At 71.3% G+C, this 54,654-nt stretch carries 53 protein-coding genes, 3 tRNA genes and 3 pseudogenes (1 of these 59 only partly in view); 19 read left to right on the top strand and 40 right to left on the bottom strand.

Features of this window, described 5'->3' with window-relative positions; translation table 11 throughout:
* The 5 genes from A3CQ_RS0124355 to A3CQ_RS0124335 form a co-directional block, all read right to left on the bottom strand.
* On the bottom strand, window positions 1–306 hold the 5' portion of the coding sequence (locus A3CQ_RS0124355) for a MaoC family dehydratase N-terminal domain-containing protein (protein WP_020513570.1). The gene continues 144 nt to the left of window position 1, outside the view; the window shows 306 of its 450 coding nt (coding positions 1–306); the start codon lies at window positions 304–306; its stop codon lies off the left edge, out of view.
* A gap of 66 nt (window positions 307–372) precedes the next feature.
* Window positions 373–540 carry a 50S ribosomal protein L33 gene (rpmG, locus tag A3CQ_RS0124350; protein WP_015618978.1) on the bottom strand — a complete coding sequence of 56 codons (168 nt, stop codon included), beginning with the start codon at window positions 538–540 and terminating at the stop codon, window positions 373–375.
* Window positions 541–622: 82 nt separating this feature from the next.
* Window positions 623–695 (bottom strand) — tRNA-Met (locus A3CQ_RS0124345).
* A gap of 47 nt (window positions 696–742) precedes the next feature.
* Window positions 743–815 (bottom strand) — tRNA-Thr (locus A3CQ_RS0124340).
* A 71-nt stretch (window positions 816–886) separates the two neighbouring features.
* Window positions 887–3,424: a putative bifunctional diguanylate cyclase/phosphodiesterase gene (locus tag A3CQ_RS0124335; protein WP_020513569.1), complete on the bottom strand. Its 2,538-nt coding sequence runs from the start codon at window positions 3,422–3,424 to the stop codon at window positions 887–889.
* Window positions 3,425–3,903: 479 nt separating this feature from the next.
* Here A3CQ_RS0124335 and A3CQ_RS0124325 point away from each other — a divergent pair, with 479 nt between their 5' ends.
* A complete protein-coding gene (locus A3CQ_RS0124325; protein ID WP_020513567.1) occupies window positions 3,904–4,317 on the top strand; it encodes a hypothetical protein in 414 nt (137 codons plus the stop codon).
* Window positions 4,318–4,323: 6 nt separating this feature from the next.
* Here the strand turns inward: A3CQ_RS0124325 and A3CQ_RS0124320 are convergent, their stop codons facing one another.
* Genes A3CQ_RS0124320 through A3CQ_RS0124310 form a run of 3 tightly spaced genes read right to left on the bottom strand, consistent with a single transcriptional unit; the run spans window position 4,324 to window position 5,990 of the window.
* On the bottom strand, window positions 4,324–5,127 hold the full coding sequence (locus A3CQ_RS0124320; RefSeq protein WP_051115336.1) for a sulfurtransferase: 804 nt from the start codon (window positions 5,125–5,127) through the stop codon (window positions 4,324–4,326).
* Between the two features lie 12 nt (window positions 5,128–5,139).
* Complete coding sequence (locus A3CQ_RS0124315; protein ID WP_020513565.1) at window positions 5,140–5,442, bottom strand: hypothetical protein; 303 nt, start codon at window positions 5,440–5,442, stop codon at window positions 5,140–5,142.
* A 53-nt stretch (window positions 5,443–5,495) separates the two neighbouring features.
* On the bottom strand, window positions 5,496–5,990 hold the full coding sequence (locus A3CQ_RS0124310) for a YajQ family cyclic di-GMP-binding protein (RefSeq protein ID WP_020513564.1): 495 nt from the start codon (window positions 5,988–5,990) through the stop codon (window positions 5,496–5,498).
* Window positions 5,991–6,139: 149 nt separating this feature from the next.
* Here A3CQ_RS0124310 and A3CQ_RS0124305 point away from each other — a divergent pair.
* Window positions 6,140–6,220: transfer RNA gene (locus A3CQ_RS0124305), tRNA-Tyr, on the top strand.
* A 57-nt stretch (window positions 6,221–6,277) separates the two neighbouring features.
* Here A3CQ_RS0124305 and A3CQ_RS53850 read toward each other — a convergent pair.
* Window positions 6,278–6,598 carry a GNAT family N-acetyltransferase gene (locus A3CQ_RS53850; RefSeq protein ID WP_020513563.1) on the bottom strand — a complete coding sequence of 107 codons (321 nt, stop codon included), beginning with the start codon at window positions 6,596–6,598 and terminating at the stop codon, window positions 6,278–6,280.
* A 98-nt stretch (window positions 6,599–6,696) separates the two neighbouring features.
* Between A3CQ_RS53850 and htpX the strand changes: the two genes are divergently transcribed.
* A complete protein-coding gene (gene htpX, locus A3CQ_RS0124295) occupies window positions 6,697–7,584 on the top strand; it encodes a zinc metalloprotease HtpX (RefSeq protein WP_040432769.1) in 888 nt (295 codons plus the stop codon).
* Between the two features lie 150 nt (window positions 7,585–7,734).
* Window positions 7,735–9,003, top strand: coding sequence for an MFS transporter (locus A3CQ_RS0124290; protein WP_020513561.1), 1,269 nt, complete (start codon window positions 7,735–7,737; stop codon window positions 9,001–9,003).
* On the opposite strand, the gene A3CQ_RS0124285 is transcribed toward A3CQ_RS0124290, so the two are convergent.
* Window positions 8,971–9,618, bottom strand: a complete 648-nt coding sequence (locus tag A3CQ_RS0124285; RefSeq protein ID WP_020513560.1) for a class I SAM-dependent methyltransferase — start codon at window positions 9,616–9,618, stop codon at window positions 8,971–8,973. The genes A3CQ_RS0124290 and A3CQ_RS0124285 overlap by 33 nt on opposite strands.
* A 76-nt stretch (window positions 9,619–9,694) precedes the next feature.
* Between A3CQ_RS0124285 and A3CQ_RS0124280 the strand changes: the two genes are divergently transcribed.
* From A3CQ_RS0124280 to A3CQ_RS0124265, 4 genes are read left to right on the top strand one after another with little or no spacing between them, the layout of a single operon-like run.
* Complete coding sequence (locus A3CQ_RS0124280; protein ID WP_020513559.1) at window positions 9,695–10,150, top strand: DUF1707 SHOCT-like domain-containing protein; 456 nt, start codon at window positions 9,695–9,697, stop codon at window positions 10,148–10,150.
* Window positions 10,151–10,174: 24 nt separating this feature from the next.
* Entirely contained in the window at window positions 10,175–11,182 is a 1,008-nt protein-coding gene (locus A3CQ_RS53845) for an LLM class flavin-dependent oxidoreductase (protein ID WP_040432768.1), read from the top strand.
* Between the two features lie 40 nt (window positions 11,183–11,222).
* Window positions 11,223–12,062: a GNAT family N-acetyltransferase gene (locus tag A3CQ_RS0124270; protein WP_020513557.1), complete on the top strand. Its 840-nt coding sequence runs from the start codon at window positions 11,223–11,225 to the stop codon at window positions 12,060–12,062.
* Complete coding sequence (locus A3CQ_RS0124265; RefSeq protein WP_020513556.1) at window positions 12,059–12,724, top strand: MOSC domain-containing protein; 666 nt, start codon at window positions 12,059–12,061, stop codon at window positions 12,722–12,724. The genes A3CQ_RS0124270 and A3CQ_RS0124265 overlap by 4 nt, the downstream gene beginning before the upstream one ends.
* A gap of 296 nt (window positions 12,725–13,020) precedes the next feature.
* On the opposite strand, the pseudogene A3CQ_RS64350 reads toward A3CQ_RS0124265, so the two are convergent.
* From A3CQ_RS64350 to A3CQ_RS53830, 14 genes and pseudogenes are all read right to left on the bottom strand, one after another.
* Window positions 13,021–13,281, bottom strand: a pseudogene (locus A3CQ_RS64350) (IS110 family transposase); the annotation flags it as partial.
* Between the two features lie 18 nt (window positions 13,282–13,299).
* Window positions 13,300–13,584 (bottom strand): annotated as a pseudogene (locus tag A3CQ_RS64345) (IS110 family transposase); the annotation flags it as partial.
* Between the two features lie 81 nt (window positions 13,585–13,665).
* Complete coding sequence (locus tag A3CQ_RS0124255) at window positions 13,666–15,117, bottom strand: NADH-quinone oxidoreductase subunit N (RefSeq protein ID WP_020513554.1); 1,452 nt, start codon at window positions 15,115–15,117, stop codon at window positions 13,666–13,668.
* Entirely contained in the window at window positions 15,114–16,589 is a 1,476-nt protein-coding gene (locus A3CQ_RS0124250; RefSeq protein ID WP_211216674.1) for a complex I subunit 4 family protein, read from the bottom strand. Before A3CQ_RS0124250 ends, A3CQ_RS0124255 begins: the two co-directional genes overlap by 4 nt.
* Window positions 16,590–16,603: 14 nt before the next feature.
* Window positions 16,604–18,514 (bottom strand): NADH-quinone oxidoreductase subunit 5 family protein, encoded by a 1,911-nt coding sequence (locus tag A3CQ_RS0124245; protein ID WP_020513552.1) that lies wholly within the window; start codon window positions 18,512–18,514, stop codon window positions 16,604–16,606.
* Window positions 18,511–18,882, bottom strand: a complete 372-nt coding sequence (gene nuoK, locus A3CQ_RS0124240; RefSeq protein WP_020513551.1) for an NADH-quinone oxidoreductase subunit NuoK — start codon at window positions 18,880–18,882, stop codon at window positions 18,511–18,513. Before nuoK ends, A3CQ_RS0124245 begins: the two co-directional genes overlap by 4 nt.
* A 371-nt stretch (window positions 18,883–19,253) precedes the next feature.
* Window positions 19,254–19,778 (bottom strand): annotated as a pseudogene (locus A3CQ_RS53840) (NADH-quinone oxidoreductase subunit J family protein); the annotation flags it as partial.
* Window positions 19,775–20,365 (bottom strand): NuoI/complex I 23 kDa subunit family protein, encoded by a 591-nt coding sequence (locus A3CQ_RS53835; protein ID WP_040432767.1) that lies wholly within the window; start codon window positions 20,363–20,365, stop codon window positions 19,775–19,777. The pseudogene A3CQ_RS53840 and the gene A3CQ_RS53835, both read right to left, overlap by 4 nt.
* A gap of 339 nt (window positions 20,366–20,704) precedes the next feature.
* Window positions 20,705–21,664 carry a complex I subunit 1/NuoH family protein gene (locus A3CQ_RS0124225; protein ID WP_020513548.1) on the bottom strand — a complete coding sequence of 320 codons (960 nt, stop codon included), beginning with the start codon at window positions 21,662–21,664 and terminating at the stop codon, window positions 20,705–20,707.
* Window positions 21,665–22,273, bottom strand: coding sequence for an NADH-quinone oxidoreductase subunit C (locus A3CQ_RS0124220; RefSeq protein ID WP_020513547.1), 609 nt, complete (start codon window positions 22,271–22,273; stop codon window positions 21,665–21,667).
* 28 nt (window positions 22,274–22,301) lie between these two features.
* Window positions 22,302–23,603 carry a DUF2252 domain-containing protein gene (locus A3CQ_RS0124215; RefSeq protein WP_020513546.1) on the bottom strand — a complete coding sequence of 434 codons (1,302 nt, stop codon included), beginning with the start codon at window positions 23,601–23,603 and terminating at the stop codon, window positions 22,302–22,304.
* Window positions 23,604–23,613: 10 nt separating this feature from the next.
* Window positions 23,614–24,162, bottom strand: coding sequence for an NADH-quinone oxidoreductase subunit B (locus tag A3CQ_RS0124210; protein ID WP_026206132.1), 549 nt, complete (start codon window positions 24,160–24,162; stop codon window positions 23,614–23,616).
* Between the two features lie 9 nt (window positions 24,163–24,171).
* Window positions 24,172–25,617 (bottom strand): pyridoxal phosphate-dependent decarboxylase family protein, encoded by a 1,446-nt coding sequence (locus A3CQ_RS0124205; RefSeq protein ID WP_020513544.1) that lies wholly within the window; start codon window positions 25,615–25,617, stop codon window positions 24,172–24,174.
* A 22-nt stretch (window positions 25,618–25,639) separates the two neighbouring features.
* Window positions 25,640–26,968 (bottom strand): MFS transporter, encoded by a 1,329-nt coding sequence (locus A3CQ_RS53830; protein ID WP_020513543.1) that lies wholly within the window; start codon window positions 26,966–26,968, stop codon window positions 25,640–25,642.
* A 49-nt stretch (window positions 26,969–27,017) separates the two neighbouring features.
* On the opposite strand from A3CQ_RS53830, the gene A3CQ_RS0124195 reads away from it, so the two are divergent.
* The gene (locus tag A3CQ_RS0124195) at window positions 27,018–28,409 is read left to right on the top strand and encodes a gamma-glutamyltransferase (protein ID WP_020513542.1); all 1,392 of its coding nucleotides are present in this window, start codon (window positions 27,018–27,020) and stop codon (window positions 28,407–28,409) included.
* A gap of 46 nt (window positions 28,410–28,455) precedes the next feature.
* On the opposite strand, the gene A3CQ_RS0124190 is transcribed toward A3CQ_RS0124195, so the two are convergent.
* The gene (locus A3CQ_RS0124190; protein WP_020513541.1) at window positions 28,456–29,388 is read right to left on the bottom strand and encodes an NAD-dependent epimerase/dehydratase family protein; all 933 of its coding nucleotides are present in this window, start codon (window positions 29,386–29,388) and stop codon (window positions 28,456–28,458) included.
* Window positions 29,389–29,490: 102 nt separating this feature from the next.
* Between A3CQ_RS0124190 and A3CQ_RS0124185 the strand changes: the two genes are divergently transcribed.
* Entirely contained in the window at window positions 29,491–30,174 is a 684-nt protein-coding gene (locus A3CQ_RS0124185; RefSeq protein WP_026206131.1) for a TetR/AcrR family transcriptional regulator, read from the top strand.
* Here A3CQ_RS0124185 and A3CQ_RS0124180 read toward each other — a convergent pair.
* Window positions 30,161–30,970, bottom strand: a complete 810-nt coding sequence (locus tag A3CQ_RS0124180) for a class I SAM-dependent methyltransferase (RefSeq protein ID WP_040432779.1) — start codon at window positions 30,968–30,970, stop codon at window positions 30,161–30,163. The two genes, A3CQ_RS0124185 and A3CQ_RS0124180, sit on opposite strands and share 14 nt — an antisense overlap.
* Window positions 30,970–31,272, bottom strand: coding sequence for an MGMT family protein (locus tag A3CQ_RS0124175; RefSeq protein ID WP_026206130.1), 303 nt, complete (start codon window positions 31,270–31,272; stop codon window positions 30,970–30,972). Before A3CQ_RS0124175 ends, A3CQ_RS0124180 begins: the two co-directional genes overlap by 1 nt.
* Window positions 31,273–31,284: 12 nt before the next feature.
* Here A3CQ_RS0124175 and proB point away from each other — a divergent pair, with 12 nt between their 5' ends.
* Genes proB through A3CQ_RS0124155 form a run of 4 tightly spaced genes read left to right on the top strand, consistent with a single transcriptional unit; the run spans window position 31,285 to window position 35,322 of the window.
* Window positions 31,285–32,442, top strand: coding sequence for a glutamate 5-kinase (gene proB / locus A3CQ_RS0124170; RefSeq protein ID WP_051115335.1), 1,158 nt, complete (start codon window positions 31,285–31,287; stop codon window positions 32,440–32,442).
* Window positions 32,443–32,452: 10 nt separating this feature from the next.
* Entirely contained in the window at window positions 32,453–33,697 is a 1,245-nt protein-coding gene (locus A3CQ_RS0124165; RefSeq protein ID WP_020513536.1) for a glutamate-5-semialdehyde dehydrogenase, read from the top strand.
* A 43-nt stretch (window positions 33,698–33,740) separates the two neighbouring features.
* A complete protein-coding gene (locus tag A3CQ_RS0124160) occupies window positions 33,741–34,232 on the top strand; it encodes a SigE family RNA polymerase sigma factor (RefSeq protein ID WP_020513535.1) in 492 nt (163 codons plus the stop codon).
* Window positions 34,225–35,322: a hypothetical protein gene (locus A3CQ_RS0124155; RefSeq protein WP_020513534.1), complete on the top strand. Its 1,098-nt coding sequence runs from the start codon at window positions 34,225–34,227 to the stop codon at window positions 35,320–35,322. The genes A3CQ_RS0124160 and A3CQ_RS0124155 overlap by 8 nt, the downstream gene beginning before the upstream one ends.
* A gap of 6 nt (window positions 35,323–35,328) precedes the next feature.
* On the opposite strand, the gene A3CQ_RS0124150 is transcribed toward A3CQ_RS0124155, so the two are convergent.
* The 6 genes from A3CQ_RS0124150 to A3CQ_RS0124125 all read right to left on the bottom strand — a co-directional run bounded on the left by A3CQ_RS0124150 (window position 35,329) and on the right by A3CQ_RS0124125 (window position 42,707).
* Window positions 35,329–36,135 carry a prenyltransferase/squalene oxidase repeat-containing protein gene (locus tag A3CQ_RS0124150; protein ID WP_020513533.1) on the bottom strand — a complete coding sequence of 269 codons (807 nt, stop codon included), beginning with the start codon at window positions 36,133–36,135 and terminating at the stop codon, window positions 35,329–35,331.
* 81 nt (window positions 36,136–36,216) lie between these two features.
* Window positions 36,217–37,398 (bottom strand): adenylyltransferase/sulfurtransferase MoeZ, encoded by a 1,182-nt coding sequence (moeZ, locus tag A3CQ_RS0124145; RefSeq protein ID WP_026206129.1) that lies wholly within the window; start codon window positions 37,396–37,398, stop codon window positions 36,217–36,219.
* Window positions 37,399–37,514: 116 nt separating this feature from the next.
* The gene (locus tag A3CQ_RS53825) at window positions 37,515–38,465 is read right to left on the bottom strand and encodes a DUF3152 domain-containing protein (protein WP_245577316.1); all 951 of its coding nucleotides are present in this window, start codon (window positions 38,463–38,465) and stop codon (window positions 37,515–37,517) included.
* A 52-nt stretch (window positions 38,466–38,517) separates the two neighbouring features.
* A complete protein-coding gene (locus A3CQ_RS0124135; protein ID WP_020513530.1) occupies window positions 38,518–39,375 on the bottom strand; it encodes a DUF3152 domain-containing protein in 858 nt (285 codons plus the stop codon).
* 66 nt (window positions 39,376–39,441) lie between these two features.
* Window positions 39,442–40,404 carry an alpha/beta fold hydrolase gene (locus A3CQ_RS0124130; protein ID WP_020513529.1) on the bottom strand — a complete coding sequence of 321 codons (963 nt, stop codon included), beginning with the start codon at window positions 40,402–40,404 and terminating at the stop codon, window positions 39,442–39,444.
* On the bottom strand, window positions 40,401–42,707 hold the full coding sequence (locus A3CQ_RS0124125; RefSeq protein ID WP_051115334.1) for a hypothetical protein: 2,307 nt from the start codon (window positions 42,705–42,707) through the stop codon (window positions 40,401–40,403). The genes A3CQ_RS0124130 and A3CQ_RS0124125 overlap by 4 nt, the downstream gene beginning before the upstream one ends.
* Before the next feature lie 237 nt (window positions 42,708–42,944).
* On the opposite strand from A3CQ_RS0124125, the gene A3CQ_RS0124120 reads away from it, so the two are divergent.
* The 3 genes from A3CQ_RS0124120 (at window position 42,945) to A3CQ_RS53820 (ending at window position 46,032) form a co-directional block, all read left to right on the top strand.
* Window positions 42,945–43,604, top strand: coding sequence for a TetR/AcrR family transcriptional regulator (locus A3CQ_RS0124120; RefSeq protein ID WP_020513528.1), 660 nt, complete (start codon window positions 42,945–42,947; stop codon window positions 43,602–43,604).
* Between the two features lie 37 nt (window positions 43,605–43,641).
* Window positions 43,642–43,866: a DUF3107 domain-containing protein gene (locus A3CQ_RS0124115; RefSeq protein ID WP_020513527.1), complete on the top strand. Its 225-nt coding sequence runs from the start codon at window positions 43,642–43,644 to the stop codon at window positions 43,864–43,866.
* A 258-nt stretch (window positions 43,867–44,124) separates the two neighbouring features.
* The gene (locus tag A3CQ_RS53820) at window positions 44,125–46,032 is read left to right on the top strand and encodes a DEAD/DEAH box helicase (RefSeq protein ID WP_084699192.1); all 1,908 of its coding nucleotides are present in this window, start codon (window positions 44,125–44,127) and stop codon (window positions 46,030–46,032) included.
* Window positions 46,033–46,206: 174 nt separating this feature from the next.
* Here A3CQ_RS53820 and A3CQ_RS0124105 read toward each other — a convergent pair whose 3' ends face one another.
* A complete protein-coding gene (locus tag A3CQ_RS0124105) occupies window positions 46,207–46,863 on the bottom strand; it encodes a biliverdin-producing heme oxygenase (RefSeq protein ID WP_020513525.1) in 657 nt (218 codons plus the stop codon).
* Window positions 46,864–47,000: 137 nt separating this feature from the next.
* On the opposite strand from A3CQ_RS0124105, the gene A3CQ_RS0124100 reads away from it, so the two are divergent.
* Complete coding sequence (locus A3CQ_RS0124100) at window positions 47,001–48,134, top strand: class I SAM-dependent methyltransferase (protein ID WP_020513524.1); 1,134 nt, start codon at window positions 47,001–47,003, stop codon at window positions 48,132–48,134.
* On the opposite strand, the gene A3CQ_RS0124095 is transcribed toward A3CQ_RS0124100, so the two are convergent.
* The 5 genes from A3CQ_RS0124095 to A3CQ_RS53815 form a co-directional block, all read right to left on the bottom strand.
* Window positions 48,135–49,361: a DUF8832 domain-containing protein gene (locus A3CQ_RS0124095; RefSeq protein WP_063713600.1), complete on the bottom strand. Its 1,227-nt coding sequence runs from the start codon at window positions 49,359–49,361 to the stop codon at window positions 48,135–48,137.
* Complete coding sequence (locus A3CQ_RS0124090; RefSeq protein WP_026206127.1) at window positions 49,354–49,566, bottom strand: heavy-metal-associated domain-containing protein; 213 nt, start codon at window positions 49,564–49,566, stop codon at window positions 49,354–49,356. Before A3CQ_RS0124090 ends, A3CQ_RS0124095 begins: the two co-directional genes overlap by 8 nt.
* Window positions 49,567–49,639: 73 nt before the next feature.
* Window positions 49,640–49,948: a metal-sensitive transcriptional regulator gene (locus A3CQ_RS0124085; RefSeq protein ID WP_026206126.1), complete on the bottom strand. Its 309-nt coding sequence runs from the start codon at window positions 49,946–49,948 to the stop codon at window positions 49,640–49,642.
* A gap of 310 nt (window positions 49,949–50,258) precedes the next feature.
* Entirely contained in the window at window positions 50,259–52,424 is a 2,166-nt protein-coding gene (locus tag A3CQ_RS0124080) for a RecQ family ATP-dependent DNA helicase (RefSeq protein WP_211216672.1), read from the bottom strand.
* A gap of 160 nt (window positions 52,425–52,584) precedes the next feature.
* The gene (locus A3CQ_RS53815) at window positions 52,585–53,856 is read right to left on the bottom strand and encodes a glycosyltransferase (protein WP_020513519.1); all 1,272 of its coding nucleotides are present in this window, start codon (window positions 53,854–53,856) and stop codon (window positions 52,585–52,587) included.
* An 84-nt stretch (window positions 53,857–53,940) separates the two neighbouring features.
* On the opposite strand from A3CQ_RS53815, the gene A3CQ_RS0124070 reads away from it, so the two are divergent.
* Entirely contained in the window at window positions 53,941–54,339 is a 399-nt protein-coding gene (locus A3CQ_RS0124070) for a hypothetical protein (RefSeq protein WP_020513518.1), read from the top strand.
* Here A3CQ_RS0124070 and A3CQ_RS62185 read toward each other — a convergent pair.
* Window positions 54,320–54,517: a hypothetical protein gene (locus A3CQ_RS62185; RefSeq protein ID WP_157295846.1), complete on the bottom strand. Its 198-nt coding sequence runs from the start codon at window positions 54,515–54,517 to the stop codon at window positions 54,320–54,322. The genes A3CQ_RS0124070 and A3CQ_RS62185 overlap by 20 nt on opposite strands.
* Window positions 54,518–54,654 lie beyond the last annotated feature (137 nt).

The following is a 54,654-nucleotide window of genomic DNA, read 5'->3' as shown; positions in this document are numbered from 1 at the left end:
GTCGCCGGCCACGATGGGCCGGGCGTACGCGAAACGCTGGTCGCCGTGCACCACGCGGCTGTAGTCGATGCCGAGCTCCGGGTCCTCGACGATCTGGGCGTGGCTGGACGCCATCGTGAGGACGATCGGGAAGGTCGGCGGGGCGACGACGTCGGCGTAGCCGAGCGCGCGGGCCGCCTCAAGATCTTGATACTCCGCCTCGGCGGCACCGATGGCGCGGGCGAACTCGCGGATCTTCTCGCGACCGACGATGTACGGCTCGGTGGGCGGGTATGAACGTCCGACGAAGGATTGGTCCAGGGGCATGCCCACAAACTACTCTGCGCCGCCCTTCCGGACGGCGCAGCAGGCGTTGCTCGGGTAGTGCTGGAGTCAGCGGGTCTCGCGGTGCAGAGTGTGGCGGCCGTCCCGGGGGCAGAACTTCTTCAGCTCGATGCGGTCGGGGTCGTTGCGCCGGTTCTTCCGGGTGATGTAGTTCCGCTCCTTGCACTCCGTACACGCCAGGGTGATCTTCGGACGGACGTCGGTCGCCTTGGCCACGGCAAGGTGCCTTCCTGCTCACAGGGTTACTTAACGACATGCCAGCGTAGACGCTCGACAGGCCGATCTGCAAAAGTGCTAGTAGCGGTGGCCGGACTTGAACCGGCGACACAGCGATTATGAGCCGCTTGCTCTGCCAACTGAGCTACACCGCCGCGCCAGGCCCAAGTTCAGCGCCAGCGGCGGGGAACGAACCCGGTAGAGCCCCCTTACGGAATCGAACCGTAGACCTTCTCCTTACCATGGAGACGCTCTGCCGACTGAGCTAAGGGGGCTTAGCGCGCGATCTCTCGCTTGCTGCGCACGGAGAAGAATACACGGCCCCCAGGCGGGGGTGAAATCGGGGTCAGATCACCGCACGCAGCCGCCGGACCTCGCCCGTGGGGGTGGATTCCGGCTCGGTCTGCGCGCTGAACCAGGCCTCCAGCCGCTCGTACGGCAGGGGACGGCTGAAGAGGTAGCCCTGGCCGATCTCGCAGCCCATCTCCTCCAGCAGGTCGAGAGTCAGCTCGCTCTCGACGCCCTCGGCCACCACGGTCAGGCCGAACTCACGGGACAGGCTGATCACCGCTCGCACGATCGCGAGGTCGCCGGAGTCGGTCGCCATGCCCTGCACGAAGCTGTCGTCGATCTTGACCTCGTGGACCGGCCACTGCCGCAGGTAGGACAGCGAGGAGGCGCCCGTGCCGAAGTCGTCGACGCTGAGCCGCACGCCGAGGTCGCGCAGGCGGTAGAGGGTGGGCAGCACGCGCTCGATGTCGCCGAGCATGCCCGGCTCGGAGATCTCGAAGGTCACCTGGGCCGCGGCCACGCCGTACCGGTCGAGCAGCTCTTCGACCTGGTCGGGGAAGCGGGAGTCGAGCAGGGTGCGTACCGAGAGGTTGACCGCGATGGAGAGCGGACGGTCGGCCTCGGCCCACTCGTGACAGCGGCGCAGGCCCTCGGAGAGCACTCGCTCGGTGAGCCGGGAGAGCTGGCCGGTGTGCTCGGCGACCGCCACGAAGTCTTCCGGGGCGACCTCGCCGTGCGCGGCGTGCGTCCAGCGGGCCAGGCACTCGACGCCGACCAGGTGACGGTCGGCGAGGGTCACCTTGGGCTGGTAGTAGACGTCCAGGTCGTCGTTGTCGAGGGCCTTGCGCAGGTCGGCGGCGATGCCCAGGCGGCGCACCGCGCGGGACTCCAGAGCGGGGTGGAACAGCTGCACGCCGTACGGCAGAACCTTGGCCGCGTTGGCGGCCAGCTCGGCCCGCTGGATGAGCGTCTCGGGATCGCCGCCGTGGTCGGGGTAGACCGAGACGCCGACGGCCGTGTCGACGTCGAGGGTGAGCGAGCCGACCGTCATCGGCCCGCGCAGCTGCTCGCGCATCTCGGTCGCCAGCTGGACGGTCGCGTCGGTGCTCTCGGCGCGCTGAGTCACCACGAACTCGTCGCCGCCTATCCGGCCGACCAGGGCGCCCGGGCCGGCGATGCTGCGCAGCCGCTCGGCCACCTCGGCGAGCAGCTTGTCACCGGCCGCGTGGCCCATCGACTCGTTCACGTCGCGCTGGCCGTCGACGTCGAAGAGCAGGGTGGCGACGACTTCTTTCTCAGCGCGCACCTTGACCGCCTCGGCCAGCGCGTCGGTGATCCGCCGCCGGTTGGGCAGGCCGGTGAGCCGGTCGTGGTACGCGTCGTGCCGCAGCCGCTCGACCAGCCGGGAGTTTTCCACCGCGGCCGCCGCGTGCGCCGCGATCGTCTCGAGCACCTGCACGTCGGCGGCGCGGAAGGATCGGGTGTCGCCGAGCCGGTTGACCACCTCGAGAGTGCCGATCGTGGTCTGACCGGAGCGCAGCGGCACGAGGACCGCGTCCTTGATCTTCAATGCCCGTAGCTCGCGGCGCAGGTCCTGAGTCTTGGCGAACTGGGGGCCGACGGCGAGCGTCTGGCCGTCGGCGAACGCGCGCTCCCGGACGGCAGTGGGCGTGGGCGAGAGGTCGAGCAGTCCCTTGTTCTCCACCCGGGCCGTCAGCAGCACCTCGGGATGGCGGCCCTGGGGAGCGAGCCACAGCGTCGCGTACTCGGCGCGCATCAGGGCACGGACCCGGCCCAGCAGCACGTCGGGCAGGCCGGCGTCGTCGGGACCCTCCTCGCGTACGGCCTTGGTCAGTTCGTAGACGTCGGTGAGCGTGCGGTGCTGCCGGAAGAACTCGGCGAACGACCGGAGCATCAGGACCAGCGCGGCGATCAGAATCGCCAGGAGCAGCGCCGACCAGCGGCTGGCGACCAGGGCTTCCAGGAACACCAGGCCGATCACGATGTTGACGCCGGCGATCGCGATCGCCGGCGGCAGGCCACGCAGCATGTCCAGCCCGGCGGGGACGCCCTGGACCAGGCTCATCACGCCGGACACGCAGATCATGTCGACGATCACGTTGACCAGCAGGGCGATGGTCAGGACCGCCCAGGTGCGCGGGCCGGCGTGCTCGTCCACGTGCAGCGCCGTCACGATCAGCGCGGCGGCCGAGATCGAGGCGGTGGCCTTGGCCACGTTGAACCACATCTTGGCCGGCATGACCACGGCCGAGCGCGCCAGCTGCGTGATGATCGTCGCGGCCGCCACCACCAGGGGCACCATCGCGCCCGGCAGATAGAACAGCGCCAGGATGAGCGGGACCTCGGTCAGGATGATGCTGTACGACCCGCGCCGGATGACGACGTTGAAGACGCCGACGTACGCCATGCAGACGCCGGCCAGCGCGAGGAGCGCCCCCGGCCACGACCTGTACCACGTCGGCTCGGCCAACCAGAGAGCCACGACGCAGACGGTGGCGAAGACGGCCAGCGGGCCGGTGATCAGCCATGCGTACTGTGCGGATCGCGGGCGTGCCTGCGGACGCCTGACCATAACGCTCCCTTTTCAGTCAGCGTCGCAGTCGATGCCCGGGCCGGCCGGGCGCGGGACGGTCAGTCCCACTCAATGCTGAGGGTGCTGAATTGAACGGCGCTCTTGCTCTCGTCCGCGTTCCCAGCGGCGGCGCCCACGCCACCAAAGACGACTGCGAGCACGAGAACCAAGCCGGCTACGCGGCCCAGCTTCCTTGCGAACATGCCCGACTCCTGTGACGTCATAACGCGAACAAGTTGTTACGCAAACCGGCGGGGGGTCACATGATGGTGCCACACCAGTTGTGCGACGGGGAGTGTCCGGCGGCGGGTCGGAGCCTCACACGCCGAAATCCTGACCGAACGGCTGAGGTGCACTCTGGACTCACACCCGAAAAATTGACAGCTTTACGGCCGAAATAGCAGTAGATATGAGGGCAATTCGCATCCAACCTGTCAAGATCACTTGACGTCAAGAAGCCCTGACGGCAGGCTGGCCCGATGACTGCGTCACCGGACGAACTGGAGCGCGAGCACACCCTGTCCACCGCTACAACGCGGTACGACGAGCTTCGGATGCGGGACGCTCTCGCGACGATGGCCGGCGAGCCGCACGGCGAGGACGCTCCGCCACCACTCAGCCGCGACGAGGCCCTCGAGATGCTGGCGCTCAGCGAGGTCGTGATCCGTAAGGCCGGGTACGGCCGGCAGGCGATGGTGCGGGCGGCGCGCGGCGCCGGGGCATCGTGGACGCAGATCGGGACGGCACTGGGCAGCAGCAAGCAGGCCGCCTGGGAGGCACACACCCGGTGGATCGAGGAGCAGGGCCGCCAGCACGACCGCACCGGCTACGAAGGACTCGGCCCGGAAGCGGTCGCCGAGGCCCGCGGCCTGGCCGGCGAGCCCGACTCCTAGGCCTTCTTACTCGCCGGTCGCGGCGGGTCGCTCGGTGGCGCTGTACTGCGACCACGAGCCCGGGTAGAGACGCCCCGGGGCGAAGCCGGCCCGCTCGAGGGCCAGCAGATTGTGGCAGGCGGTGACCCCCGACCCGCAGTAGGAGACGACCTCCGCGCCGTCGGTGACGCCGACCGCCACGAAGCGCTCGCGCAGCTGCTCGGGCGGCAGGAAGAGGCCGGTACCGTCCACGTTCTCCCGGCAGGGCAGGCTGCGGGCGCCCGGGATGTGCCCGGCTCGCGGGTCGATCGGCTCGGTCTCACCACGGAACCGCTCCGGCTGACGGGCGTCGAGCACTACGTACTCATCGCTGGTGGCGTCCTCGATGCCCGCGAGCCTCTCGCTCGGCCAGGGCCTCGCCTCGAAGCTCCCCCGGGCCCGCTCCGGCGTCGTCGTTTCCAATTTTCCCGCGTACGCCGTGAGCCCGCCGTCGAGGAGAGCGGCAGCGTGTCCCGTGGCGCGCAGCATCCAGACCAGCCGTGCCGCCATCACGCCGCCCGCGTCGTCGTACGCGATCACGATGTCGTCGTCGCTCAGGCCGAGCCCGGCCATGCGCGAGGCGAAGGCCTCGGCGTCCGGCAGCGGGTGCCTGCCCTCGGCCGGTTCCCCGTGTGCCGCGAGATCGGTGTCGACGTCCACGAAGATCGCGCCCGGGAGGTGGCCGCCCTCGTAGGCCGCGCGACCCGACCGCCCGTCCAGGTAGTAACGGACGTCGGCGAGCACCACCGGCTGCGTCTCCACGAAGTCGAGCCCGACCACCGGATCAATCATGGCCGCACCCTATTACTTGCGGCTGAGGGTGCGGTGCCCACGCGGGCGGAAGCGGACCACCGCCACGGTGACCAGCGCGATCGCGACAACGGTGGCCACCAGCGTCACGATGCCCCCGCGGAGCGCGGTGCCCAGCACGATCAGCGTGAGCCCCACGCCGAACAGCAGGTGGTAGCACCCGGCGTCCCGCACGCTGCGGAACGCCCGCACCGTCGCGTCCGGCGCCCGGCCGGTGACCAGCATGCCGCCGCCGAACACCGCCAGGACGATCCCGGCCACCCCGCCGACCACCGTGGTCCACGTACTGGCGTTCATAGCCTCAGTCTGCCGCCGGAGATGCCCCCGGCGGCGCGGTTCCGCGAGGCTCGTCAGCGGTAGTTGGTGAACTGCAGGGCGACCCCGAAGTCCTCGGCCTTGAGCAGCGCGATGACCGCCTGCAGGTCGTCCCTCTTCTTGCCGGTGACGCGCAGCTGGTCGCCCTGGATCTGCGCCTGCACGCCCTTCGGCCCCTCGTCGCGGATCTTCTTGCTGATCGCCTTGGCCTTGTCGGTGTCGATCCCCTCGACCACCTTGCAGTCGATCTTGTACGTCTTCCCCGACTGGCGCGGCTCGCCCGCGTCCAGGGACTTGAGGGAGATGTTCCGCTTGATCAGCTTCTCCTTGAACACGTCGAGCGCGGCCGAGGCCCGCTCCTCGGTCTCCGAGGTGATCGTCACCCCCTCCTCCCCCGATTTCGCGATGCTGGTGCCCGTGCCCCGGAAGTCGAACCGGGTGCCGAGCTCCTTCTCCGTCTGGTGGAACGCGTTGTCGACCTCTTGCCGGTCGACCTTGCTGACGATGTCGAAGGACGGGCTGGCTGCCATGATCAGACTCCTGCGGGCTGGCGTACGTCGATGTGTGCGGAGGACCGGGACCCGGCCCCCGACATGCCGACCGTACCCGGTTGCATTCCCCGGTGGCGGAACCGCTATCCTGTTCTCCGCTGCTGCGGGAGACCGCAGGAGTGTGCCCAGGCGGGTTGCCCGAGCGGCCAATGGGAGCGGACTGTAAATCCGTCGCGAAAGCTTCGAAGGTTCGAATCCTTCACCCGCCACACTCAGCGCACAGAAGGCCCCTGGCCAGGCAGAACGCCGCCCAGGGGCCTTCTTCGTCAGGCCTCGAGGAAGAGGGCCAGCGCCTGGCTGGCGATGCCCTGACCCCACGCGGCGCGGTCGATCCAGTGCGTCAGCTCGGTGTCGCCCTCCATCACGAAGCTGGCGATGTTGCCGACCGGCTCGCCGTCGCGGGTGATCATGCGGTTGGTGGTGGTGGGGTCGGTCCGGATGCGGGCCAGGTGGGCGTCGAAGCGGGCACGGTCGGACGGATCGGGCGGGGTGAAGGCGGCCATGTGCACCGCCTCGGGGTCCCGCATCATGCGGAAGAGGAAGTCCGCGTCGGCGTCGGCGAGGGGGCGCAGGGCGATCACTGACATTCCCGGGAAGCTACGCGATCTTCAGCGAATTCACAGCCCGCAGGGGATGAAAGCGCCGGTCAGGGGCGTTGTCGAGGGTGCGCGCCCGAAGGGGCCGCATGCCTAAGGAGTCCCTGTTGTCCAGCCATCACAACGGCCTCAAGACGGCCGCCCTGCTGGGTTTGCTCACCGCGATCATTCTGGCGGTCGGGTACTGGCTCGGTGGCGGCGCCGGCCTGCTGTTCGCGGTGGTCATCTCGCTGGGGATGAACGCCTTCAGCTACTTCTACTCCGACAAGCTCGCGCTGCGGGCGATGCGGGCCCGGCCGGTCAGCGAGGCCGAGTTCCCGGCGTTGTACCAGATGGTGCGGGAGCTGTCGGCCACCGCGCGGCAGCCGATGCCGCGCCTGTACGTCTCGCCGTCGGCGCAGCCGAACGCGTTCGCGACCGGGCGCAACCCGCAGCACGCGGCCGTCGCCGTCACCGCGGGCATCACGCAGCTGCTCGACCGGCGTGAGCTGCGGGCGGTGATCGGGCACGAGCTGTCGCACGTCTACAACCGGGACATCCTGATCTCGAGCGTGGCGGGTGCGCTGGCCGGCATCATCACCGCGTTCGCGCAGCTGGCGATCTTCCTGCCGCTGGGCGGGTCGGACGACGACGACGGCCCGAACCCCGCGTCGCTGCTGCTGATGCTGATCCTCGGGCCGCTGGCCGCGTCCGTGATCCAGCTGGCGATCAGCCGGAACCGGGAGTTCCAGGCCGACGCCTCGGGCGCCGAGCTCAGCGGCGACCCGCTGGCCCTGGCCAGCGCGCTCGAGAAGATCCAGTACGGGGCGCAGCGCCTGCCGCTCCCGGCCGACGGGCAGCTGACCAGCGCCGCGCACCTGATGATCGCCAACCCGTTCCGGAGCGGTGGCATCTCGGCGCTGTTCTCCACGCACCCGCCGATGGAGAAGCGGATCGCCCGGCTGCGCGAGATGGCGGGCGCCATCCAGTACAGCTAAGCACGTTGGCAAGGGCCGCCCTCGGCAAAAGGGGGCGGCCCTTTTGCTGTGTTCCGCAGCACCAACCCCGTGTTTCCCGCGTGTTACCGCGTTAGGGTCGGCGGCCGGATCGGTCGTTACCGACGTCCGGGACTCGAGGAGGCGAAAACCGTGACCGCGTTGCGTCAGTACCTTGGCGTATGGCGGCTGCCCGGCGGACGGGCCCTGCTGAGCGTGGGAATCCTGGCCCGCCTCGGAATCGGGATGACCCCGCTCGCCCTCCTGCTGCTCGTCCAGCAGGAGACCGGCCGCTACTCGTCGGCGGGCCTGGCCGGCGGCCTCTACGCGCTGGCCGGCGCGGCCGTGAGCCCGATCGCCGGGCGCGTGGCCGACCGCATCGGGCCGGCGCCGATCCTGCTGATCACCGCGGTGCTGCACCCGATCGCCCTGGTCGCGCTCGTGCTGACCGGCCGCGGCGGCGAGGACGCCCTCACCTGGATCTTCGTGACCTCGGCGCTCGCGGGCGCCACCTATCCCCCGCTGACCGCGGCGATCCGGCGTGGCTGGAACACGATGACCGAGGTTGGCGGCGGGCACCATCACCTGCGTAGCGCGGCCCTGGCCGCCGAGACCTCGCTGTTCGAGCTCGTGTTCGTGCTCGGGCCGATGCTGGTGTCGGCGCTGGTGGTCATCACGCACCGGCCGGCCACCGCGCTGATCGGCGCCGCGATCGCGACCTTCGCCGGCACCACGCTGATCGCCCGGCTGCCGGTGATGCGCGGCCGGCACGCGCACGCGCCGGAGCACGCGGCGAAGGGGCTCGGCCCGCTCCGATCCGGCGGCTTCCCGGCGCTGCTGATCTGCGTGGTGGCGCTCGGCATGGCGTTCGGTGCGGCCGGGGTGATCGTCCCGGCGTACGCGAACCAGCACGGCGGCGGCGACGGCCTGGGCGGCGTGCTGCTCGGCGTGTGGGGTGTGGGCAGCGCGATCGGCGGGATCTGGTTCGGCACCCGGCGGCCGGCGATGCCGCTGTCGAAGCAGTTCGCCTGGCTGCTGGGCGCGGTGGGCACCAGCTTCCTGATCCTGACCGTGATGCCCGGCCCGCTCTGGCTGGGCATGGCCCTGGTGCTGGGCGGCGCGACCATCGCCCCCGCCCTGACCGTGGAGAACACGCTCGTGGGCCGGCTCGCTCCCGCGGCGATGCTCAACGAGGCGTACACCTGGATAGTGACCGTCTCGGTGGGCGGGAGCGCCGCGGGTGGGGCCGTCGCCGGGGCGATCGTCGACCAGCCGGGCGGGCTGCCCTGGTCCTTCGTCTTCGCCGGCGGTGTGCTGGTGCTGGCCGCGCTGGTGGCGGCCGTCCCGCGCGGGTCGATCGCGCAGGCCGACCGGCACGCCGAGGACCGGCTACGCGAGGCGATCGCGGCCGAGGCGGCGTAACAGCGTCAGCGATTGGAAACGCCAGTCGGCCGATGCCGGGACCACGTGGAAGTCGACAACATCGAAGCGCTCCGACGCGTACGCCAGAAGCTCTTGGTCTTGCCTCAAGGAGAAGAACCGGGGCGGATCGTGCGAATCGCCCGCGAAGAGCTCCTCGGAGCCCTCGCCGCCGTAGACGCCGAGGAAGAACAGCCCACCGGGTTTCAGCACGGCGTTCAGCGAGCGCAGCGCGGCATCAAGATCCGAGTTCGGTACGTGGAGAAGCGTGTTGACCGAGTAGACCGCGTCGAACGACTCCGCGGGAAAGCCCAGGTCCAGGACGTGCCGCAGGTGGGCCGGCACCCCCTTGGCGCGGGTCAGCTCGACCATGGCCGGCGAGGCGTCGACCGCGGTGACCTCGAGCCCCTGCTCGCGGAACCAGGCGCTGTCCTGCCCCGAGCCGGAACCGATCTCCAGCAGCGTCGTCGCCCCCGCCGCCCGCAGCCGGTCGTGGAACGCGGCCCGCTCGGCGATCTTCCACCCCTGCTTGGCGGTGATGTCGCGCCTCGCGGCGGCGCTCCGGTCGTACGCGGCCCGGTGCCGTTCCAGAAGCTGATCGTAGAGCCGCGAATTCATGGTTTTTCCCCCTGCCGATCGCTGGTGAGCCTCGGCTAGCCTGACCCGACAGGCGGGGCGCGTAAAGGAGTGTCCGATGGGGAACGAGATGCGGGCCGACGTCGAGCGGCTCCGCGCCGCCGACTCCGATCGGGAAAAGGTGGCCGAGCAGCTCAAGGCCGCGCTCGACGAGGGGCGGCTCTCGCTTCATGAGTACGACGACCGCGTGCGCGACGCCTACGCCGCGAAGACGTACCAGGAACTGCTGGTCCTGCTCACCGACCTGCCCAAGCCGGGCCTGAGCGCCGCCGAGGTCACCGCCCGCCGCCAGGCCGAGGCGCGCCGCGCCGCCCGCCGGATGCCGACCGCGCTGCTCGTGCTCTGGACCATCTGGGCCGCGCTCGCCGTGGTCAACCTGGTGGTGTTCGGGCTGGTCGCGGTGACGGTCGACGGCGACCTCTACCCCTGGCCGGTCTGGATGCTGGTGCCGGGCGCGGCGCTCGCCGCGGTCACCGTCGGGGTGCAAGCGATCCGCCACCAGCAACGACGCTGAGGCCGCCGCGCTAAGGTCGATCGCATGCGCGTCCCACTTTCCGTGCTCGATCTGGCCACGGTCCGAGAGGGGCACACCAGCGCCGACGCGCTGCAGGGCACCATCGAGATCGCCAAGACCGCCGACGACCTGGGCTACGCCCGATTCTGGGTGGCCGAGCACCACAACATGCCGGCCGTGGCGTCGACCTCGCCGCCGGTGCTGATCGCCGCGGTGGCGGCGCGGACCAGCCGGATCCATGTCGGCTCGGGCGGCGTGATGCTGCCCAACCACATGCCGTTCGTGGTGGCCGAGCAGTTCGCGACGCTCGAGGCGCTGCACCCGGGCCGCATCGACCTGGGCATCGGCCGGGCGCCGGGCACCGACCAGGCGACCGCGGCGGCGCTGCGCGGCGTCTCTCCCTACCTCACGGTCGAGCAGTTCCCCGAGCATCTGCAGACGCTGCTGGCGCTGCTCGGCGACGACCGGATCGACCCGGGCGACGCGGCCCGGCTGCACGCCACGCCGGCCGCGGTGAGCTACCCCGAGGTGTGGATGCTCGGCTCCTCGACGTACGGCGCGCAGGTCGCGGCCGCGCTGGGGTTGCCGTTCTGCTACGCGTACCACTTCGCGACCAGCTCCGATGTGGACACGGCCCTGCACCTGTACCGGTCGGGCTTCAAGCCGTCGCCGCGCCATCCGGAACCGCACGTCATGGTCAGCGCCTCGGTGATCGCGGCCGAGACGACGGAGGAGGCGCAGTTCCTGGCCGGGCCCAGCCGGATCATGGCGCTGAGCCTGCGGACCGGGCGGCTCGGCCCGATCGTGTCCCCGTCCGCCGCCGCGGCCGTGGAGCTCTCCGACCTCGACCGCGCGATGCTCGACTCGCTGCCCGGGACCCAGTTCGCGGGCACCGCCGACGAGGTCGTGGCCGGCCTGGACGACCTGGTCACGCGTACCGCCGCCGACGAGGTGATCCTGGCCGGCACGGTCTTCGACCCGGCGACCCGGCAGGACACGCTGGCCCGGGTCGCAAAGGCCTGGGGTCTTTAATCGGGTGCGTCCCACTCCCGCCCGGAGAAGGATGAGAGCCATGTGGGAGCTGACCGAGGACGTCGAGGCTTTCGCCTCGACGGCGGGTGACTTCCTGAGGTCCCGGCCCGTCGAGCACACCGTCTTTCTCACCCTGGTCGATACGTTGCGCAGGCGAGGTCCGCATGCGTACGGCCCGGGGGACCCCATTTTCGGTGCCTGGCGCACGGCCGACGGTGTCACCGACGGCGCGCTGATCCAGACCCCGCCCCATCCGATGATGTTCTCCCGCCTCCCCGCCGGCGCCGTGGCCGCGGCCCTCGACGCGGTCGCCGACCGCCCGCTCCCGGGGGTGAACATGGTGACCGCCGACGCCGCCGAGTTCGTCACCGGCTGGTGCGACCGCACCGGCGCGAAAGCGACCGAGACGATGCGCGTCCGGCTCTACCGGCTCGCCGCCCTGACCCCGCCCGCACCGTCCGCCGGTGCGCCGCGCACGGCCGGCCCGGGCGACCGTGACCTGCTGCTGCGGTGGTTCGCCGAGTTCCACGAGGAGATCGGCGACGTGTTCGAGGACGACTTCGGCCCGGTCGTCGACGACCGGATAGCGTACGGCGGCGTCACGTTGTGGGAGGTCGACGGCTCGCCGGTCTCGATGGCGACCCGCTCGCGGCCCGAGGCCGGCATGGTGCGCGTCCAGATGGTCTTCACCCCGGCCACGCTCCGCGGGCACGGCTACGCGGGCGCGGCCACCTCGACGGTCAGCCGCGAGGCCCTCGACCGGGGCGCGACCGACGTGGTCCTCTTCACCGACCTGGCCAACCCGACCAGCAACGGGCTGTATCAGCGGATCGGCTACCGCCCGGTCCTCGATCGCGTGGTGATGGAGTTCTCCTCATGACCGACGGCAAGGTTCTTCAGGTGAACGTCGGGGTGCCCCGCACCAACCCGGCGAAGAAACTGGCGATGACCGGCATCGACAAGCGACCGGTGTACGACCCGGTCTACGTGCGTCCGCCCGGCCCCAAGACCACCGGTCTGCACAGCGGGCTGATCGGCGACCCGATCGGGGACATCAAGCACCACGGAGGCAACGACCAGGCCGTCTACGCGTACGCCCGCGAGGACTACGACTGGTGGGAGAAGGAGCTCGGCCGGCAACTGGCCGGCGGCGCCTTCGGCGAAAACCTGACCACCGAGGGAATCGACGTCAACGGCGCGCTGATCGGCGAGATCTGGCGCATCGGCGACGAGCTCGAGCTGCAGCCCACCTTCGGCCGCATCCCGTGCGCCACGTTCCAGGCCAGGATGGAGGAGCCGCAGTGGTTGAAGCGGTTCACCCGCGAGAACCGCACCGGCGCCTACCTGCGAGTGATCACCCCCGGCCACGTCCGAGCCGGCGACGGCATCACCGTCACCTACCGCCCGGCTAAAAGCGTGAGCATCGCCGAGGCCTTCGGCATCTACACGCTGAACCCGTCGTCCCTGGCCCGCCTGCTGGACGCCGAGTCGCTCCCCGACGACCTCCGCCAAGAGGTAGAGGACAGACTCACCCGCCTGTGAATCCCGAACTACCGCGGCGGAGACCGACCCGCCTCGACAATGAGGACCCGAGGCGAACATGGCCAAGTATCGATGGCGAACGAGACTACGGGTCGTCCTGCCGTTCTGGTGCATGGCACTGTTCCCGAAAGGCACACAGGACTGCGGTGCGCACGAGTGGTACCGCTCCGACGAAACGCGCTACCACTGCTACCACTGCACCGCCGTCACGAGCCGCCCGCCAATCACGCCCTAACGGTGTGGGGCAGCGGCCCCATGGTCTTAGACGCCCCTAGACATCCCACGTGCGTAAGAAGTCAAGCGGCTGCGGGGAGTTGGCTTGGTGTGGTGGCTTCGTCGTAGGGCTGCCGGTGGCGCAGGCAGCCGTGGAGGATCCCGACGAGCCGGTTCGCGAGAGCCCGTAGTGCTTGGTGGAGGGTGTGGCCGCGTTCGCGGTGGCTGTCGTGGTAGGCGCGGGCGCCCGGTGACCGGCTGAGCGCGGAGAAGGCCTGCAGGTAGAGGGCATCGCGCAGGCGTTTGTCGCCGGCCACGCGGGCGAGTACGACTCGTCTGGTGCCGCAGACCTGCCGTTCCCGATAACGCGAGGCGGACAGCGGATTGATCGCGAACACCTGATAGCCCGCCGCCAGCAGCGCCTGCACCCACGGGCCGCGGTCGGTTTCGATCCCGACCACCACCGTGTAGGGCTCACCGTCACCGAGCAGGTCAGCGATCAGAGCGTGCAGGGCGGCGATCCCGGCGACGCCTTCCGTCAGCCGGCGGCGGGCCAACCGACGCCCGCCGGCATCCTGCACCTCGACGTCGTGATGGGCCTCGGGCCCGAGTCCAACACCGTGAGGAGGAGCTACGCACGCGCTAATGGATCAGTGCTCAAACCGGCACGACATCCCACCAGTCGTCTCGCCTCCTCACCGAACAGGAACAGGCCGGTTCCAGACCCATTAGCTGAGGGCGTCGAAGAGCAGCTGAGGCGCAAACCCCAGCACCACCGCCGCGGCGGCAGCGACGATCAGAGCGGCCGCCACCGGCCGTGCGACCGCCAGACGAGGGTGGGTGGCGCCTTCCAGCAGCTCAGGGTCGACCACCTGGATGCCAACCTTAGGTGGCCCCGCGTACAGGTTCGCCGCCGCCCGCACGTAATACGCCAGCCCGATCACCGCGTTCAGCGCCACAACGCCGGCCAGCCAGCCCCAGCCCTCGTCGATCAGGGCGTCCACCACGGTGACCTTGGCGAACAAGCCGGCCAGCCCCGGCGGCAGCCCGGCAAGGCCGGCGAAGGCCAGCACCAGAGCCGCGCCACGCCACGGTGAGCGCCGGCCGGCACCTCGATAGGCGAGCATGTCGCCCCCGTCCGCGGCGACCGGACGCAGGGAGACGACCGCCGCGAAGGCGACGAACTCCAGGATCATGAAGAAGACCGCGTAGACGATCGCCGCCTGCACGCCGGGCCCGCCCAGCGCCAGGGCCGCGAGCACATATCCGGCCTGCGCGATCGACGACCAGGCCAGCAGGCGGACCATGCGGTCCTGGCGGAGCGCGACCAGGTTGCCCACCGTCATCGTGAGCACGGCCAGGGCCGCCGTGATCGCGGCCGCGTCCAGCCGGGACACGATCGCCGCCAACGCCAGCACCCCGCCCAGCTTGGAGGCGGTCGACAGGTACGCCGCGATCGGGAGCGGCGCGCCCTCGTACGTCGGTGGCGCCCAGGCATGCAGCGGCACCGCCGCGACCTTGAACGCGAAGCCGATCACCAGGAGTGCCACGCCGACCTGCGCGACCGACGCCGCCGGACCGTACCCGTCGATCAGGCGGTCGAGGTGGATCGCGCCGGTGGCGGCGTAGTTGAGCGCGGCCCCGAGCAGCGCGATCGCCGTGGAGATGACGCTGATCAGGAAGAAGGTGATCGACGCCGACGCGCCGGCGGTCGAGATCCGTTCCCGGGGCGCGAAGCGGCGCAGGCCGACCAGGACGTAGAGCGGCAATGTCAGCGTCTCCAGCCCGACGATCAGCGAGATCAAATCGCCGGAGTAGCCGATCACCACACCGCCGGTCATCGAGGAGGCCAGCAGGAAGCAGAACTCCCCGGCCGGCGCCGTCCCCAGGCGCAGCGCCGGCACCGAGAGGGCCAGCACCCCCACGGTCAGGCCCGCGAAGAGGACGGCGGTGACCACGGCGATCGGGCTGGGAACCCACGAGCACTCGCCACCGGCGCAGAACGTTGGAGCACGCGAGCCGCCGACCGCGATCGCGCAGACCGCGGTCGCGATCCCGCCGAGCGCGAGCGCCCCCATGGTGACGGCTCGCCGGGCGACCAGCAGATCGGCCAGCAGGACGAGGATCGCGGTGCCCGACGCGGCGTACAGCGGCAGGATCGCCACCTGGTCGATCGTCATCGGATCGCTCCCGTCAGCGCCAGCACCGGCGCGTCGGTGGCCACCAGCACGAGGGCCGGCACCAGCCCGACCGCGAGGGTGAGCGCGACCAGCGGCGACCAGGCGAACCATTCGGCGCCGGCGATCCCGGCCGGAACCGGAGTACCGACCGGGCCGTGCGTCACCTTGCGCAGCAACCGCAGGAAGTACGCCGCGGTGAGCGCCCCGCCGATCGCGGCCAGCACGGCGAGCGTCGTCCACAGCCCGCCGCCCCGCTGCACGGCCGCCACCACCGCGAACGCCTCGCCCCAGAACCCGGCCAGGCCGGGCAGCCCGAGCGAGGCGATCGCGGCGAAGCCGAGGATGCCGGCCAGCCGGGGTGCGGTCTCCCGCAGGCCGCCGAGGTCGGCGAGCTCGCCGGTGTGCGCCCTGTCCTTGATCGCGCCGGCCAGGAAGAACAGCAGGCCGGTGATCAGCCCGTGCGCCACGTTGCCGATCAGCGCGGCCTGCAGGCCGGTCGCGGTGAGCGTGGCGATGCCGAGCAGGACGAAACCCATGTGCCCGACGCTGGAGTAGGCGATCAACCGCTTCAGCTCGGTCTGCCGCAGGCAGATCAGAGCGCCGGCCAGGATCGCGGCGGCGGCGAGTATGCCGAGGACGGGGGCCGCCCAGTGGGCGCCGAGCGGCGCGACGCCGACGCCGACCCGGATGAGGCCGTAGGTGCCCATCTTCAGCAGCACGCCGGCCAGGATCACCGAGCCGACCGTGGGCGCCTGGGTGTGCGCGTCGGGCAGCCAGGTGTGCAGCGGCCACAGCGGCGCCTTGACCGCGAACGCGACGGCGAACAGCGCGAAGGCCGCGTACTGCGTGTTACGGCCGAGACCGTGGCCGCCGGTGAGGGTGATCAGGTTGCCGGTGCCCGCGGTGACGGCGACGGTGATGACGCCCAGCAACAGCAGGACCGAGCCGAACAGCGTGTACAGCACGAACTTGCGGGCCGCCTTGCGCCGCTCCTCGCCACCCCAGCCGGCGATCACCGCGTACATGGGAAGAAGAACGACCTCGAAGAACAGGAAGAACAACACCAGGTCGAGGGCGAGGAAGGTGCCGAGGATGCCGGCTTCCAAGACCAACAGCAGGGCCAGCAGCGTACGCGCCGAGCCGCCCGGAGGGACCTTCCACATCGTGTACGCGCAGCAGAGCAGCGTGAGCAGCCCGGTGAGCGCGACCAGCGGGTAGGAGACGCCGTCGACGCCGAGGTGGAAGTCGAGATGCAGGGCGGGCACCCAGGACACGTCGTAGTCGGCCCACGGACTGAGAGCCGGGCTGAGGGACGCATACGAAGAGCTCGAGTGGTGGGCGAAGGCGAGCACCACGATCGGCACGAGCGTGACCGCGGCGACGGCGGTGGCGAGAATCTTGGCGTGCCGGGCCGGCAGCACGGCCAGCGCACCGGCGCCTGCTGCGGGCAGCGCGACGGTCGCGACGAGCATCACCTGGTAGACGGTCACGAGGCGGCTCCGAACCAGAGGGTCAGCACGAGGGCGCCGCCCAGGACCAGGACCGCGGCCCCGGGCAGGGCGAACCGGTGCGCGGCGGTGAGCAGGCCGCCGAGCCGGGTCGCGGCGACCCCGGTGCCCTCGACGGTGGCGTCGACCACCCGCTCGTCGGTGGCGGTGACCAGGCCGGCGAGCGCGCGAACCGGGCGTACGACCAACGTCTGCTGCACCGCGTCGAGCCGGAATCCGGCGGCCAGGAACGGCCGTGCCGGGCCGAGCGCGACGGCCGGGTCCTCGCCCGGGGCCTCCCGCCACAGCCACCAGGCGGCGCCGGCGCCGAGCGCGAGCAGCACCAGCGGCAGCACGATCGCGGCGCTCAGGTGCGGCTCCTCCAGTTCGAGCGCGCTCCGGAAGCCGGGGGCGTACGCGACGAGGCCGAGCAGCGCGGCCGGCACCGCGAGCAGCATGATCGGCCAGCGCATGGCGGCCGGCGGGTCGTGCGGCGTACGCGGGCGGGTGTAGCGGGCGTCGTCGAAGCCGATCTCCCAGTCGGGGCCGTCCGGGCCGTGCTCGCGGGACACGCCGAAGAACGCGCACAGCAGCAGGCGCGTCGCGTACCAGGCGGTGATCGCGACCGCGAACAGCGCGGACAGCCACACCACCCAGCCCACCCAGACCGGCGCCGGGCCGCCGCCGTCGGTGGCGTGCAGGGCCGCGGTCAGGATGTTCTCCTTCGACCAGAAGCCGGACAGCGGCGGCAGTCCGGCCAGCGCGCCGAGCCCGATCACGAACGACCAGAAGGTGATCGGCATGTGCTCGCGCAGCCCGCCCATCCGGGACAGGTAGTTGGTGCCGACCACGTGGATCACCGCGCCGGCCGCGAGGAACAGCAGCGCCTTGAACGCGGCGTGGGTGAGCAGGTGGAACAGCGCGGCGGCGGGCGAGCCGACGGCCAGCGCGCCGGTCATGTACCCGATCTGGGAGACCGTCGACCAGGCCAGCACGCGTTTCATGTCGTCCTGCGCGGTGGCGCTCAGCGCGCCGAGCAGGATCGTGATCGAGGCGATCACGCCGAGCACCGCGAGAGCGGCCGCGGACTGCTCGTACAGCGGGTACATCCGGAAGACCACGTAGACACCGGCGGCGACCATGGTGGCCGCGTGGATCAGCGCCGAGATCGGGGTGGGGCCGGCCATCGCGTCGGGAAGCCAGGTGTGCAGCGGGAACTGGGCGCTCTTGCCGGCCACCCCGGCCAGCAACAGCAGCAGGGCGGCGGTGAGCGTGGCGGTCGAGTAGTGGTGCGCGAGCGCCACGCTGATCCGGGAGGTGCCGGTCTCGACGATCAGCAGCGCCACGCCGAGCAGGAAGCCGACATCGCCGACCCGGGTGACCAGGAACGCCTTGACCGCGGCGGCGGGGGCCTCGGGCAGCCGCCGGTCGTGGCCGATCAGCAGGTACGAGCAGGCGCCCATCACCTCCCAGCCGACCAGCATGCCGATGAGGTCACCGGACGTGACGACCAGCAGCATCGCGCCGGTGAACAGGCTCACCTGGGCCGCGTACGGCGCGTAACGAGGGTCGTCGTGCAGGTAGGCGACCGAGTAGATCTGCACGAACAGCGCGACCACACAGACGGCGACCGCGATGTAGAGGGCCGCGTCCCCGACCGAGATGCCGAGCGTGACGTCGATGCCGCCGATGGTCACCCAGCGGCGGTTCGCGTCTATCGGCGTACTCGCAAAGATCAACAACGCGAGGGTGACCGCGAGCGAGATCGCCGCGCCGGCTATGCCGAGCGTGGCCGCGGACCGGCGGGGAGCCGGGTCACCCTGGTCGTCCGACGCACGCAGGGTGAGACCACCAAGACCAAGCAGCAGGGGTACGCCCGGAATGAGCGCACCGAGGACTCCGGCGGTCACGCGGTCACCCGCTCGTGGTCATGCTCGTGCAGAGCCACCTCGTCCAGGACGACGGCCCGTCGCAGGCGGTAGTACTGCAGGACGATCGCGAGCCCGACGCCGACCTCGGCCGCGGCCAGCACGATCACGAACAGCGCGAAGATCGCACCGGCCCGCGGCTCGGGCGCCGGATGCGCCCACGCCTCGGGCTGCACGCCGGTCAGCGTCGCTCTGACCGTGGCGTCGGCGGCGACCAGGATCACGTTGACCGCGTTGAGCATGAGCTCGACGGCCATCAGCACGAGGATCGCGTTGCGCCGGCGCAGCACGCCGTAGACGCCGATTCCGAAGAGAGCGGCGGCGACGACGTACGGGATGACGGCGTGCATCACTCCTCCCCCTCGTCCTTCTTGTTCGTCGCCGGCCCGGGGAGTGCTCTGCTGTCGTCGACGACGTAGCTCTCGCCCTCGATCACGTCGTCATAGGCCGGGGCCGTCCCGGTTTCGGGATCCAGCTCGCCGACCCGGGGGCGTGCCTCGTGGGCGCGGAAGATGATCTCGCGAGCGCGTTCCCGGAGCGGGTCGGTCTCCTCGTCGGGCTCGGCCACGACCGTCGCGGCGGCGGCCCGGTTCTCGGCGGCGACCTTGTCGGCGTGCGCCTGGCGGACCCGGTCCTGCGCGGCGGACTGACGTGCGGCGATGCGCTCGAGCCGGGCGACCACCTCGGCGGTCTCGTCCACCGGGCCGTGCGGGGGCTCGACCGGCCGGCCGGCGGCCTCGGGGTCGGGGCGGGCGCCGAGGTCGGGGCGGGACAGCACGATCGCGCCGACCAGGGCGGCCAGCAGCAGGATCGAGAGCACCTCGAACGGCAGCACCCAGGCGCCGAAGATCTGCTCGCCGACCCGCTGGGCGGTGCCGGGCGGCGGCAGGTCGAAGCGCGTCCAGCGGAACGCGTCGGCGAGCAGCGCGGCCAGTCCGAACCCGACACCGGCGCCGATGATCGCGGCGGGCAGGGCCGGGCGGTCCAGGTCGCGCGACGGGCCGATCGGGGCGCGGGTGAGCATCACGGCAAAGAGCAGAAGGACGACGACCGCGCCGACGTAGACGAGCACCTGCACCCAGGCGACCATCTCGGCGCCCATCACCAGGTAGAGGCCGGCGACCGCGCCGAGGCTCACCACCAGGTAGAAGCCGGCGCGGACGAGGTGCGAGCTGGTGACGACCAGGGCGCCGGAACCGACCGCGATCACGCCGAGGGCCAGCATGAGCGCGTCCGCCACGGTCACTGCGGAGGCTCCGGGGGCGCGGTGTCCCGGCGTACGTTGGCTCGGGCTGGTTTTGCCGCTCCCGGACCCGCGGCCTTGCGCGCGGCGGTGGCCTCCTCCTTCGAGGGCTCGCCGAGCACGTCGTGCGCCGGCGGCGGAGGCACCGTGCGCATCCATTCCCCCAGGCGGTTCTTGTCGTGCAGCAGGTCGAGGACGTCGGTCTCGGCGTACTCGAACTCGGGGGTCCAGTGCAGCGCGTCGAACGGGCAGACCTCGATGCAGATCCCGCAGTACATGCAGAGCGAGAAGTCGATGTCGAAACGGTCCAGAACGTTCCGCTGCCGAGCCCGCGCGGCGCCCGGGACGATGACCTCTTCCTTGTGCGAGTCGATGTAGATGCACCAGTCGGGGCACTCGCGAGCGCACAGCATGCAGACCGTGCAGTTCTCCTCGAGCAGCGCGATCACGCCCCGGCTGCGCGGCGGAAGATCGGGCTCGACGTCCGGGTACTGCCGTGTCGTCGACCGCTTGGTCATCGTCTTGAGCGTGACGGCAAGCCCTTGCACCAGCCCCTTGCCAGGCGTGCCCCGCTCCCCGTCGTCACTCACAAACGCATATCCTGCCCCGTCGCCCTATTCGACGCGAGCACACCCCCGCGAGATCTTCCGATAGGTTGCTTCCCGGCCCGCGACTGAGGCGGGTCGCATCGTGCAGGTTCGCTTCTCGGACACGACCGCCTTCGTGCCTGATGTCCTCGTGTTCCGCGTCGACGCTCGGCCGGCGGGTACGACGTTCTTCCTCCCGGCGGATCTGCTGCTGGCGGGTCGACATCGCCGGACCCGCCGTTGTCCACACCTACGATCTCGATGCCGACCTGGGAAGTTACGCCCCGACCGGGACACGCGAGGAGCACCTGATCATCGAGTGCCCCCGGCCGCTCTGATCGGTCACATCGCGAGCTTGACGGCGGCGGTGAGGATCAGCTGGGCCAGGGCGAGGGGGACGAGGACCAGCCAGCACAGGCGTTGGAGTTGGTCTTCGCGGAGGCGGGGATAGGAGACTCGCAGCCAGATGATCACGAAGGACAGGGCGAAGATCTTCACGAGCGTCCACAGCCAGCCCAGCTGGTCGGATAGCGGGCCGTGCCAGCCGCCGAGGAACAACACCGTGGTGAGGGCGGCGATCACGATGATGCCGACGTACTCGGCCAGCAGGAAGAAGGCGAAGCGCAGACCCGTGTACTCCGTCATGTAGCCGAAGACCAGTTCGGAGTCGGCGATCGGCATGTCGAACGGCGGGCGGCGGATCTCGGCGAGGCCGGCGACGAAGAAGATGATCGCGGCCGGGGCCTGCCAGAGCAGCCACCAGGGCTTCCAGGCCTCGACGATGCCGGGGAGGCTCAGCGTGCCGGCGGCCATCGCGACGCTCGCGGCGGCCAGCACCAGCGGGAGCTCGTAGCCGAGCAACTGGGCGCCGCCGCGCAGGCCACCGAGCAGGCTGTACTTGTTGCCGCTCGCCCACGCCGACATCAGCACGGCCAGCACGCCCACGCCGAGGACGGCGAGGACGAAGAACAAACCCACGTCCAAGGGCTGGGCGACCAGGCTTCCGGGTCCGAGCGGAATGACCAACAAGATCAGCAGGTACGGGAAGAGCGCGACGATAGGCGCCAGCCGGAAGACCCCGCGATCGGCGTCCTTCGGGGTGACGTCCTCCTTCTGCACGAACTTGACGCCGTCGGCCACCAGTTGCGCCCAGCCGTGGTAGGCGCCCGCGTACATCGGGCCGAGGCGGCCCTGCATGTGCGCCATGACCTTGTGCTCGGCCTGGCCGACCAGCAGCGGGAGCACGAGGAAGCCGACGACGACCGCCACGACCCGGACGGTCAGATCCAGCCAGAGGGGCATCTACTCGCCCCTCGCGTTCGGGCCCCACTCGGCCGGGTCGGGCACGCCGGGCGGCCGCATCGGGGCGCGCTTGGCGGTGGCGTGCTCCGACTCGCCCGGCTCCTTGGCGCCCGGCCAGGCCTTGGCGACCCGGGAGGCGAGCACGAACTCCTTGCGCAGCGGGTGACCCTCGAAGCCGGGCGGCAGCAGCAGCGGCTTCAGATCGGGGTGGCGGGCGAACATGATGCCGAACATCTCGAACGTCTCCCGCTCGTGCCAGGTGGCGCCCGGGAACAGCTCCACGACGGACTCGACGGTCGGTTCCTCGCGGGGCACGCGGGTGCGGATCAGCAGCGAGTGCTTGCGGCGGGTCGAGTACAGGTGGCAGAGCACGGAGAAGCCCTCGTCGAGCTCGTCGACGGCGGACAGCCAGTCGAAGTAGTCGCAGCCGAGGGCGCCGTTGTGTTTCGCCGTGCCGACCGCCTCCCACCAGCGGGCGACCGGCACGTCGACGACGGCACGCTCGTGGCCGGGGCCGCCGCCGGTGACGCCGGCGACGGCCTGTGGCGCGTCCTCGGTCTCGCTCGCCAGGAGGGCCACCATGCGCTCGCCGACCTCTTCGGGAGTCATGGCAGCCATCCTATGGTCACGATCGGGTTTACAGGCCGGGGAGCCTGCCGTTGCGGAAGAGGTCGACGAAGTCCTGGTGGTCCTCGCGGGCCTGATCGCCGTAGCGGTGGGCGAAGTCGACCAGGTGCCGCACGAAGCCGGCCTCGTCCTTGTCGACGGCGGCGACGATGGACTCCTCGGTGGAGAAGTCGACCAGGTCGTGGCTGGACTCGTCGTCGGCGACCGAGTGCATGCGGGCGACCGCGCGGCCCAGGTCGGTGATGACGCCGTTGAGCTCGTCGGGCTCGTTGACGTCGGACCAGTCGAGGTCGGCCGCGTACGGCGAGACCTCGGCGACCAGCTGGCCGACCCCGTTGAGCGCGGTGTAGCCCAGCCAGGGGTCGGCGTGCGCCTGCAGGGCCCGCTGCGACTCGGCGGTGCGATGACCCTGGTGCAGGAAGTACGACTTCACGCGCTCGTCGTCGATCCAGCGCGCCACGGCCGGCACCTGCGCCTGCTTCATGTAGATGATCACGTCGTTCTCGAGCGCCTGGGTGTGCCCCTCGAGCAGCAGGTTGTACGACGGCAGGCCGGCCGAACCGATGCCGACGCCCTTGCGCAGCTTGATGTCCTTGATGTTGGTGGCGATCGGCCGGGTCGCCTCGGGCAGCGTCCCCAGGTATTGCTCGAAGGCCTTCGTCACGGTGGCCTGGGTCGCCTCGTCGACCTCGTAGACGCCGTCGAACAGCGAGAAGCGGCGCTCGTAGTCATCGATCGTGGTCTGCCCGGCGAGCAGGTCGACCCGGGTGTTGAGCCGGGCCTCCTGCAGCACGTGGCGCAGCACGCCGTCCGCGTTCTCGAGCGTGATCGACCCGATCGCGTCGTCGCCGCCGGCCGCGATGGCGCGCAGCTCGGTCAGGTAGGACCGGGCGAACGCCGTGACCAGCACGGAGATGTTGTCGTCGGAGAGCGCCTTCTGGTAGCCGATCAGCGCGACGCTGGCCGCGAACCGCTTCAGATCCCAGGAGAACGGACCGACGTACGCCTCATCGAAGTCATTGACGTTGAAGACCAGCACGCCCGACGAGTTCATGTACGTCCCGAAGTTCTCCGCGTGCAGGTCGCCGTGGATCCACACCCGGCTGGTGCGCTCGTCGAGAAAGCTGTCGTCCCGGTACGCGCCGACCTGGTCGGCGTAGAACAATGAGGCGCTGCCCCGGTAGAACGCGAACGGCGACGCCGCCATCTTCCGGAACTTCCGCCGGAAGGCGGCCGGGTCGAGCGCCATGAGCTCGCCGAATTCCCTGGTCAGAACGTCGATGATGAAGTCGGCGCGAGGCTGTTCACTCATATGGCGGAGATTAGCCGCCCGTGACCACCGGCGGGGTGACCATCGGGGCAGTCAGAGAGGAAGCATCCCGAAGGGGGTCGGGGCGGCTGACCCCGCCGGGGCCCGACTGCTCGGCGGCGATCTTTTCCTGCAGGCGGAGGATGCCGTGCAGCAGCGCCTCGGGGCGGGGCGGGCAGCCGGGCACGTAGACGTCGACCGGGATGAGCTGGTCGACGCCCTTGGTGACCGAGTAGGAGTCCCAGTACGGCCCGCCGCAGTTCGAGCAGGAACCGAAGGAGATCACGTATTTCGGCTCGGGCATCTGGTCGTACAGCCGCTTGATGGCCGGAGCCATCTTGTCGGTGACCGTGCCCGACACGACCATCAGGTCGGCCTGCCGCGGACCGTGCGCGAACGGGATCACCCCGAGCCGCATGAAGTCGTGCCGGCTCATGCTCGACGCGATGAACTCGATCGCGCAGCACGCCAGCCCGAAGTTGAAAACCCAGAGCGAATAGCGCCTCCCCCAGTTCAGCACGAACCGGATGGGCTCCCCGAGCACTCCTGGCAGACCGGACACGACGTCAACCTACTCCGCCGCCGGCGCGGGCCGCTGCAGCAGGCTGAGGAACCCGGTCAGCAACGCCTCGCGCAGGGCGGGCGGCACGGCGTTCAGCAGCGAGTTGACCTCGGCCATCCGGGTGAAGTCGCCCCCGCCGAGTCCGAGCCCCTCGGCCAGCCCGGCGACGAGGGCGGGCGTGACCATCTCGGGAGTGAGCCCGCCGGCCGCCGCGAGGAGGGCCTCAGGGAGGAGAACAGGTCCGCGGGCGCGGGTCTCGGCCACCGCGTCGGCGAGATCGGCCGCGAAATCGGCGGCGGTCGCGCTCACCGCGGCCGTCACGGTGAGGTGGATGGTCGCCGGGATCTCCCCGTACGTCATCTGCGGCTGGGTGTGCCAGCCGCGAGCGGCGAGCTCGTCGGCGAGCACGAAGAGGTCGACCCCATCGGAAGCCGCCAGGCAGACGACGCTTGTCTCGGGCGGGGCGAACAGCCGCACGCCGTCGGTGGCCGTGACCGCCGCGGCGAGGACGGCGACCGCCTCCCGCGTGCGCGAAGCCAGCTCGAGATAGCCGGCGTCGCCGATGGACCGCAGGGTGGCGACGGCCGCGGCGATCGGGCCGCCGGAACGGGTGGAGGAGATGATCGGGTTGATCATCGTGTAGCCGGGCCAGCCGGCGTAGGCGAAGTACTGCGGGAGGCGCAGCGTCTCGTCGCGGTGCAGCAGGATCGAGACGCCCTTCGGCGCGTACGCGTATTTGTGCAGGTCGACCGAGATGCTGGTGACGCCGGGCACGGCCAGGTCGAACTCGGGCAGGTCGGCGCCGAGCCGCTTCAGGTAGGGCAGAACCCAGCCGCCGAAGCAGGCGTCCACGTGGAAGCGCACTCCACGTTCGGCCGCGGCCGCGGCAAGCGAAGGGATCGGGTCGACCACGCCGTGCGCGTACGACGGAGCCGAGGCCGCCACAAGCACGGTGTCGGGCGTGATCGCGGCGGCCATGGCGGCCGGGTCGGCCCGGAGGTCGTCGCCGACCGGCACCACGTCGAGCGCGACGCGCAGATAGTGCGCGGCCTTGGCGAACGCGGCGTGCCCGGTCGACGGGATCACCAGGCGCGGAGCGGTCAGCTCGGGGCGGCTGTCGCGGGCCGCCTTGACCGCGAGGATCAGCGACTCGGTGCCGCCGCTCGTGACGCTGCCGACCGCCTCGGTGCCGCCGTTCAGGAGCCTCGCCGCGGCACCGACCAGGGCGTTCTCCATCGCCAGCAGGGACGGGAACGCGGTCGGGTCGAGACCGTTGACGTGGGCGGAGATCGCATGCGCCGCGCCGGCCAGGTCGTCGAGCCCGCCGAGCGCGGGATCATAGACATAGGCGAACAACCGTCCGCCATGTGTGGGCAGATCGGCCCGGCGGAGCTCACGAAGCTCCTCGAGGATCTGCTCGCCGGAAACACCCTTGCTCGGCAGCGCTTCGACCATGGGCTGACGCTATCCGAACAGGTCAGCGAGAGATGTCACGGTAGGCGCGGAGCAGCAGCACAGCGCCGCCGACCAAAGCGGCCGGCACCAGGGTGAAACCGAGCAGCACGCCCAGCCGAGCCGTGTCGTCCTGGGGCGCTGCCTCCCCGGTGGAGGACGAGACGTACCCGAAAACCTGGAGAACCAATGCGTAGATGCCGGGCCCGAGGGCCAGACCGAGGGTCTCCCCCGCCGTCCACACCCCCGTGAAGACGCCGGCTTGGCGGCGGCCGGTCCGCTCGGTGTCGTACGCGATGCAGTCCGGCAGCATCGCCATCGCGAAGACCTGCTGGCCGGCGTACCCGCAGCCGATGAGCGCGACGATCAGATAGATCGGGGCCGCGGGCAGGGCCGGCGCGGCGAGCAGGGCCAGCGCGCCGACGGCGAAGAGCAGCGAGGCCGCGATGAGCGACGCCGGCTTGCCGAAGCGGGCGCCCACCCGGGACCAGAGCGGCATGACCAGCAGGGCAGGGCCGACGAAGGCGGCGAAGAGGAACGTCGCCCCCGAGTCGGCGCCGATCACGTGATCGGCGAAGTACTGGACTCCGGCGAGCATCGTGCCGATGCCGACGGCCTGGATCACCCAGCACAGCAGGAGGGCACGGAATGGACGGTTGGCCACGACCACCCGCAGCTGGGCGCGCAGATCGGGCTCGGACTCGCCGGCGGCATGGATTTTTGCCTTCCGGGTACCGAAATAGACGCCGAGTGTGCCCACCACGATGAGCGCCCCGACGAAGACACCGGACCACCGGTGACCGGGAATGCCGCCGCCGGTCTGGTCGACCACCAGCGGGGCGAGCGCGCCGGAGATCAGGATGGCCAGCGCGAGCACGGCCACCCGCCAGGTCATCAGCCGCGTGCGCTCGTCGTACCCGTCGGTGAGCTCGGCCGGCATCGCGACGTAGGGGACCTGGAAGAAGGCGTACGCGGTGGCCGCGGTGAGAAAGGCGATCGCCACGTACGCGCCGGCGCCCGCGCCGCTGCGGATCGGGCCCGCGAAGATGGCGGCGAAGAGGACGCCCAGCGTGAGGCCGGCGCCGAGCAGGAACGGGCGGCGGTCGCCACGGCGGTCGGAGATCCGGCCGGCGAGGGGATTGACCAGGACGTCCCACGCCTTCGGCAGCAGGACCAGCAGCCCGGCCATACCCGCCGCAATACCCAAGGTGTCCGTCAGATACGGCAAGAGCAGCAAGCCGGGCACGGTGCCGAACGCGCCCGTGACCAGCGAACCCAGCGAGTAACCGGCAAGGACCCGGCGCGGCAACACGCCGGTCGGCCGTACATCCGGAGAGGGACCGGCGGTCGTCATGGACGCGCATGCTAACCACGATCAAGCCCCTACGCCTACGCTTCGCCGCATGAAACGCGTTGCGGCGGGGGTCGCCGCCAGCCATCCGGCGACGGCACGGGCCGGCCTGCAGGTGCTGCGGGAGGGCGGCACGGCGGCGGATGCCGCGGTGGCGGCGGCTCTCGCGTGCTGTGTCGCCGAGACGATCTTCACGGGGCTGGGTGGCGGCGGGTTCGCCACATACTTCGAGGCGGCCACCGGCGAGGTCACCTGTCTCGACTTCTTCGTGGCGGTGCCGGGCACGGACGGCGACCGCGAGGCCGGGCCGATGATCTCGGTGGACGTCTTCTTCGGCGGGCTGCCGCAGGTCTACTCGATCGGCGGGGCGAGCGTCGCGGTGCCCGGGGTGCCGGCCGGCTGCGGCGAGGTGCACCGGCGCTGGGGACGGCTGCCGTGGGCCGAGGTGGTGGCGCCGGCGGCGGCGATGGCCAAGACCGGGGTGCCGATCCCCGACGCGCACGCCCGCACGCTCGACTCCTGCGCGCCGGCGCTGGCCTGGGGCGACGGCGCGGCGGTCTACACCCCGCGCGGGCGTCAGCTGAGCGGGGGCGACGTGCTGTTCCACCCCGGGCTGGCGACCGCGCTGGACGCGCTGGCCGTGGTCGGGCCGTCGATCTTCTACACGGGTGACTTCGCCTCGATCCTGGTCGACACGGTACGGGCCGCGGGCGGCGCGCTCGGGCCGCGCGACCTGGCCGACTACCGGGTGCTGGAGACGCCGGTCGACCGGGCGAAGCTGGGCGGGTACGAGGTGCGGGCCCGGCACGACCTGAACCGCGTGGTCGACACGATCGCCGGCCTGCCCGCCGACCTGTCCCGGCCGCGCCGGGCGCCCGGGGTGGCGGCCGCGCTGCGCGACCAGGGGCGGCAGAAGATCGGGGACACCACGAACGTGTCGGTGGTCGACTCCGAGGGCAACGCCTGCGTGATCACGACGACACTCGGGCTCGGGTCGGGCGTCTGGCTGCCCGGGCTGGGCATCAACCTCAACTCGATGCTGGGCGAGGGCGAACTGATCACCGACGACCTGGCCCCCGGCCGGCGGATGTCGTCGAACATGTGCCCGCTCGTGGTCATCGACGGCGAGGGACGACTGGCCGTGGCGGCCGGCTCGGCGGGGGCCTCACGGATCCGCACGGCGCTGATCGACACGCTGCTCGGGGTGCTGGTCGACGAGGTCGACATGGCCACCGCGATCGCGCGTCCGCGCTTCCACGTCGTGGACGAGACGGTTCACGTCGAGGCCGGCTACCCGCGGGACGAGCTCGCCCTGCTGGCCGCGGCCGGTTACCACATCAAGCAATGGCCCGCGCTCAACCACTACTTCGGCGGCGCCAACGCGGTCGGTCAGGCCGGCGCCGCCGGCGACCCCCGGCGCGCGGGGGTCGGCCTCCTGCTCTGACGACAAGCGGCCGGCCCCGTGAAAGGGCCGGCCGAGCGGTTCTGGGTCAGTTCATGCGGCGGGCGAGAGTGGCGTTCGCCGAGGTGGCGATCTCGCGCAGAGGCACGTCGAGGTCGGTGGGCTTCAGGCCGAAGGTGTCCTCGGTCAGCCGGCTGTCGAGGTGGAACGGCGCGTAGAACTGGTAGTCCATCTCGGCCAGCTCGCGGGCCATCGGGACGACCAGGCCGGCGGTGCGCATCACGAAGCGGGGCAGGCCGCGGAGCTTCAGGCGAGGCTGGCCGGTCAGATCGGTGTAGCGGTCGGCCAGGTCGCGGATGGTGACGGCGGGCAGGGTCGGGGCGTGCCAGGCCTGGCCGTAGGCGCGCTCGTCCCGGGCCAGCGTGACCATCGTGCGAGCCATGTCGCCGGTGTAGGTGAAGCTGTGCGGCAGGTCGGGGTTGCCGGGGGCCCACGCCGTGCGGCCCTTGGCCATCGCGGGGAGCAGCACCGACGAGAAGACGCCGACGGCGCCCGCGCCGAGGTAGTCCGAGCCGCGGACCTCGACGGTGGGCACGCCGCTGTCGAGGGCGTCGCGCCACATCTTGATGCGGACCTTGCCCTTGCGGCCCACGGCGGCCAGCGGCGTGTTCTCGTCCATGTGGCCGCCGGGCTGGGGACCGTAGCCGTACAGGTTTCCGGTGATGACGTAGACGGCGCCGGCCGCCTTGGCCGCGGCGATCATCGCGTCGTTCATCGGATACCAGAGCTTCTCCCACTCCGTGTACTTCGGGTTCGCGCAGTTGTAGACGGCCGCGGCGCCCTCGGCCAGGGCGGTGAGGCGGTGGGCCTCGGAGGCGTCGGCCGCGACCAGCTTGATCTGCGGGTGAGCCGGACCGCGGCCGCTGCGGGTGACCATCGTGACCGATTCGCCCCGGTCGGCGAGGAGGCCGGCGATGGCGCTGCCGATCGGGCCGGAGCCGATGATGACGTTGTTCGACATTGCTGTTCTCCTTCGCGAGCACTGCTCTCTGTTGAGAACAACGATTACACGATCTCGTGACGAATGCAAGAGCAGTGCTCTCGTTGTGGCACACTGGTCCGTATGAGCGCCTCAGGAGTACGCGCCCGGGTGCGGGCCGAGATGACCGAAGAGATCAAGGCGGTGGCCCGGCGGCACCTCGCCAGCGACGGGGCCAACCTGTCGCTGCGGGCGGTCGCGCGGGACATGGGCATGGCCTCGTCCGCCGTCTACCGCTACTTCGCGAGCCGCGACGAGCTGCTCACCGCGCTGATCATCGAGGCGTACGACTCGGTGGGTGAGGCGGCGGAGCGCGCGGACGCCGCGGCCGCCGGCGCCGACTTCACCGATCGGCTGGTGACCGTCGGCCTCGCCGTGCGCGATTGGGCCCTGGCCGAACCGCACCAGTGGGCCCTGATCTACGGAAGTCCGGTCCCCGGCTATCAGGCGCCGCAGGACACGATCATGCCGGCCACGCGCGTGATCTTCCTGATCGCCGGGATCGTGCGCGACGCCTATGCGGCCGGCCGGATCGCCGAGCGACCCGAGATCACCGGCCGGTACGCCGAGGAGCTCGCGGCCGTCGCCGAGCAGTTCGGCCCGGACATCCCGCCCCGGCTGGTCGGCGCCGCGATGGCCGCGTTCATCCAGCTCTGCGGCGCGGTCAGCGCCGAGCTGTTCGGCCAGCTCAACAACTCGGTCGACGAGGACCGCCGGGGCTTCCTCGAGTTTCAGATCCGCGGCGCCGCGGCCTTCATCGGCCTGTGACCGCCCGCAGCAGGTGACCGCCGGGCGTGTCCGGCGGCACGTCATGCCGGTTGAAGAAGCGCGCCGCCAGCTGGGCCGGACCGAGATCCTCGATCTCGCCGAAACCGAGCCCGGCCAGGTACGACGCGATCTCGGCCGGCTCGAAGTAGGTCAGCCACGGCTCGCCGATCCGCGCCACCCGGGCCGCCCGCGCCTCCAGCGCCGCCCGCCGGTCGGCCGGCATCTTCTCCGGCGACTGGGCGTAGTCGAAGACGACCTCGTTCCCCGGGATCTTGGAGATGTACGAGATGGTGGCGTCGAAGCCGGCGCGGGTCAGATAGGGGACCACGCCGAGCCAGACGAAGAAGGCCGGCCCGGTCAGCGGCAGCCGCTCGGCCAGCGACGACGCCTCGAAGTCGACACCGACGTAGGACACGGTCGGGGGAACCTCGATCCCGGTCTCCGCGAGCCGCTCCCGTTTCCAGGCCTGGGTCGCCGGGTGATCCACCTCGATGACGCGCACACCCTCGAAGTCGTTCCGGTAGGCGAACGTGTCCAGCCCCGCGCCCAGCACCACGACCTGCCGCACTCCCCGGACCACGGCCGCGGCGAGCGCATCCTCGGCGAACCGGTGCCGGGCGGCGATGAACGCGCGCATGGCCCGGCGCGGCGCGTCCGCGAGCAACTCCGACTCGGGGACGCCCAGAATGCGTACGGCAAACGGGTCTTGGAAAATGACCCCGCGCTCGAGCACCTGGTGGGCCGCCCGATAGCGGGCCGCGCTGAAGGCCGTGCGGCTCGGCTGACCGATCTCCATCACGGCGTCCATGCTGCTCTGGTCATGTCCACATGATCACCCTTCAGGGGGACGCCCTCGCTCAGCAAGCGCTGCCGGGCCTCCTGCTCGTGCCCGGGCGGCGTCCGCCCGGAGCTGTTGACCACCCGATGCCACGGCACGCCGCCACCGTGCCGCGCCATGATCGAGCCGACCTGCCGGGCCGAGTTGCGCCCGGAGATCTCGGCGAGCGCGTCGGCGATCGCCCCGTACGACATGACCTTGCCCTCGGGGATGCGCTCGACGAGCGAGAGCACCTCCTCGACGTACTCCTGAGGTGTCACCCGGGCCACGATATGGGATCTCGGGCGGGGCCGGGGCGCACACCCGAGGAGAATGGCCGGGTGCGCGAAGTGGTGACCGGTGCTCGCCGCGTCGTGGTCAAGGTGGGTTCGTCCTCGCTGACCACGGCGGCCGGCGGCATCGACGAGCAGCGCGTCGACGCCCTCGTCGACGTGCTCGGCGGCCTGGCCACGAGCGGGCGCGAGGTGGTGCTGGTCTCGAGCGGCGCGATCGCCGCCGGTCTCGCGCCACTGCGGCTGCGCCGCCGGCCACGAGATCTGGCCACCCAGCAGGCGGCGGCCTCGGTGGGTCAGGGCCTTCTCATCGGGCGGTACGCGGCGGGTTTCGCGCGCCACGGACTCACGGTGGGCCAGGTGCTGCTCACGGTCGACGACGTGACCCGCCGGGCGCATTACCGCAACGCTTACCGGACGCTGCGGAAACTCCTCGATCTCGGCGCGCTGCCGATCGTCAACGAGAACGACACGGTCGCCACCGAGGAGATCCGCTTCGGCGACAACGACCGGCTCGCCGCGCTGGTGGCCGCCCTGGTCGACGCCGAACTGCTGGTGCTGCTCTCCGATGTGGACGGGCTGTACACGGGAAGCCCCTCCGATCCGGCGTCGCAACGGATCTCCACCGTTGCCCGGCACGAGGATTTGTCCGGAATTAGCATTTCCAGGCCAGGCAAGTCGGGCGTGGGCACCGGAGGGATGGTCACCAAGGTCGAGGCGGCCCAGATAGCGACGGGCTTCGGCATCCCGGTGGTGCTCACGAGCGCGCCACTGGCCGGTTCCGCGCTGGCCGGCGACGAGGTCGGCACGCTGTTCCGGGCGGCGGAAAAGCGGCCGGCCGCCCGCCTCTTCTGGCTCGCGCACGCGACCGCCCCGCGCGGCCGGCTGCACCTCGACCCGGGCGCGGTCACCGCCGTGGTGGCCCGGCGCAAGTCGCTGCTGCCGGCCGGCATCACCGCGGTGGACGGCTCGTTCGCGGCCGGCGATCCGGTCGACCTGGTCGACAGCGAGGGCGCGCCGGTGGCCCGCGGCCTGGTCAACTACGACGCCGTCGAGCTGCCCGCGCTGCTCGGACGGTCGACCCCCGAGTTGGCCGCGGCACTGGGCCCAGGATATGAACGAGAGGTCGTCCACCGGGACGACTTGGTTCTTCTCTAAGGAGTGCGCGATGACGTCCGTGCTGCAGCAGGCCTCCGACGCGCGCGCGGCCTCGATCGACCTGGCCGCCGCGACCCGCGCGGAAAAGGATCGCGCGCTCCTGCTGATGGCCGACCGGCTGGTCGAGCGCACCGAGGACATCGTCGCCGCGAACGCGGCGGACGTGAACAACGCCCGCGATGCCGGGCAGTCCGAGGCGATGATCGACCGGCTCACGCTGACCCCGTCCCGGATCGAGGGGATGGCCGACGGCCTGCGTCAGCTCGCCGCGCTGCCCGACCCGGTCGGCGACGTGGTGCGCGGCTCGACCCTGGCCAACGGGCTCGAGCTGCGGCAGGTGCGGGTGCCGTTCGGCGTGGTCGGCATCATCTACGAGGGTCGGCCCAACGTGACCGCCGACGCCGCCGGCATCTGTCTGAAGTCGGGCAACGCGGCTCTGCTGCGCGGCTCCGGCTCGGCCTTCAGCTCGAACGCGGCGATCGTCTCGGTGCTGCGCAAGGCGGTGGCCGACTCGGGCCTGCCGGCCGACTCGATCCAGCTGCTCGACGCCACCACGCGCGACTCGGTGAAGGAGCTGATGCGCGCCCGCGGCCTGGTCGACGTGCTCATCCCGCGCGGCGGCGCCGACCTGATCAAGACGGTGGTCGAGGAGTCCACGGTCCCCGTGATCGAGACGGGCGTGGGCAACTGCCACGTCTACGTGGACGAGAACGCCGACCTGGAAAAGGCGCTGGCCGTAACGGTGAACTCGAAGACCCAGCGACTGTCCACGTGCAACACGGCCGAGTCGCTGCTCGTGCACATCGACATCGCCGACTCGTTCCTGCCGCTCGTGATCGAGGAACTGGTCTCGGCCGGAGTGACCGTGCACGGCGACCCGCGGGTGGCCGGTTACAGCGACGACGTCGTCCCCGCCACCCAGGCCGACTGGGGCAAGGAATACCTCTCGGCCGACATCGCGGTGGCGATAGTCGACTCGATGGAGGACGCGATCGACCACATCCGCCGCTACGGCACCGGCCACACCGAGGCCATCGTGAGCGAGTCGGTGACCGCGACCCGGCGCTTCGCGGCCCGTGTCGACGCGGCCGCCGTGATGATCAACGCATCGACCCGCTTCACCGACGGCGGCGAGTTCGGCTTCGGCGCCGAGATCGGCATCAGCACGCAGAAACTGCACGCCCGCGGCCCGATGGGCCTGCCCGAGCTGACCTCGACGAAATACATCGTCACCGGCAACGGCCACACCCGCTGAAATCTCCCTGCAACCGGACGGGCGCCTCGAGCGTGTAACGGCCGTGTCAGGCCTTGAGTTCGAGGAGTTCTACGCGGCCTACTTCCAGCCGCTGACGATCCAGCTGTACGCGTACACCGGCGACCTGGCCGCGGCGCAGGACGTGGTGCAGGAGGCGTTCTGTCGCGCGCTGTCCCGCTGGCGCCGCGTGTCCACGTTGGACGAGCCGGGCGCGTGGGTGCGTCACGTCGCCTGGAACCTCGCGACCAGCCAGTGGCGGCGAGCCCGGCTGGCGGCCCGCTTCGCCCGCGGCCACCGCGAGGAGCACGCACCCTCCCCCGGTCCCGAACGGGTCGCGCTGGCCGCGGCGCTGGCGAAACTGCCGGCCCCGCAGCGGCGCGCGGTCATCCTGTACTACCTCGCCGACCTGCCGGTCAGCGAGATCGCCGCGCAGGAGGGCGCTCCCGAGGGCACGGTCAAGTCCTGGCTGCATCGCGGCCGCGTCGCGCTCGCCGCCGAACTCACCGAGACCGAGAAGGGGGCTCACCGTGACTGACTTCGACATCGACCCGCTCGTTCGCGAGTTCGCCGAGTTCCGCGACGAGGTGGCTCCGCACGTCCGCTCGGCCGGGGTCGCGAAGACCCGCCAAACCGTACGAGTCCGCCGGCGCAACCACATGATCGCCGCCGGGATCCTCACCGCCCTCGCCATCATCGTTCCGGCGGCGGCGTACGGGACTCACCGCGAGACCGTGCCGGCCGGTCCGATCCGGCCGCCCGGCCCGGTGCAGGATCTCGGGAACGCCACGCTCGACCTGCCGCCGTGGGCGCCCGACGCTCTCCTCGCCGGCTGCCCCTCCGGCCGGCTGGTCTTCCGCAACGACTCGCACCCGATCGGCGGCGCCAAGTCGATCCACCTCGAGCAGGTCGTCCACGCCGACGTCGACCACGACGGCACCGTCGACGCCGTGGCCCGTTTCGCCTGCGTCGACGCCGCCGCCGACGTCAGCACGTATCAGGTGGTCGCGTTCGCGGCGGACAACGCCATGCGCGGGCAGGTCGCCGTGCAGACCGGCCCGGTCAAGGCCATCTGCGACGTGCGCGCCGACGCCGACGGGACGGTCTCGATCGAGGTCGGCGACTTCCCCGCGCCGCTGCGCTGCCTCGTACGCCAGCAGGCGCCTCTCATGAAAACCCAGTGGCGGACGTACGCGTGGACGGGCGCCCAATTCGCGCAGAGCGCCGGACCGACGTCGTTCCCCCGCGTCGTGACCACCGACGACCTGCGGGTCTTCACGGACGGCTTGGTCGTCTTCAACGGCGACGAAGGGATCATGGACTTCACCGTCGGCAACCACGGCAAGTCGCCGGTGCCGTACCAGGCGGTCTTCGCGATGCCGGCCGGGACGAAGCTCAAAAGTATCGAAGGCGGCTGCGCCGGACCGCCGCCCGGATACCGGGGTGGCAACCTCACCTGCGGCGGCACCGTCGATCCGCAGACCGGCCTGTGGCTGATGTTCCGCTTCACCCGCACGGACGCTCGGAGGCAGACCACCCCGATCACCGTGCACGTCCGGCCGTCGCCCGGCTACACCGACCCCAACCTGACGAACAACGACGTCTCGTTCACCTTCCGCTATCGCTGACGGGGGCTAGCGGCAGGCGCGCAGGACGGTCAGGGTGGTGTTCACGTCGAAGTTCGGGCCCTCGGCGCTGTCCCAGCCGCCGTCGGTGCGCTGGGTGGCGGCCAGGCGCTTGCGGGCCGCCTGCAACAGCCAGTCGTCGCCGAGGTGGACGCGGCGCAGGGCGGCGGCCATCGACGCCACGTCGGCCGGCGCCATGTCGTGCAGGCGGTCGCCGAGGACGAGCTGGACGCGGGCCGACTCGTAGAAGTACTGCTGGGCGTGGAGCAGGCCGGCCGCGTGCCAGCCGGTCGCGAGGAACGACGGCCAGGTGCCGTCGGGGCGCAGCTGGGAGTTCACGAAGGCGGCCGCGGCACCGAGCGTCTGGGCGTAGTGGGCCGGCAGGTCGAGGTGCGGGTGCAGCTCCACCTCGGCGACCGTGAACCAGAAGCCGGTCAGCGCGGTCAGGTAGAGCGTGGCCTCGGGGTCGCCGGGCATCGCCCAGGCGGGCGCCTCGGCGGCGAGCGAGTCGTGTTCCTGCCAGGTGCCGTCGGGGCGCTGCACCGAGGCGAGCCAGCGGAGCGCCCGGTCGACCACGCTGCCGTGCAGGCCGCCCAGGTCGTCGAGCTCGTTGAGGCGGAAGCAGGTGGCATCGACCGACGGGATCACGCCCTCGGTCGAGGCGGGCCAGCCGCCGGCCGCGATCTGGCCGGCGGCGATCCGGTCGATGATCTCCGGCGAGGGTGGCTGGCCGGTGCGAAGGTACGACAATCGGGCACGTTCGACCGGGTCGCCGTGGGCGACCACGTATCCGATCGCGGCGTCAATATCGACCACGACGTGACGCTACAACGCGGAGGGGCAAAGCGCCCCACGTGCCGTGGCCGGGGAGCCATATCGGCTCCCCGGCGTCACCGGTCAGTACGACGGCAGGGACGGGTCGACCGTGTTCACCCAGGAGACGATGCCGCCCTGGACGTGCACGGCGTCCTTGAAGCCGGCCGCCTTGAGGGCCGCCAGCGCCTCGGCCGAGCGCACGCCCGACTTGCAGTGCAGCACGATCTGCCGGTCCTGCGGGAAGCGGGACAGCGCCTCGCCCGAGAGGATCTCGCCCTTGGGGATCAGCGTCGCACCGGGGATGCGGTTGATCTCCCACTCGGCGGGCTCGCGGACGTCGACCAGGAACAGGTCCTTGCCGGAGTCCTGCCAGTCCTTGAGCTCACGGGCGGTGATCGTCGAGTCGACGACCGCCTCCTCGGCCTCCACGGAGATCGCTCCGCAGAAGTCGTCGTAGTCCTCCATGAGGTCGGTGAGCGTGGGGTTCTCGCCGCAGAGCACGCAGTTCGGGTCCTTCCGGACCTTGATCTTGCGGTACTCCATCTCGAGGGCGTCGTAGACCATCAGCTTGCCGACGAGCGGCTCGCCGATGCCGGTGATCAGCTTGATCGCCTCGTTGACCTGGATCGAGCCGATCGACGCGCAGAGCACGCCGAGGACGCCGCCCTCGGCGCAGCTCGGGACCATGCCGGGCGGCGGGGGCTCCGGGTAGAGGCAGCGGTAGCAGGGCCCGTGCTCCTCCCAGAACACGGAGGCCTGGCCGTCGAAACGATAGATCGAACCCCAGACGTACGGCTTGCCGAGCAGCACGGCGGCGTCGTTGACCATGTACCGCGTCGCGAAGTTGTCGGTGCCGTCGACGATCAGGTCGTACTGGCTGAAGATCTCCATGACGTTGTCGCGGTCCAGCGCGGTGTTGTGGATGACCACGTTCACCAGCGGGTTTATCTCCCGGATGCTGTCCGCCGCGGACTCGGCCTTGGGCCGGCCGACGTCGGAGACGCCGTGAATGATCTGGCGCTGGAGGTTGGACTCGTCGACCGTGTCGAAGTCGACGATGCCGAGCGTGCCCACCCCGGCGGCAGCCAGGTAGAGCAACGCCGGCGAGCCCAGGCCACCCGCGCCCACGGCGAGCACCTTGGCGTTCTTCAGCCGCTTCTGCCCGTCCATCCCGACGTCCGGGATGATCAGGTGACGTGAGTAGCGGCGGATCTCGTCGATGGTCAGCTCAGCGGCCGGCTCGACGAGCGGGGGCAATGCCACGGTTCACTCCCCGGGTTGGTGGTAAGGATCGCTAGCCATTGTTGCTCGTTCATCTTCGTCGTAGCCATGACGTTGCCCACCGGCCCGACATGCGGGATGAGGGAATTTTTCGGCGGTCACGGCGCGGGCGGGCCGGTGTAGCGCTTGCCGTTCGGGAACGGCCAGGAATTGGCCACGCAGCCCTTCAGGCCGAACGTCTGCTGCATCATCACGGGCGCGAGGCGGCCCCGGCCCGGGCAGGCCTCGTGCCCGTGACCGAGCTGGTGTCCCACCTCGTGGTTGATCACATAGGCGCGGTACGTGGTCAGCGGCGCCCCGTAGCCATGCACCGCGCCCTCCCAGCGGTCGTCGTTGACGATCACCTTCTGGGACAGGCGGCAGGACGTGTACGCGCCGGTCTCCAATCCTCCCGTGCGGCACATCCGCTCGGAGGTGCGCGCGGAGGCGAGGTAGATGGTGAACTCGGCATGCACGGCCACGGGAACCCGCTGGAAGCGGAACCGGCGCTCGGCGATCCAGCTGCGGCGATCGCCGAGCGTGCGGTCCACCTCGCGGGCGAAGGAACTGGGCGCGCCGAAGGTGGCCGGCTTCTCGATGGCGAGATGGAAACGGCGGATCGGCCCCGCGCCGCCGAGGACCGGTCCGGTGCCGGTCACGTACTCGAAGGAACCGCTGGTCCCGGCGGCGCGGACGATCACCCTCGTCGACGGCGCGGCCTTCGACGGCGCCGCCGACGGATGCCGGCTGACCAGCAGGGGCGTGGCCGCCGGGACGACGATGCGGTCGCCGTCGCCGCCGTGCAGATACCGGCCGAGAAACACGACGGAGGCCGCCAGCAGCAGGTAGGTGAAGACGGTGAGCACGCGCCGGCGTCGCCGCGCCGGGCGCGGCTCCTCCTCGAAATCGCGGAACGGAACCGGAGCCGGTGGGGGCGCGGGCCGGGTGAGCGGGGTCCGGCGCATCGCCGGCGGGTTCCGGGTGGGATCCCAGACTCGCGTACGGGGGTCGGCCGGGCTGCCCCGATCGGCGGTCCCGACGGCGTGATGCCTTCCACCCGTCCCACTCATGACACAGCCGAGCGTGCCACGCCGAAACGCGGTGTATCAGGCGTTTTGCCAGCTACAGGGCGGGGCCGGTGAGGAAACCGTTGCCCGCGCGCGGCCAGGGGTAGGGCTTGCAGCCGCGGGTGGTGAGCGTCTGCTGCACCATCACCGGGGCCGGGCCGCCCGCCCGCGGACATCCCTCGTGACGGTGGCCCAGCTCGTGGCCCACCTCATGGTTGATCACGTACTGCCGGTAGACCGCCAGCGGGATCTTGGCGTTCACGTACGGCTTCGCGGACAGCCGCCAGCGATCCAAGTTGATGATCACCTTGCCGACGGCCCGGCACGACGTGTACGGGACGCCGCCGATCCGGATGTTCGTGCCGCCGCGCTCGCACAGCTGCCCGGCCGTGTCCCGGGTGGCCAGGAAGATCGTGAAGTCGGCGTGGTCGTTGCCGGCCACCATCTGCAGGCGCACCTGGCCGCCGCCGATCCAGCTGCGCGGGTCGCCGAGGGTCGCCCGCACCTGCTCGGCGAAGGCGGTCACGTCCTCGTTGCTGCCCTGCTCGACGGCCACCCGGAAACGCCGCAGGGCGCCCTTGCCGCCGAGGACGGGACCGCGCGTCATCGCGTACGAAAACTTGCCGGAACCATGGGCCGGAACCGCACCCGGCAGACGAAGCTGATCCACCGCCGGGCTGGTGGGGGCTGTCTCCAGGATCGGCGCCGCCGAGGGCGAGGGGGACGCGGAAGCGGAAGGGGACGGCGACGGGGAGACGGAGGGGGTGGCCGCCGGAACCTGGGCGGCCTCCGAGCTCAGGGAATGCCCCAGCAGCAGGCCCGAGGCCGTCACGATGGTGAAGACGAGCAGCACCAGCCACCACCGGCGCCAATGGTCGGGCTCGGCGGGCGGCAGAGATGCTTGCGAGATCATCGATCGCCAGCGTCTCATACGCGTCGATCGCTGTCCTGCCGGGTGGATCTTGTGTAAGGCGGGTCGCTATCCGGCGATCGTCGCCGGTTTCTCGTCGAGCATGCCGACGATGGCCCGGGCCACCAGACGCGGCACCTCCATCTGCGCCACGTGGCCCACGCCCGGCAGAATCAGCAGACGGCTGTCGGGGATCGCCCTGGCCACCTGCGCGGGCACCCGCGGATCGACCAGCTTGTCGGTGAGACCGCCGATGACCAGCGTCGGCGCGGTGATCTCGGTGGCCAGCCGCCACAGCGAGTTGCGGCCGGGAAGGTAGGCGCGCAGGAAGCTGGAGACCAGGCCGCGCAGCGTGCGCAGGTACGCGTTCGGGTAGTGCGACACCGTGTAGCGCAGCTTGATCTCCTCGACCGCCTCGGCCCGCCGCTGCGCGCTCGCCTTCCGGGTGTCGCCGAAGCACGCCTCGAGGACCTGCTCGGTCATCTCCTCGACCGAGAGGCGGGCCATCCCCCACGCGAAGATCCGGTCGGCCCGCGGGAGGGCCAGCAGCGGCAGGAAGGGACCGTGCGCCGTACGCCGTGGATCGAGGAAGGGCATGGCCGGGGAGATCAGGGTGAGCGTGCGGACCAGGTCGGGCCGCAGAGCCGCGACGCGGACGACGATCGAGCCGCCGAGCGAGTTGCCCACCAGGTGCACCGGGCCGCGGTCGGCGTGCTCGAGATAGCCGATCAGCGTCGCCGCGAACGCCGGGATCGAGTAGCGCGGGCTCGGGTCGCTGTAGCCGAAGCCGGGCAGGTCGACGGCCTGGCCGTCGAAGCGGTCGGCGAGCAGGCCGGCGACATCGGTGAAGTTCTGCGAGGAGCCGCCCAGGCCGTGCACGTAGACGGCGGGCTCGGCACCGGCCGCGGTGGCCGGGGTGTCGCGGACGTGCAACATCGCCCCGCCGATGACGACCCGGCGCGCGGGCCACGGGGGTGGTGCGTCGCCGTCCGGCAGCAGCAGGCCGTCGTCGGCAAGGATGGCGCCCTTCATCGAGACAAGAGTGCCTCAAGCCGGCGGTTCACGGCGGCCAAAGTGGCACGAACCATGGCATGCCTGTCGTCACCGGTCACCACGGCCGAACCGGCCAGTTGTTCCACCCAGCCGTTGCAGGACAGCAGCAACACGACGACCGCCACCTGCGAGTTGCCGAACGGGACGGAGGCCGCGTGCTCGACGAAGCAGCGGGCCGGGCCGTCGGGGTGGTCGGAGGAGGCGAGCAGCTCGTCGACCGCGCCGACGGTGGCCATCGCGCACAGCCGCAGCAGGTAGCCGTCGACGGCGGGGCCGCTGGCGCTGCCAGAGGTGGAACGGCCGCCGACGGCGAGGCGAACCTCGACGGTGGCGTCCGAGCCGAACGTGTTGACGTGCACGTTCTCGAGGACGATGCGGGGGCCGGGGTGCTCGCCGGGGTAGAGCGGGCGCGGTGGGCGGGGCTCGTCGGCGGGGACGACCTCGGCCTGCTCGACGCGCTCCGGCTCCGGGGCGCGGACGGGCTCGGGCTCGGGGCGGGCGTGCTCGGCCGGCCGCTCGATCGGCCTTTCGATCGGCCGCTCGGTCGGGGCCGCGGCCGCGGCCGCCGGCGACACCGGGCGGACCGGGGGCAGAGATACCGGACGCGCGGAAGGCGGAGACACCGGACGCGCGGAAGGCGGAGACACCGGACGCGCGGGAGACGGAGACACCGGGCGGGCGGGCGGCGGGGCCAGGGTCTGCGCCCGGGCCGGCGCTGGTGTCTCGGCAACCGGAGCCGGGGCGGCGGGTGGCGCGTTACGCGGCGGCGACGGCGGTGAGACCGGGGCGTTGGCCGGGGCCTCGCCCTTCATCGCGGCGTCCAGGCCCATGCGCTCCTGCAGCAGGCGGGCCACGCGGCGGCTGACCTCGGCCGGGTCGGCGCCCTCGGCAAGATCGAGGCGCAGGCTGTGCGCGCCGGTCGGGGTCGAGCGCAGCGAAGCGTCCCGCACGCCGTCGACGCCCCGCACCGCCGCCAGTATCGCCTGCACGTCGAAGCCTTCCTGCCGCTCGCGCGGCCTGACGTCACCGCGGCGCAGGTGCGTCGCGATCCGGGCCAGGGCCGGGGTCTCGGCCGTCGGCTCCGTCAACGGAGGCTCCGGAACTCTCGGCACGTCCGGCTGGGCCGGCACGCGCTGCGGCAGTACTCGTGGACCGGCGTCGCCCGGTCCGGGATCGGCCGCCACTCTCCGGAGCGAGCCGGGATCGGCCGGCACGCTCTTGAGCAGGCCGGGGTCGGCCGGGCTGCTCGTCCCGCCGCCGGCCGGTGGCCGGTTGCCGAAGGCCGCGTACGCCGCGGGCGGGGTGTAGCCGGACGGCTCGGCGGGCGGCGCGGGATCGTACGAAATCCGGCGCGGGAAGCTCGATGGATCGTACGTCGGTCGCGCCGGCTTCGCCTCATCGGCCGGAGACGCCGGAGGCATCGGAGACGCCGGGTGCACCGGGGGTGCCGGGGGCGGCTCGGGGGTGCCCCACTCGGCCCGGCGCGCGGCCGGGGCGGTGGGCGGCGCGGCCTGGGCGGCCGGCGCGGCCGGGCGCACCAGCGGGACCGCGGCCCGCTGCGGCGGCGCCGGCGGGGTTTCCTCGAGGTCGCCCTCGTACGGGTACGGCGGCGCGCTGTTCGGCGCGGGCAGGTCGTAGGGGCTGATCGGCTCGACCGAGCGCAGGCTGGTGGGCCGACCCGCCCGCGAGGTGAGCCCCGCTTCCCGGCCGATCGCGCCGGTCGTCTCGCCCAGGTCTCGCGGAAGTTGCGGAGTCAGCGGCGGCGGGAGTGGGGCCGGGGACAGGCCGGGCTCGGCCCGCGGCGCCGACGTCAGGCCGGACTCGTTACGCGGGGCCGGTGGCCGGGTCTGCTCGGCGCCGGGCGGGGTCAGGTGGGCCAGCAGATCGGAGTAGCGCGGGCGGGCGTCCGCCCAGCGAGCCGCGGCCGGCTCCTCCCCGGACGGGGGAATTTCGGCGGGCCGCGGAGGCTCGTAGGACGGAGGTTTCACGTCGTACATCGACAACTTCGACTCGTACGTGGGCGGCTTGGCGTCGTACGCCGGCGGCTTTGAATCGACGAAGCCGGGCGGGGCGGGCGCCGGAACCGGTGGGGCCGAGGAGGGCTGAGCCGGGATGGGCTGGGCGGGAGCGGGCTGGACGGTGCCGTACGGGCGGTCGACCGGGGGATATGCCTGATTACGCGGAAACGGCGTGGGACGGCGCCAGGCGGGTACGTCGTTTTCCGTGTCGAGCGCGGCGCCGGTGTTGGACCAGGGACTATCCTGCGTCGCCCAGCCGTTCACCCGAGTGCGCTCACGAGAATCGGCACTGTTGCCACCCTCCGCGGCTCCAGTGTCTCCGGAATGCCCTGATTCATCCACCGCGTGCTCCTCGCTCGCCCGTGCTGAGGCTACCGTGTGGGTGCGGTGGCGATAAGTTGCAGCGTCGCGACAATTGACCGGGCGGCCGCGACGAGCGCCGATCCGGGCAAACCGCGCCGACCGAACCGCGGGGACCAACCCCCTGGAGGGTAGAGAGACATGACCGCTGCGTCCGGCGGGGCACAGACCACCCGGCCCACCCGCCTGCCCCGCTCCGCTCGCCGCAAGCAGTTGCTGGCGGCGGCCCAGCAGATCTTCGTGGCGCACGGCTACCACGCCGCCGCGATGGATGACATCGCCGAGCGCGCCGGCGTCTCCAAGCCGGTGCTTTATCAACACTTCCCCGGCAAGCTCGAGCTGTACCTCGCTCTGCTGGACACGCACTGCGACGCGATAATCGCCAAGGTGCGCGACGCGATGCTGGCCACGCACGACAACAAGGAGCGGGTCAAGGGCGCCGTCCGCGCGTACTTCGATTTCGTCGACCACGAGAGCGAGGCGTTCCGCCTGGTCTTCGAGTCCGACCTGCGCAACGACCCGCAGGTGCGGCAGCGGGTCGAGCGGGTCGAGCAGGGCTGCATCGCGGCCGTGACCGACACGATCATCTCGGACACGGCGCTCGACACCGCGGCCGCCGAGTTGCTCGCCTCCGGCCTGGTCGGTGCGGCCGGACAGTCGGCGCAGTTCTGGCTGGCGAACGGTCGTCGTACGCCTAAAGCTGAAGCCGAAGCGCTCGTAGCTGCACTGATCTGGCGCGGCATCGCCAGCTTCCCCCTTCAGGACGGCGCAACCAGCGGTTCACCGGCGGAAATCGGATAACCTTTCCCGCGTAAGACCCGTACAGAGGGAGGGCCCCGTGGAGGTCAAGATCGGCGTGCAGCACACGCCGCGCGAGCTGGTGCTGGAGAGCGCTCAGACCCCGGCGGAGGTCGAGCAGGCCGTGACCGAGGCGATGGCCAAGGACAGCGTGCTGTCGCTCACGGATGAGAAGGGCCGCAAGGTGATCATCCCGATCGCCAAGGTGGCCTACGTGGAGATCGCCGAATCGACCAACCGGCCGTTCGGCTTCACCACCCGCTGAGGTTCCCGGAGGGCACCCCGTGCATCGGGCGTGCCCTCCCGTAACTCTGCTCCGAGGTGCCAGATCTCCAGGTCGGGTAGACTTGGGGTGTCGCCCGTCGACGTCGATCCGGTTCGCAGCCATTTCACCCCGCGAATCCGTTTCGCCGCGGGCGACCCGCGCGCGTGCGGCCCGCTTTCGAGCGTGTGGCCCGCGCCCTACCCAAAGCGCGCCCCAGCAATCCGACGGGCGCACCACGAGAGGCACCCGTAAAACTTCATGACAGACATCGAAAACTCCGAACCCGCTCTAGTTCCAGTCGTCAACCGCGCCCCCGTCCGCCCGGACAGCCCCACCTTTGCCGAGCTGGGTGTCCGGGCCGAGACCGTGGAGGCGCTGGCGAAGGCCGGGATCACCCGGGCCTTCGCGATCCAGGAGTACGCACTTCCCATCGCGCTGCGCGGCACCGACCTGATCGGCCAGGCGCCCACCGGCACCGGCAAGACCCTCGGCTTCGGCCTCCCGCTGCTCGAGCGCGTCCTCGCCCCCTCCGAGGGCGCCGACGGCAAGCCGCAGGCGCTGGTCGTCGTCCCCACCCGTGAGCTGGGCCTCCAGGTCGCGCGCGACATCGCCGCCGCGGGCAGCTCGCGCGGCGTGCGGGTGCTGCCGATCTACGGCGGCGTCGCGTACGAGCCGCAGGTCGATGCGCTCAAGAAGGGCATCGAGATCCTCGTCGGCACGCCCGGCCGCCTGCTCGACCTGGCCAAGCAGAAGCAGCTCAAGCTCAACTCGATCAAGGCGCTCGTGCTCGACGAGGCCGACCGCATGCTCGACCTGGGCTTCCTCGAGGACGTCGAGAAGATCCTGGCGATGCTCCCCGAGGAGCGGCAGACCATGCTGTTCTCGGCGACGATGCCCGACCCGATCGTGGCTCTCTCCCGCCGGTTCCTGAGCCACCCGGTCACCATCCACGCGGGGCACACGTCCGAGAGCGGCCCGTCGCCGCTGACCAAGCAGGTCGTCTACCGCACCCACCCGCTGAACAAGCTGGAGATGGTGGCCCGCATCCTGCAGGCCCGCGGCCGCGGCCTCACCATGATCTTCTGCCGCACCAAGCGGGCCGCCGACCGCGTCGCCGAAGACCTCGACTTCCGGGGCTTCGCGGTCGCCGCCGTGCACGGTGACCTCGGCCAGGGCGCCCGCGAGCGGGCCCTGCGCGCGTTCCGTACCGGCAAGATCGACGTGCTGGTCGCCACCGACGTCGCCGCCCGCGGCCTGGACGTCTCCGGCGTCACCCACGTGATCAACTACGACTGCCCCGAGGACCCCGACACCTACACGCACCGCATCGGCCGCACCGGCCGGGCCGGCGCGACCGGCGTCGCGGTGACCTTCGTCGACTGGGAGGACATGCCGCGCTGGGTCCTCATCGACAAGTCGATGGGCCTGAGCATGCCGCAGCCGCCCGAGACGTACCACACGAGCCCCGCGCTCTACGCCGACCTGGACATCCCGACGGAGGTCTCGGGCACGCTGCCGACCGCCGAGCGCAACCGGGTGGGTCTGGCGGCCGAGGTCGAGGAGGACCTGGGCGGCGGGCGCCGGCGTCGCGAGCCCACTCGCGGCGGTCGTCCGCGGCGCGGGCGAAGCGGTGGGCCGGGCTCCGACGAGGCGGCCCCGGCCGAGAGCGCCGACACGGCCGAGCGGCCCAAGCGCCAGCGCCGTCGCCGCCGGGTGGGCGACGATGACGCACCCCTTGCCGGTACGCCGGCCGGCGCGCCCGAGGCGGATCTCGCAGCGGACGCGTCCGAGGCGGTCGCCGAGGCCCCGAAACGGGCGCGGACGCGTCGCCGGGCGCCGGCCACCACGCTGCTCTTCTCCGCCGGCGACGAAGGTGCCGCGGAGTCGGCGGTTTCCGGGGCCGCGCCTTCGATCGGCTCCGACTCCGACTCGCTTTCCGTCGGCCGGGAGTCTGCCTCGTCTTCCGTCGGCCTGGATTCTGGCGCCGATTCCGATTCCGATTCCGACTCGGATGACGCCGACCGGCCGCGTCGCCGGCGCCGTCGTGGGGCCCGGGGCAATCGCGGGTCCGGCAGCTCGGCCGAGGCCGCATCCGACTCGTCTGACACGGCCGACACGTCCGACATGTCCGGCAGCTCCGAGTCTGGCGTGGGCACGACCGCCTGATCGTCTGCTTTGGGGCCCGGCCTTGGCCGGGCCCTTGCCATGCAGGACAGCCCGGAAGCCGCCGACGGCCTTGCGCCGCTCCTGGCTGATGCGCTCCGTCGGGACTCTTCTCTCCTCGTACATCTGAATGGCAAGAGAAAACGACGGAGAGTGAGCCCACCGGGTTACGGCGAGTCAGATCCAGCGGCGGGCGAGTTCGTCGAGAACGGCGACGTTCAGGCGGTTCGCCTCGACCACCTCGGCGACGAATTCGTCCTGCTCGTCGAAGGTCCACGGCAGTGCGTCGAGCAGGCGGCGGTAATAGCCTTTGAATGCCTCGACGTCGATGCCGGGAAAGAGGAAGAAGCGGTTTCCCTCGCTGTTCAGGCCATAGACGCGGGCGATCGCCTGGCCGAGGTATTGGCCGCCGGACATGTCGCCGAGATAGCGCGCGTAATGGTGCGCGATGAAGCCGACCGGGTGGGAATTGGCGGCGTAGCGCAATCGGGTGCAGTACGTCGTCGTGGCCGGATGGGCGGCTATTCGCTCCGCCCAGCGCGGCCCGTGCAGGAATCGCAGGTCGGCCTCGATCGCGGGCAGCCGGATCAGCTCCGGAAAGACGAAAGCGCGGGCGATCGGGTCGTCGGCCATGGTTCCGGCGGCCAGTTCGAGCGCCTCGTAGAGGAACCAGTGCTGAGCGGCCAGATCCGCATAGGCGACCCAGGAGAGCCGGCCGGTGGCGAGCGCCTCCAGGAATCCGTTTGCCTGGGCTGCCTCGTCGGCCGCTCGAGTGTCCCGGCGCAGCCGGGCGGAGAGCCGGTCGGCCCCCGGTGGGTCGGCCATGAAGGACATCGGCGGCGCACCTCGCTTCTAGCGCCGACAGCGTATCTATAGATCCACTTCTCGGCCCAGTCTTTGTGCGACGTGTGTTGGGCCACCGGTCGCTTCCGTGCGCCGATCGGCGGCCGCGACGCGGGCAGAATGGAGAGATGCCACAACCGCTCACCGACGTGCTCGCCGAGGTACGCACTCTTCTGCTCGACCCGGGTCTCACCCGTGCCGTCGCCGCCGGCCGCCGCCGGGGGCACACACCCACGGTGACCAGGGCAGAGTTACGGCCGGTGGCATTGAAGAGCGGACCGCACCTACAGATCGTCACCGACGATGGAGCCCGCCCGTTCACCCGCAACGTAGCGCCCGGCGCCGAGGCGGAGGCCGCGGTCGATGCCCTGCTGGCCGAGCCGTTCGGGAACTGGCACGTGGAGACGTCGGCGACAACCGTGCAGGTGCGAATCACCAAGAAGGGTGACGCGCAGGTGCACCGGGGCGCGGCGCCCGACGCGGCGCCGGTCGCCGGCCACGACCGAGCCAAGCAGTGGCTGCTCGATCCGGGCGACCCGCTGTTCACGGTGGTGGGCGGCACGGCGGCCAAGCGCCGGCAGGTCGACGCGTTCCTGCGCGCGCTCGCCGCGACGCTGCCCGACACGTTGCCGTCGCCGCTGCGCGTCGTCGACCTGGGCTGCGGAAACGCCTACCTCACCTTCGCGGCATACCGCTATCTGGCCGCGCGCGGCGTCCAGGTCCAGGTCGTGGGGGTCGATGTCCGTGAGGATCAGCGCGTACGGAACACAGCCGTCGCGTCGGAGCTGGGCTGCTCCGCCGATGTGACCTTCGTGGCCGGGACGATCTCGTCGGCCGACCTGCCGTTCACGCCCGATCTCGTGCTCGCGCTGCACGCCTGCGACACGGCGACCGACGAGGCGCTGGCCCGCGCCGTGCAGTGGTCGGCCCGCTGGGTGCTGGCCGCGCCGTGCTGCCACCACGACATCGCCGCCCAGCTCAAGGGCGGTGCCGCGCCGGCGCCGTTCGGCGAGCTCACCCGGCACGCGATCATGCGGGAGCGCTTCGCCGACGTGCTGACCGACACGCTGCGGGCGTCGCTGCTGCGCCTGAACGGCTACAGGGTGGACGTCGTCGAGTTCATCGACTCGGCGCACACACCGCGCAACCTGCTGCTGCGGGCCCGCCGCACCGACGCGCCGGCGACCCCTTCGCAACGGGCGGAGTATGAGTCCCTGACCGCCCAGTGGTCGGTGACGCCGGCGCTGGAGAAGCTGCTCTGACTAGACCGTCATGGTCCAGGCCGCGGTGTGCACCTTTCCGGCCACCTGGAAGTCGAAGAACATGCGGTAGACGCCCTCGCTCGGCACCGACAGCCAGAACTTGACCTTGCCGTCGACCAGCGTGGCCTCCGGGTGGACGTGCACATAGGCCAGGTCACCCTGACGAAGAACAACCAGATGTCCGTACGCGCCGAGATAGGGCTCGAGCACGGCCGGCTGACGGTCAGCCCCGGCGACGCTGATCAGAATCGGCTGGGTCGACCGAACGCTCGGGGCACCCTCGTACCCGACCGCGAACCCGTCGGTGGCCACAGCGTGTGTCGGAGCGGGCAGCCGAGCCGGCGCGTAATCACCGGCGACAGTGAGATCGCTGCCCAGCGTGGTCGCCACGGGCGCGCCGCCGACGAGAGCGGTGAAGTCGGCGATCATCCGGTAGATCCCCGGCCCCGCGAGCGTGAGGTCGATGCTCCAGGTGCCGTCGGCCGCCATGGCCGGGTGCAGGTGCTGGAAGCCGCTGAGATCCCGCCGGATCACGATCAGATGCAGCAACTTGTCGTGCACCACCTGGTACGTGGTGACCGGCGCCCCGCCCGCCCCGATGATGCGGAAGGCCAGCCGTTGCGGCCGCCCGGCGAGGAAGGTGGTCCGCGACGGCACCAGCGTGAGCCCGCCCGAGCTGAGCGAAAGCCCGCCGACGGCCGCGCCGGCCGAGGTGCCGGTCGGGCCCTGGCCGGTGGCGGTCTGGCTCGTCGTGCCGTCGGCGTTGTGCGTGTGCGGCTGGTTCTCGTCCATGACCATGCCCGCCATCGACCCGTCGGCGGCCGTCCCGGCCGGAGGCGCGGACGCGGAGGTGGCGCCGTTGTTGAGCCGTCCGAGCCCGTAGCCCGCGAAAAGCACCACAACCAGCAACGCCCCGAAGGCCGCGAGCCGAAATCCCGCCTGGTCCCCCGCCGCGGTCGTCTCGCTCGTGCCGGCCTCCGCCCGGCTCGCCGCGCCTGCTGTCTGGCGTCCTATCGCCGGCCGGCTCGCCGTGCCGGTTTCGCGCCCTGACGGTGGCGGGCCCGCCGTGGCGTTCTGGCGCTCCGGGGCTGGCGGGCTCTCCGCGCCGGCTTGGCGGTCCGAGGCCGGCGGGCTTGGGGGTGCCGACTGATCCCGGACCCGGCTGAGGTCGGTGGTCGGCTGGTCGGCGGCCGTGGGGTGGCCGCCGGCCGGGGAGGCGTCAGGCATGCGCGAGCTCGTAGCCGGCCTCGTCGACCGCGGCGCGCACGTCGTCGTCGGCGAGGGGCGTCTCGCTGGTCACCGTGACCGCGCCGGAGGCGAGGTCGACCCGCACGTCGGCCACGCCCGGCAGGGCGGAAAGCTCGCCGGTCACGGCCTGGACGCAGTGCGAGCAGGTCATCCCGGTCACGGTATAGGTGCTGGTCACAGCCATGGCGATGCCTTTCGGGGAGCTGCTTTCGGAAGCGCCGTGGAGAGCGCTTTGCGGAGGGCTTGTGCGGGCGCGGTCAGGACTTGACGAGCCTGGCGATCGCGTCGGAGGCCTCTTTGACCTTGGCGGTCGGGTCCCCGGCGCGCGCCGCGTCGACGACGCAGTGGGCGAGATGGTCCTCGAGGAGGCCGACGGCGACCGCCTGCAGCGCGCTCTTGGCCGCCGAGATCTGGGTCAGGACGTCAATGCAGTACGTATCCTCGTCGACCATCCGCTGCAGGCCACGGATCTGCCCCTCGATCCGGCGCAGGCGCCCGAGCAGGGCCGCCTTGTCACCGGAGTACCCATGCGGACCGTGCTCGTGCGGCATCGCGTCATCGGACATGCCCGCCAGCATACCCCCTCCCCGTATCCGTCGTGCGTCGCCTCCATCACTCATCCTGTCCGTTACCTGCCGGTTTGTCACGACCAGGCACTCCTCCGCGCGACCGGGGATCGCACTGTCGCGACCGGCCACCGCGGCATCGCGACGACACCGCGCTGTCGCGACCGGGCACCGCGCTGTCGCGACCCGGCACCGCACTGTCGCGACCCGGCACCGCACTGTCGCGACCCGGCACCGCACTGTCGCGACCCGGCACTGCGGTGTCGCGACAGGCCCCGCAGTGTCGCGACGGCGGCAGAGGATCGAGCGGTCAGGCGGAGATCGCCAGGGCCAGGGGCAGCACCCCCTCGGCGCCGGCACGGCGGAGGGCTCGGCCGGCCAGCGACATCGTCCAGCCGGAGTCGACCAGGTCGTCGACCAGCAGGACCGGCGCGTGGAGCCCGGGCAGCGCACCGGCCACCTCGGGCGGGACGGTGAACGCGTCGTGCAGCGCCCGGACCCGCTGGGCGCTGTTGCCCCGGGAGGCGGACGCCGTCGGCTCGGCCGTGGTGACCGCGCCTAGCAGCGGGAGGCGGCCGACCCGGGCGATGTGCTCGGCGAGTGAGTGGATGAGCTGGGGATGCCGGCGAGAGCCCACCTCGACCACCGCCGCCGGCCGCTGGGGCCAGGCGGCGTCGCCGTGGGCCCACGCCTTGAGGATCTCGACGACGGCAGCGGCCAACTCGTCGGAGATCGGGCCGTCGGACGACTCCGGGGAGACCACGGCACGCAGGCTGCCGCCCCAGCCGAGATCCGAGAGACGGCCCACGGCGCGACCCGAGCCGATCTGCTCGGCGGGACCGATCTTGCCCTTCAGCGAGATGCCGACGGCGGCCAGTCCGGTGGGCCACATCTTCTTGGGGGCGATCTCGGTGCCGGGGCGACCCAGGAACGCGTCGGCCGCGGCCAGGGCGGCCGGCGACACCTCGGCATCGAACAGCGGCTCGGCACAGTTGTCGCAACGGCCGCACGGCTTGGCCTCGGGATCGTCCAGGCAACGGCGCAGGAACTCCATCCGGCAGGCGGTGCTCTCCGCGTACTCAATCATGGTCTTTTGCTCTGCCGAACGTGCCTCGGCGACTCGGCGCAGGCGGGCGGTGTCATAGATCCACGACTCGCCGGTGGCCAGCCAGCCGCCGCGGGAGCGCCGGACCGCGCCGTCGACGTCGAGGACCTTGAGCATCAGCTCGAGGCGGGTGCGGCGGAGGTCGACCAGCGGCTCGAGCGCCTGCGTCGAGATCGGACGGTCGGGCGAGAGGTTGGCCAGCACCGAGCGGACCTGCTCTTCCGGCGGGAAGGCCAGAGACGCGAAGTATCGCCAGATCGCGGCGTCCTCCCGGCCGGGGAGCAGCACCACCTCGGCGTGCTCGACGGCGCGGCCGGCGCGGCCGACCTGCTGGTAGTACGCGATCGGGGAGGGCGGCGCGCCCAGGTGAACGACGAAGCCGAGGTCGGGCTTGTCGAAACCCATGCCGAGTGCGGAGGTGGCGACCAGCGCCTTGATCTTGTTGTCCAGCAGGGCCTGCTCGGCGGCGCGGCGCTCGGTGTCTTCCACCTGGCCCGTGTAGGAGGCGACCGGATAGCCCCGAGAGCGCAGGAAATCGGCGGTCTCGGTGGCCGCGGCGACGGTCAGCGTGTAGATGATGCCGGAGCCGGGGAGCCGCTCGAGATGATCGGCCAGCCAGGCCAGCCGGTGCGCGGGATGGGGCAGGTCGAGCACGGCCAGGCGCAGCGAGTCGCGGTCGAGCGGGCCGCGCAGGACCAGGGCGTCGCCGAGCTGCTCGGCGACATCGGCGGTCACCCTGGCATTGGCGGTCGCGGTGGTGGCCAGCACCGGCGTACGCACCGGGAGGCCGGCCAGGAACGTGCGGAGCCGGCGATAGTCGGGGCGGAAGTCGTGACCCCAGTCGGAGACGCAGTGTGCCTCGTCGACCACGAGCAGGCCGGTGCTCGCGGCGAGGCCGGGCAACACGTTGTCACGGAAGTCGGGATTGTTCAGCCGCTCGGGGCTGATCAGCAGGACGTCGACCGCGCCGGCACGGATCTCGGCCTCGATCTCGGACCACTCGTCGAGATTGGCCGAATTGATCGTGCGCGCCCTGATGCCGGCCCGGGCGGCCGCCTCGACCTGGTTACGCATGAGCGCGAGCAGGGGCGACACGATGACGGTCGGGCCGGCCGGCGGGTCGCCCGGAGCGGCCGCGACAGCGTCACGCAGCAGGGCGGTGGCGACGAAGTAGACGGCCGACTTGCCCCAGCCGGTACGTTGCACGCAGAGCACCCGCCGGCGATCGACGGTGAGCGCCTCGATGGCTCGCCACTGGTCCTCACGCAGGGTCGCGTGGTCGCCCGCCAGCCGGCGGAGCACCCCCTCGGCCCGCTCGCGCACGCCAGCTCGCTCGGTCTCGTCGGGCCCTATCCGCGTCGTCTCGGTCACCCGGCATGTCTATCAGCCCGGACCGACAAAACCCGGAGTTATCCACAGGCGACGAGTTATCCACAGGCCAGAGAAAAAGTTGCGCACGGCCCGTCGCCGCCGGTTGAGAATCGGGGTCTCTCGACGGCGGAAGGAGCCGATCATGCAACTTCAGCCCAGCTCAGGGCTTCAGCAAACCTTCGATCAGATCGCTCGCGCGATTCGTGCCTCCCGCGGCGCGCAGTGCTGCACCGAGCTCGTCGGCGCGCGTGCGGAAGGACTCATCGGCCAGCACCCGATCGACCGCCCTCCCGACCAGTTCGTGCTTCGGTTTTCCGGTGCGCAGGTCGAGGCCGGCGCCCGACCAGGCCACCCGCCGGGCCACCTCGGGCTTGTCGAGCGAGTCACCGGCCACCACGAGCGGCACCCCGGCCTCGATGCCGGCGAGCACCCCACCCCAGCCCCCGTTGGTGATCATGACGTCGACCAAGGGCAGCATCAGGTCGTACGGGAGAAAGGCGGCCGCCCTCGCGTTCGCCGGCAACGGGCCGAGCGTGGCCGGGTCCGCGCCGCCCGTCGTGATGACGACCAGCGCCTCCCGGTCGGCGAGAGCCGCCATGGCCGGCCGCAGCAGATCCCACGGATCGGTGTCGAGAGTCCCCTGGGTGACGTGGACGACCGTGCCGGCCGCGGCCAGTTCGGGCCACCAGGAGGGCAGTTTCGCCTCCGGCGCCAGTGGAGCCGTGGCGGCGATACGGCCCACGAAATGGACGTGATCAGGCAGGTCGGGGCGGGGATACTCCAACCCGGGCACACCCTGGGCCAGCACGAGATCGGTGGAGTAGATGCCGTCGAAGAGCCGCCCGGGCCGCACCGGGCCGAGTCCGGCGCTCGCCCGCAGCTCGTTGATTTTGGGGTCGCTAACCCTGCGGTAGACCGCACCGGTGACGCCCCGCAAGATGGCGTCACGAGTCCGGCCCGCGGGCCCGGTCGCCGGCGTCCATGGCGCGCCGAGCGGCGGCAGATATCGGCTGGTCAGCGAGAGCGGGGTGACCGCGACCGTCGCCCACGGAATCCCCAGCGCCTGCCCGGCTATCCCCCCGCCGAGGGCGACCTGGTCGGTGACCAGCAGGTCGTACGGCGCGCCCGCCAGGATGTCGGCGACCTGGCCCGCGGCCGTGCCGAACAGTATGTATTCGCCGTTGGCCTGGACGCCGCGCAAGCCCTTGCCATCGCCGATCTCCGGAAACGTCGCCGCCAGGTCGGCATCGTCGTAATCGGTCGCCTTGATCCAGGGCAGCCAGCTAGCCCCGGCGCCGGTGAAGCGGCCGCGATACTTCGCGCCCGTGTAACCGACGACCTCGTGCCCCCGGCGGACCAGCTCGGCGGCGATAGCGCTCATCGGGCCGACGTGCCCGGCGAAGGGCATCGACGCGACGAGGATCTTGGCCATGGGCCGACAGTAGCGGAGGTCAATGTCCTGGTGGTGCCCCCCGAGTTCCTTGACAAATTTATTTGTCGGTGACAGGCTCGGATCATGTCGAAGACGATTGCCGAGAAGCTCCTGATCAAGCCGAATTCGACGGTCTGGCTGTCCGACCCGTCCCGCCTGCCGCTGCTCACGCCAATGCCCGACGGGGTGCGTGAGGTGGAGACGCTCGCCACCGCCAGCACCGCCGTGCTCTTCGCCGACGACGCTGCGAGCGCCCGCAAGCTGCTCGAGGAGCACAGCGCCGACTTGGCGAAGCCCGGCGTGTTCTGGGTGGCCTACCCGAAGGGCAACAAGGCCGACATCAACCGCGACTCGCTCTGGCCGATCGTCGCCGACTTCGACATGCGCCCGTGCGGCCAGGTCGCGATCGACGACCGCTGGTCGGGCCTGCGCTTCCGGCCGAACCGCGAGGACGAGGGCCGCTTCACCGGCGGCGCGAACTAGCCCACCGCGTGGGCACCTCCGGGTCCGCCTGCGTCGGGCCCACGCGGCGTGCGGCCACGCCGATCGGGGCCACGCGGGCCAGGGCCACGCGGGCCAGGGCCACGCGGGCCAGGGCCACGCGGGCCAGGGCCACGCGGGCCAGGGCCACGCGGGCCAGGGCCACGCGGGTCAAGGCCACGCGGGTCAAGGTCACGGCGCCGCCGACCATTGCTCGCGCTGTGCTCGTCGCGATCGGTCGGGGAAGTCGGGTGATGAGGGTCAGCGGCCGAGGACGGAGCCGCCGTTGACGTTGATGATTTGGCCGGTGACGTAGCC

It is taken from the genome of Paractinoplanes globisporus DSM 43857 (assembly GCF_000379645.1).
Taxonomy (GTDB): domain Bacteria; phylum Actinomycetota; class Actinomycetes; order Mycobacteriales; family Micromonosporaceae; genus Actinoplanes; species Actinoplanes globisporus.
The sequence above is the reverse complement of the archived record's forward strand: the minus strand, read 5'-3'. Positions and strand labels throughout refer to the sequence as shown.

Excerpts from the sequence above, each read along its gene's own strand:
- proB (WP_051115335.1), top strand. The coding sequence starts at position 31,285 with ATGGGATCTCGGGCGGGGCCGGGGCGCACACCCGAGGAGAATGGCCGG.
- A3CQ_RS0124095 (WP_063713600.1), bottom strand. The coding sequence starts at position 49,361 with ATGCCTGACGCCTCCCCGGCCGGCGGCCACCCCACGGCCGCCGACCAG.
- A3CQ_RS0124190 (WP_020513541.1), bottom strand. The coding sequence starts at position 29,388 with ATGTCGAACAACGTCATCATCGGCTCCGGCCCGATCGGCAGCGCCATC.
- A3CQ_RS0124280 (WP_020513559.1), top strand. The coding sequence starts at position 9,695 with ATGGGGAACGAGATGCGGGCCGACGTCGAGCGGCTCCGCGCCGCCGAC.
- A3CQ_RS0124070 (WP_020513518.1), top strand. The coding sequence starts at position 53,941 with ATGTCGAAGACGATTGCCGAGAAGCTCCTGATCAAGCCGAATTCGACG.
- A3CQ_RS0124335 (WP_020513569.1), bottom strand. The coding sequence starts at position 3,424 with ATGGTCAGGCGTCCGCAGGCACGCCCGCGATCCGCACAGTACGCATGG.
- A3CQ_RS0124105 (WP_020513525.1), bottom strand. The coding sequence starts at position 46,863 with ATGTCCTTCATGGCCGACCCACCGGGGGCCGACCGGCTCTCCGCCCGG.
- A3CQ_RS0124225 (WP_020513548.1), bottom strand. The coding sequence starts at position 21,664 with ATGCCCCTCTGGCTGGATCTGACCGTCCGGGTCGTGGCGGTCGTCGTC.
- A3CQ_RS0124135 (WP_020513530.1), bottom strand. The coding sequence starts at position 39,375 with ATGATCTCGCAAGCATCTCTGCCGCCCGCCGAGCCCGACCATTGGCGC.
- A3CQ_RS0124285 (WP_020513560.1), bottom strand. The coding sequence starts at position 9,618 with ATGAATTCGCGGCTCTACGATCAGCTTCTGGAACGGCACCGGGCCGCG.
- A3CQ_RS0124215 (WP_020513546.1), bottom strand. The coding sequence starts at position 23,603 with ATGAGTGAACAGCCTCGCGCCGACTTCATCATCGACGTTCTGACCAGG.
- A3CQ_RS0124325 (WP_020513567.1), top strand. The coding sequence starts at position 3,904 with ATGACTGCGTCACCGGACGAACTGGAGCGCGAGCACACCCTGTCCACC.
- A3CQ_RS53825 (WP_245577316.1), bottom strand. The coding sequence starts at position 38,465 with ATGAGTGGGACGGGTGGAAGGCATCACGCCGTCGGGACCGCCGATCGG.
- A3CQ_RS53830 (WP_020513543.1), bottom strand. The coding sequence starts at position 26,968 with ATGACGACCGCCGGTCCCTCTCCGGATGTACGGCCGACCGGCGTGTTG.
- A3CQ_RS0124130 (WP_020513529.1), bottom strand. The coding sequence starts at position 40,404 with ATGAAGGGCGCCATCCTTGCCGACGACGGCCTGCTGCTGCCGGACGGC.
- A3CQ_RS53845 (WP_040432768.1), top strand. The coding sequence starts at position 10,175 with ATGCGCGTCCCACTTTCCGTGCTCGATCTGGCCACGGTCCGAGAGGGG.
- A3CQ_RS0124310 (WP_020513564.1), bottom strand. The coding sequence starts at position 5,990 with ATGGCAGCCAGCCCGTCCTTCGACATCGTCAGCAAGGTCGACCGGCAA.
- nuoK (WP_020513551.1), bottom strand. The coding sequence starts at position 18,882 with ATGCACGCCGTCATCCCGTACGTCGTCGCCGCCGCTCTCTTCGGAATC.
- A3CQ_RS0124185 (WP_026206131.1), top strand. The coding sequence starts at position 29,491 with ATGAGCGCCTCAGGAGTACGCGCCCGGGTGCGGGCCGAGATGACCGAA.
- A3CQ_RS0124315 (WP_020513565.1), bottom strand. The coding sequence starts at position 5,442 with ATGAACGCCAGTACGTGGACCACGGTGGTCGGCGGGGTGGCCGGGATC.
- A3CQ_RS0124100 (WP_020513524.1), top strand. The coding sequence starts at position 47,001 with ATGCCACAACCGCTCACCGACGTGCTCGCCGAGGTACGCACTCTTCTG.
- A3CQ_RS0124120 (WP_020513528.1), top strand. The coding sequence starts at position 42,945 with ATGACCGCTGCGTCCGGCGGGGCACAGACCACCCGGCCCACCCGCCTG.
- A3CQ_RS0124165 (WP_020513536.1), top strand. The coding sequence starts at position 32,453 with ATGACGTCCGTGCTGCAGCAGGCCTCCGACGCGCGCGCGGCCTCGATC.
- A3CQ_RS0124085 (WP_026206126.1), bottom strand. The coding sequence starts at position 49,948 with ATGTCCGATGACGCGATGCCGCACGAGCACGGTCCGCATGGGTACTCC.
- A3CQ_RS0124265 (WP_020513556.1), top strand. The coding sequence starts at position 12,059 with ATGACCGACGGCAAGGTTCTTCAGGTGAACGTCGGGGTGCCCCGCACC.
- A3CQ_RS0124270 (WP_020513557.1), top strand. The coding sequence starts at position 11,223 with ATGTGGGAGCTGACCGAGGACGTCGAGGCTTTCGCCTCGACGGCGGGT.
- A3CQ_RS53820 (WP_084699192.1), top strand. The coding sequence starts at position 44,125 with ATGACAGACATCGAAAACTCCGAACCCGCTCTAGTTCCAGTCGTCAAC.
- A3CQ_RS0124220 (WP_020513547.1), bottom strand. The coding sequence starts at position 22,273 with ATGACTCCCGAAGAGGTCGGCGAGCGCATGGTGGCCCTCCTGGCGAGC.
- A3CQ_RS0124205 (WP_020513544.1), bottom strand. The coding sequence starts at position 25,617 with ATGGTCGAAGCGCTGCCGAGCAAGGGTGTTTCCGGCGAGCAGATCCTC.
- htpX (WP_040432769.1), top strand. The coding sequence starts at position 6,697 with ATGCCTAAGGAGTCCCTGTTGTCCAGCCATCACAACGGCCTCAAGACG.
- A3CQ_RS53850 (WP_020513563.1), bottom strand. The coding sequence starts at position 6,598 with ATGTCAGTGATCGCCCTGCGCCCCCTCGCCGACGCCGACGCGGACTTC.
- A3CQ_RS0124180 (WP_040432779.1), bottom strand. The coding sequence starts at position 30,970 with ATGGAGATCGGTCAGCCGAGCCGCACGGCCTTCAGCGCGGCCCGCTAT.
- A3CQ_RS53815 (WP_020513519.1), bottom strand. The coding sequence starts at position 53,856 with ATGGCCAAGATCCTCGTCGCGTCGATGCCCTTCGCCGGGCACGTCGGC.
- A3CQ_RS0124090 (WP_026206127.1), bottom strand. The coding sequence starts at position 49,566 with ATGGCTGTGACCAGCACCTATACCGTGACCGGGATGACCTGCTCGCAC.
- A3CQ_RS0124250 (WP_211216674.1), bottom strand. The coding sequence starts at position 16,589 with ATGCTCGTCGCGACCGTCGCGCTGCCCGCAGCAGGCGCCGGTGCGCTG.
- A3CQ_RS0124255 (WP_020513554.1), bottom strand. The coding sequence starts at position 15,117 with ATGACGATCGACCAGGTGGCGATCCTGCCGCTGTACGCCGCGTCGGGC.
- A3CQ_RS0124195 (WP_020513542.1), top strand. The coding sequence starts at position 27,018 with ATGAAACGCGTTGCGGCGGGGGTCGCCGCCAGCCATCCGGCGACGGCA.
- A3CQ_RS0124320 (WP_051115336.1), bottom strand. The coding sequence starts at position 5,127 with ATGATTGATCCGGTGGTCGGGCTCGACTTCGTGGAGACGCAGCCGGTG.